The 47,420-nt window shown below is 47.6% G+C and carries 48 protein-coding genes and 1 tRNA gene; 18 read left to right on the forward strand and 31 right to left on the reverse strand.

The window, feature by feature from the left end; translation table 11 throughout:
* Nucleotides 1-105: 105 nt before the first annotated feature.
* The 18 genes from HUX64_RS07120 to rnr form a co-directional block, all read right to left on the reverse strand.
* Nucleotides 106-432 (reverse strand): hypothetical protein, encoded by a 327-nt coding sequence (locus HUX64_RS07120; protein WP_174625549.1) that lies wholly within the window; start codon nucleotides 430-432, stop codon nucleotides 106-108.
* 35 nt (nucleotides 433-467) lie between these two features.
* The gene (locus HUX64_RS07125; protein WP_174625550.1) at nucleotides 468-959 is read right to left on the reverse strand and encodes a hypothetical protein; all 492 of its coding nucleotides are present in this window, start codon (nucleotides 957-959) and stop codon (nucleotides 468-470) included.
* A gap of 97 nt (nucleotides 960-1,056) precedes the next feature.
* Nucleotides 1,057-1,674 carry a phosphatase PAP2 family protein gene (locus HUX64_RS07130; RefSeq protein WP_174625551.1) on the reverse strand — a complete coding sequence of 206 codons (618 nt, stop codon included), beginning with the start codon at nucleotides 1,672-1,674 and terminating at the stop codon, nucleotides 1,057-1,059.
* 88 nt (nucleotides 1,675-1,762) lie between these two features.
* Complete coding sequence (locus HUX64_RS07135; RefSeq protein WP_425484251.1) at nucleotides 1,763-1,975, reverse strand: SlyX family protein; 213 nt, start codon at nucleotides 1,973-1,975, stop codon at nucleotides 1,763-1,765.
* A 25-nt stretch (nucleotides 1,976-2,000) separates the two neighbouring features.
* On the reverse strand, nucleotides 2,001-3,233 hold the full coding sequence (ccmI, locus tag HUX64_RS07140) for a c-type cytochrome biogenesis protein CcmI (RefSeq protein ID WP_174625552.1): 1,233 nt from the start codon (nucleotides 3,231-3,233) through the stop codon (nucleotides 2,001-2,003).
* Entirely contained in the window at nucleotides 3,230-3,685 is a 456-nt protein-coding gene (locus tag HUX64_RS07145; protein WP_174625553.1) for a cytochrome c-type biogenesis protein, read from the reverse strand. Before HUX64_RS07145 ends, ccmI begins: the two co-directional genes overlap by 4 nt.
* Entirely contained in the window at nucleotides 3,685-4,215 is a 531-nt protein-coding gene (locus tag HUX64_RS07150; RefSeq protein WP_174625554.1) for a DsbE family thiol:disulfide interchange protein, read from the reverse strand. Before HUX64_RS07150 ends, HUX64_RS07145 begins: the two co-directional genes overlap by 1 nt.
* Entirely contained in the window at nucleotides 4,208-6,163 is a 1,956-nt protein-coding gene (locus HUX64_RS07155) for a heme lyase CcmF/NrfE family subunit (protein WP_174625555.1), read from the reverse strand. The genes HUX64_RS07150 and HUX64_RS07155 overlap by 8 nt, the downstream gene beginning before the upstream one ends.
* Nucleotides 6,160-6,609 (reverse strand): cytochrome c maturation protein CcmE, encoded by a 450-nt coding sequence (gene ccmE / locus HUX64_RS07160; RefSeq protein WP_174625556.1) that lies wholly within the window; start codon nucleotides 6,607-6,609, stop codon nucleotides 6,160-6,162. Before ccmE ends, HUX64_RS07155 begins: the two co-directional genes overlap by 4 nt.
* Nucleotides 6,606-6,770: a heme exporter protein CcmD gene (gene ccmD / locus HUX64_RS07165; RefSeq protein ID WP_174625557.1), complete on the reverse strand. Its 165-nt coding sequence runs from the start codon at nucleotides 6,768-6,770 to the stop codon at nucleotides 6,606-6,608. Before ccmD ends, ccmE begins: the two co-directional genes overlap by 4 nt.
* Complete coding sequence (locus HUX64_RS07170) at nucleotides 6,767-7,531, reverse strand: heme ABC transporter permease (protein ID WP_174625558.1); 765 nt, start codon at nucleotides 7,529-7,531, stop codon at nucleotides 6,767-6,769. The genes ccmD and HUX64_RS07170 overlap by 4 nt, the downstream gene beginning before the upstream one ends.
* A gap of 123 nt (nucleotides 7,532-7,654) precedes the next feature.
* Nucleotides 7,655-8,548 carry a hypothetical protein gene (locus HUX64_RS07175; RefSeq protein WP_174625559.1) on the reverse strand — a complete coding sequence of 298 codons (894 nt, stop codon included), beginning with the start codon at nucleotides 8,546-8,548 and terminating at the stop codon, nucleotides 7,655-7,657.
* A 53-nt stretch (nucleotides 8,549-8,601) separates the two neighbouring features.
* Entirely contained in the window at nucleotides 8,602-9,276 is a 675-nt protein-coding gene (gene ccmB, locus HUX64_RS07180) for a heme exporter protein CcmB (protein WP_174625560.1), read from the reverse strand.
* Nucleotides 9,276-9,899 (reverse strand): cytochrome c biogenesis heme-transporting ATPase CcmA, encoded by a 624-nt coding sequence (gene ccmA / locus HUX64_RS07185; RefSeq protein WP_174625561.1) that lies wholly within the window; start codon nucleotides 9,897-9,899, stop codon nucleotides 9,276-9,278. Before ccmA ends, ccmB begins: the two co-directional genes overlap by 1 nt.
* 92 nt (nucleotides 9,900-9,991) lie before the next feature.
* A complete protein-coding gene (locus tag HUX64_RS07190; protein ID WP_174625562.1) occupies nucleotides 9,992-10,756 on the reverse strand; it encodes an alpha/beta fold hydrolase in 765 nt (254 codons plus the stop codon).
* A complete protein-coding gene (locus tag HUX64_RS07195) occupies nucleotides 10,749-11,774 on the reverse strand; it encodes a M14 family zinc carboxypeptidase (protein ID WP_174625563.1) in 1,026 nt (341 codons plus the stop codon). Before HUX64_RS07195 ends, HUX64_RS07190 begins: the two co-directional genes overlap by 8 nt.
* Before the next feature lie 99 nt (nucleotides 11,775-11,873).
* Nucleotides 11,874-12,614, reverse strand: a complete 741-nt coding sequence (gene rlmB, locus HUX64_RS07200; protein ID WP_174625564.1) for a 23S rRNA (guanosine(2251)-2'-O)-methyltransferase RlmB — start codon at nucleotides 12,612-12,614, stop codon at nucleotides 11,874-11,876.
* Nucleotides 12,611-14,866, reverse strand: a complete 2,256-nt coding sequence (rnr, locus tag HUX64_RS07205) for a ribonuclease R (protein WP_174625565.1) — start codon at nucleotides 14,864-14,866, stop codon at nucleotides 12,611-12,613. The genes rlmB and rnr overlap by 4 nt, the downstream gene beginning before the upstream one ends.
* Before the next feature lie 243 nt (nucleotides 14,867-15,109).
* Here rnr and HUX64_RS07210 point away from each other — a divergent pair.
* Nucleotides 15,110-15,196 (forward strand) — tRNA-Leu (locus tag HUX64_RS07210).
* Nucleotides 15,197-16,162: 966 nt separating this feature from the next.
* Here HUX64_RS07210 and HUX64_RS07215 read toward each other — a convergent pair.
* Together HUX64_RS07215 and HUX64_RS07220 are read right to left on the reverse strand one after the other, a co-directional pair.
* The gene (locus HUX64_RS07215) at nucleotides 16,163-16,384 is read right to left on the reverse strand and encodes a hypothetical protein (protein ID WP_174625566.1); all 222 of its coding nucleotides are present in this window, start codon (nucleotides 16,382-16,384) and stop codon (nucleotides 16,163-16,165) included.
* A gap of 824 nt (nucleotides 16,385-17,208) precedes the next feature.
* Nucleotides 17,209-18,102, reverse strand: a complete 894-nt coding sequence (locus HUX64_RS07220; RefSeq protein ID WP_174625567.1) for a phosphoribosylaminoimidazolesuccinocarboxamide synthase — start codon at nucleotides 18,100-18,102, stop codon at nucleotides 17,209-17,211.
* A gap of 72 nt (nucleotides 18,103-18,174) precedes the next feature.
* Here HUX64_RS07220 and djlA point away from each other — a divergent pair, with 72 nt between their 5' ends.
* Nucleotides 18,175-18,990 carry a co-chaperone DjlA gene (gene djlA / locus HUX64_RS07225; RefSeq protein WP_174625568.1) on the forward strand — a complete coding sequence of 272 codons (816 nt, stop codon included), beginning with the start codon at nucleotides 18,175-18,177 and terminating at the stop codon, nucleotides 18,988-18,990.
* A 40-nt stretch (nucleotides 18,991-19,030) separates the two neighbouring features.
* On the opposite strand, the gene HUX64_RS07230 is transcribed toward djlA, so the two are convergent.
* Entirely contained in the window at nucleotides 19,031-20,164 is a 1,134-nt protein-coding gene (locus HUX64_RS07230) for a PilT/PilU family type 4a pilus ATPase (RefSeq protein ID WP_174625569.1), read from the reverse strand.
* Nucleotides 20,165-20,176: 12 nt separating this feature from the next.
* Nucleotides 20,177-21,214 (reverse strand): type IV pilus twitching motility protein PilT, encoded by a 1,038-nt coding sequence (locus HUX64_RS07235; RefSeq protein ID WP_174625570.1) that lies wholly within the window; start codon nucleotides 21,212-21,214, stop codon nucleotides 20,177-20,179.
* 128 nt (nucleotides 21,215-21,342) lie between these two features.
* On the opposite strand from HUX64_RS07235, the gene HUX64_RS07240 reads away from it, so the two are divergent.
* Nucleotides 21,343-22,014 carry a YggS family pyridoxal phosphate-dependent enzyme gene (locus tag HUX64_RS07240; RefSeq protein ID WP_281355258.1) on the forward strand — a complete coding sequence of 224 codons (672 nt, stop codon included), beginning with the start codon at nucleotides 21,343-21,345 and terminating at the stop codon, nucleotides 22,012-22,014.
* A 42-nt stretch (nucleotides 22,015-22,056) separates the two neighbouring features.
* On the opposite strand, the gene HUX64_RS07245 is transcribed toward HUX64_RS07240, so the two are convergent.
* On the reverse strand, nucleotides 22,057-22,758 hold the full coding sequence (locus tag HUX64_RS07245; protein WP_174625572.1) for a hypothetical protein: 702 nt from the start codon (nucleotides 22,756-22,758) through the stop codon (nucleotides 22,057-22,059).
* A 528-nt stretch (nucleotides 22,759-23,286) separates the two neighbouring features.
* Between HUX64_RS07245 and HUX64_RS07250 the strand changes: the two genes are divergently transcribed.
* From HUX64_RS07250 to mnmM, 6 genes are all read left to right on the forward strand, one after another.
* Entirely contained in the window at nucleotides 23,287-23,892 is a 606-nt protein-coding gene (locus HUX64_RS07250) for a TetR/AcrR family transcriptional regulator (RefSeq protein ID WP_174625595.1), read from the forward strand.
* A 167-nt stretch (nucleotides 23,893-24,059) separates the two neighbouring features.
* On the forward strand, nucleotides 24,060-24,986 hold the full coding sequence (locus HUX64_RS07255; protein WP_174625573.1) for a glycosyltransferase family 2 protein: 927 nt from the start codon (nucleotides 24,060-24,062) through the stop codon (nucleotides 24,984-24,986).
* A 190-nt stretch (nucleotides 24,987-25,176) separates the two neighbouring features.
* A complete protein-coding gene (locus HUX64_RS07260) occupies nucleotides 25,177-25,452 on the forward strand; it encodes a DUF4242 domain-containing protein (protein ID WP_174625574.1) in 276 nt (91 codons plus the stop codon).
* 79 nt (nucleotides 25,453-25,531) lie between these two features.
* A complete protein-coding gene (locus HUX64_RS07265) occupies nucleotides 25,532-26,689 on the forward strand; it encodes a YncE family protein (protein WP_174625575.1) in 1,158 nt (385 codons plus the stop codon).
* A gap of 184 nt (nucleotides 26,690-26,873) precedes the next feature.
* Complete coding sequence (locus HUX64_RS07270) at nucleotides 26,874-27,938, forward strand: NAD(P)/FAD-dependent oxidoreductase (protein WP_174625576.1); 1,065 nt, start codon at nucleotides 26,874-26,876, stop codon at nucleotides 27,936-27,938.
* Entirely contained in the window at nucleotides 27,916-28,491 is a 576-nt protein-coding gene (mnmM, locus tag HUX64_RS07275; protein WP_174625577.1) for a tRNA 5-(aminomethyl)-2-thiouridylate-methyltransferase MnmM, read from the forward strand. The genes HUX64_RS07270 and mnmM overlap by 23 nt, the downstream gene beginning before the upstream one ends.
* A 59-nt stretch (nucleotides 28,492-28,550) precedes the next feature.
* On the opposite strand, the gene HUX64_RS07280 is transcribed toward mnmM, so the two are convergent.
* Complete coding sequence (locus tag HUX64_RS07280) at nucleotides 28,551-29,483, reverse strand: hypothetical protein (RefSeq protein ID WP_174625578.1); 933 nt, start codon at nucleotides 29,481-29,483, stop codon at nucleotides 28,551-28,553.
* Between the two features lie 576 nt (nucleotides 29,484-30,059).
* On the opposite strand from HUX64_RS07280, the gene HUX64_RS07285 reads away from it, so the two are divergent.
* The 9 genes from HUX64_RS07285 to HUX64_RS07325 all read left to right on the forward strand — a co-directional run bounded on the left by HUX64_RS07285 (nucleotide 30,060) and on the right by HUX64_RS07325 (nucleotide 40,976).
* The gene (locus HUX64_RS07285; protein WP_246246940.1) at nucleotides 30,060-30,635 is read left to right on the forward strand and encodes an ANTAR domain-containing response regulator; all 576 of its coding nucleotides are present in this window, start codon (nucleotides 30,060-30,062) and stop codon (nucleotides 30,633-30,635) included.
* Between the two features lie 31 nt (nucleotides 30,636-30,666).
* Entirely contained in the window at nucleotides 30,667-31,590 is a 924-nt protein-coding gene (locus HUX64_RS07290; protein ID WP_174625579.1) for a GAF domain-containing protein, read from the forward strand.
* A 488-nt stretch (nucleotides 31,591-32,078) separates the two neighbouring features.
* Nucleotides 32,079-33,479, forward strand: coding sequence for a CmpA/NrtA family ABC transporter substrate-binding protein (locus HUX64_RS07295; RefSeq protein WP_174625580.1), 1,401 nt, complete (start codon nucleotides 32,079-32,081; stop codon nucleotides 33,477-33,479).
* A gap of 132 nt (nucleotides 33,480-33,611) precedes the next feature.
* Nucleotides 33,612-34,628, forward strand: coding sequence for an ABC transporter permease (locus tag HUX64_RS07300; RefSeq protein ID WP_174625581.1), 1,017 nt, complete (start codon nucleotides 33,612-33,614; stop codon nucleotides 34,626-34,628).
* Nucleotides 34,629-34,641: 13 nt separating this feature from the next.
* Entirely contained in the window at nucleotides 34,642-36,393 is a 1,752-nt protein-coding gene (locus HUX64_RS07305) for an ABC transporter ATP-binding protein (RefSeq protein ID WP_174625582.1), read from the forward strand.
* Between the two features lie 43 nt (nucleotides 36,394-36,436).
* The gene (locus tag HUX64_RS07310) at nucleotides 36,437-37,699 is read left to right on the forward strand and encodes an alginate export family protein (protein ID WP_174625583.1); all 1,263 of its coding nucleotides are present in this window, start codon (nucleotides 36,437-36,439) and stop codon (nucleotides 37,697-37,699) included.
* 90 nt (nucleotides 37,700-37,789) lie between these two features.
* A complete protein-coding gene (locus HUX64_RS07315; protein ID WP_174625584.1) occupies nucleotides 37,790-38,617 on the forward strand; it encodes a formate/nitrite transporter family protein in 828 nt (275 codons plus the stop codon).
* Between the two features lie 146 nt (nucleotides 38,618-38,763).
* Complete coding sequence (cynS, locus tag HUX64_RS07320) at nucleotides 38,764-39,207, forward strand: cyanase (RefSeq protein WP_174625585.1); 444 nt, start codon at nucleotides 38,764-38,766, stop codon at nucleotides 39,205-39,207.
* A 44-nt stretch (nucleotides 39,208-39,251) separates the two neighbouring features.
* On the forward strand, nucleotides 39,252-40,976 hold the full coding sequence (locus HUX64_RS07325; RefSeq protein WP_174625586.1) for a bifunctional protein-serine/threonine kinase/phosphatase: 1,725 nt from the start codon (nucleotides 39,252-39,254) through the stop codon (nucleotides 40,974-40,976).
* Nucleotides 40,977-41,092: 116 nt separating this feature from the next.
* On the opposite strand, the gene HUX64_RS07330 is transcribed toward HUX64_RS07325, so the two are convergent.
* The 7 genes from HUX64_RS07330 to HUX64_RS07360 form a co-directional block, all read right to left on the reverse strand.
* Nucleotides 41,093-41,548, reverse strand: a complete 456-nt coding sequence (locus HUX64_RS07330; RefSeq protein ID WP_174625587.1) for a tellurite resistance TerB family protein — start codon at nucleotides 41,546-41,548, stop codon at nucleotides 41,093-41,095.
* A 221-nt stretch (nucleotides 41,549-41,769) separates the two neighbouring features.
* Entirely contained in the window at nucleotides 41,770-42,756 is a 987-nt protein-coding gene (locus HUX64_RS07335) for an HpcH/HpaI aldolase/citrate lyase family protein (protein WP_174625588.1), read from the reverse strand.
* Nucleotides 42,753-43,853 (reverse strand): cysteine protease StiP domain-containing protein, encoded by a 1,101-nt coding sequence (locus tag HUX64_RS07340; protein ID WP_174625589.1) that lies wholly within the window; start codon nucleotides 43,851-43,853, stop codon nucleotides 42,753-42,755. Before HUX64_RS07340 ends, HUX64_RS07335 begins: the two co-directional genes overlap by 4 nt.
* 27 nt (nucleotides 43,854-43,880) lie before the next feature.
* Nucleotides 43,881-44,639 carry an HAD family hydrolase gene (locus tag HUX64_RS07345; protein ID WP_174625590.1) on the reverse strand — a complete coding sequence of 253 codons (759 nt, stop codon included), beginning with the start codon at nucleotides 44,637-44,639 and terminating at the stop codon, nucleotides 43,881-43,883.
* A complete protein-coding gene (locus tag HUX64_RS07350; protein ID WP_174625591.1) occupies nucleotides 44,611-45,801 on the reverse strand; it encodes a phosphoribosyltransferase domain-containing protein in 1,191 nt (396 codons plus the stop codon). The genes HUX64_RS07345 and HUX64_RS07350 overlap by 29 nt, the downstream gene beginning before the upstream one ends.
* Complete coding sequence (locus HUX64_RS07355) at nucleotides 45,801-46,754, reverse strand: ATP-grasp domain-containing protein (RefSeq protein ID WP_246246941.1); 954 nt, start codon at nucleotides 46,752-46,754, stop codon at nucleotides 45,801-45,803. Before HUX64_RS07355 ends, HUX64_RS07350 begins: the two co-directional genes overlap by 1 nt.
* Before the next feature lie 97 nt (nucleotides 46,755-46,851).
* A complete protein-coding gene (locus tag HUX64_RS07360) occupies nucleotides 46,852-47,418 on the reverse strand; it encodes a TerD family protein (protein WP_174625593.1) in 567 nt (188 codons plus the stop codon).
* Nucleotides 47,419-47,420 lie beyond the last annotated feature (2 nt).

Genomic DNA, 47,420 nt, shown 5'->3' on the forward strand with positions numbered 1-47,420 from the left:
ACGTTTTTCTTCGTCGGTCAAATTGACTTTATATTTAATGGCGGGCATGACACTAAACCTCGTTGCGTCAAAGCCAATAGTCATACCATAAATTATCCCTTCGCTTCAACATGACTGACTACTAGCCTGGATTGAGCGTTTTAGCTGATCCAGGGATTCCAGATATTGTTTATAATCTTTAACATCCTGCTTGCACCTGGTTTTAAACATAGACAGTTCGGCATCATGTTTAGCCCTGAGCAGTGTAATATCATGTTCCAACTGCGCACTTCTCTTTTTTAGCTCCGCTTCCAGGGCTTTCTCAGCCAATACATGGGAGTGTTTAAGCTTTGCCTGACTATCCTGGTTATCCTGCCGCCATTTCAGGTTTTCATCTTTGACCGAATGAAAAATTTTTATAATATTCAATACCCGCTCCTTTAAAGTAGTCACACTTTATTCCAGGATAGATATTTTTTGCTGGAATTTTAACAAGGCTTCAATATCCTGTTGCGCTCGATAGCGGGCATTTTCTTGTTGTAGTTGCCTAAAAATTGTTCGGGATAGTTTTTTTTAATCGCCAGCAGGTTTTTTTGGTTGGCTTTTGATAAAGAGTGAATGTGCTTATGATTATTGATTTTCAACAGACTTCTTCTCTTCACGTCCGTGAAATATTTCATTTGCACGGTTCTGAAATAAAACAGTCGCTTGATTTGATCATGCCTGGCCTGTATATATAACAGTCGTCGCTGTATACGTTGGCCGGAGGAAAAGTAATCAAAAACGGTGCCGATGATTATTTTAAAAATAGCCACGGCTCCTGTTAATAATAACAAGGCAAACGCGCTCAAAAGAATGGCTGCTGCAAGCCGGGACAGTATATCAGGCAAAACCGGCACGCTTAGCCTCAACAATAGTTCTACCAATAAAAATACCGGTAAAGAAACAAAAACCAGCCACAGGGAAATTCTAATAATCAAGAGTAAACCGCAAGTTCATAGCTGCATAAAATCAAGTTCAAACAGGGTAATCGAATTTATTTTTTATTAAAATTCAACGCCTGCAAATTAACCATAGTTAAATTCCTGGCCCTTTCCAATAATAACAATCCAGTAATAATACCCACACCAGGGCTACAAGAATTCCGGCAATGACATCGGTCAGAAAATGCACTTGCAAATACACCCGGGAAAGAGCAACCAGTATAGCCAAGGGCAATAACAGTGCAGCTGTGACCGAGTAACCGGGAACAGCAAAACGATGATGCAAAATCAATAAGCACAGCATCAGCGCGGTAATATGGGTAGCGTGGCCGCTTGGAAATGAGTGATCTAACGGCAGCAAAGCCGGATCGATAAAAAATTGCGGCCGCGCCCGACCCAAAAGTCGTTTCAAGATATTGGTAACCAGCATGGCGCCGCCAAATCCCAGGCCCAGAAATAGGGCTCTGTCCCCAAATCCCGACTTTTTCAGCATAAAAATGCCGGCGAGCACTATAGGCATCAGTACATAAAGTGAACCTGCCCAGGTTACAGCATTAAAAAAAACATCCCGGATCGGGGTTCTATAATGGGCGAAAAATGCGAGCACCGGCTCGTCAAACCAAAAAACCTGCTTAATATAAACAACCGCCGCCATTGCCAGGAAAATAAGCAGGCCGATTATCCCGACTACACAATTATTGAATAATGTCATTGATCTCAATTTATCAGTCTTTATCTTACCCTCATTCTCAGGTCAAACTAATAAGAAAAAGCTTCATAAATCTTGCAAATCAGTCTGGCTAATAATGGGGCGGTAGCTGATCAAGGCTTACTTCCCGGCCTTCATCAGATAAACTTTTAATGCGCTCATTAAGTAATTTACAAGTGGCTTCCAGGCGAGCTATCTGTTGCTGCTGCTCACCGATTATCTTACTCAATTCTTGCAATAAATCCTCTTGATAAGCGGCTTTTATTTCAAGCTCAATTATTCTAGCCTCTTTCATAGTAGCCATAAATGTTCCGGTATAAAGTAAAACATTATTTTACTTCGTGGTTAATGACTATTTTATTGAGCGTATGATCCGATAAGGCCGCCTGTTCAACAACACCTATCAAGTCTCCGGGCTGGCTCACGGCGTTGCCGGATTTAGATATACGGGCCAGCAGTTTTACTTTAGCAAAATTTGATAATTTCATCGCCGGCATCATCGCCATCGAATCATCCAGGCTGACTGTCAGGGGCAAATCAGAGACTTTTTTCCGGACAATCGCCAAAGGCATTTTGGGGCCGGATAATGCCTGGGCATAAATAAAAACGGTGTGATCAGGACGAGCTAATTTCTGTAATGCCGGCGCCAAGCTTACTTGAACATCAATACGCACCGTCTGAGATTGTTGCGCCGGCTGTGCTTCGGAGTCAGCAGCAACTTCAGGCGCCTGGCTGGCAATATTGGCAATCAAACTTCGAGTTTCTTTCCGGGCATCCGATTCCGGCGGCAACAAAGCCTCAAGTTTTCGCCACATTTTTATTCCGGCGGCAATATCGCCTTCCTGCACTTTGGCCATTCCGCCTAACCACAAACCGTTCACATTTTCAGGCTCCAGGGCGAGCGCCTTAAACACTAGTTCGGCGGGTTTTCCGGCCAGATTATTGTTATTTGCATAAGCCAACGCGTCTGCATAGAGCAGCATGACTTCAGCCTGATCGCCTAATAGCCGGTAGGCATTGGCAAAAGCCTCAACTGCTTCAGGATATTGCTGCAGATATTTATAGGATCGGCCCAGCATTAGCCAGCCCTGAGCGTTATCCGGCTGGCTTTTCAAACGCTCCGCTAGACCCGAAACCATTTTAATAATTTCTTCGGGACCCGGCGCAGCTGAATTTCCTGCCGCCATTTCCGCACTGTGGCTGACCGCTTGATAATTACCCAAAGTAAAATAAAGCGATCCTGTCACTAAAGGAACGGCCAAAACAATCAGATAAACTACCCAGCGGCCTTGCGATTGCGATACTGTAACATGGCTTGTTATATCGAGGTCATCACTCAATGCCTGTTCAAGTTCGGCAAGCTGTCCATTATATTGAGCCTGAGTTAAAGCCCCGGCTTTTAGCTGGTCTTTAAGCTCATCCAGCCGTTGACGGGCAATAATAATATTGCGCTGATCAAGATCGGCAACTTCTACGGGGTGCTTACGCCATAACGGCGGCAGGATAATCAGGAACGCGATTAAAATCAGTAGGCCGGCAAGAATCAAAAATAGCGCATTCAAGACTGATCACCATTTTCCAGCAGGCTGCGAATTTTTTCCTGCTTTTCAGGACTGCTTTCAATTCCTGATAATTTCTTTTTTTGGCGAACGAATAAAAATACTGCGATTAGACCCGTTAATAAAAAGATAGCCGGAGCAATCCATAATATTCCGGTTTTGGCCTTGAATGGCGGCTTGTATAACACAAAATCACCATAGCGTTCGGTCATAAACCCGAGTATTTCCTGCCTGGTTTTACCCTGTTCAATCATTTCATAAACTTGCCTGCGCAAATCTGCGGCCAGCTCTGCGTTGGAATCGGCGATGGTTTGATTCTGGCAAACCAGGCAGCGCAGCTCCGAGGTTAAGCTTTCGTAGATTTCCTGCTGCTCAGGATTGGAAAATTGACGGTAATCGACTGCAAAACCATTACCGGACAGCATCAGCAGAAAAATGATAAACAAGCGCTTCATCAGGATTCGATTTGTAACTTGGCAATCAACGGCAGGAAAGTTTTCTGAATGTCTTCATCTGTAACAGGCCCTGTATGCTTATAGCGGATTACGCCTTTTTTATCGATGACAAAGGTTTCCGGCACGCCATAAACGCCCCAGTCAATGCCGATGCGGCCATCCTGATCCATAATGCTGACTGTATAAGGATTGCCTAAAGTGTCCAGCCATTTTCTTGCATCATCCGGGTCATCTTTATAGTTTAAACCGACAATAACTGCCGCTTTCTCCTGTGCTAGCTGATTGAGCACCGGATGTTCGGAACGGCAGGACACGCACCATGACGCCCACACATTAAACAGCCAGACTTTACCGGTTAAATCGGTCTGGCTTAATTTTTCATCAGGCGCGTCAAGCTTCGGAGATGAAAACGCCGGAGCCGGTTTATTAATAAACGGCGATGGAATATCGCCGGGCTTAAGGTTTAAGCCTAAGGCTAAAAACACCGCCAAAACGATAAATAATATTAACGGGATAATATATTTAAGCATCAGCCGGAACCTTGCTTTTTGAAGCCATCCGGTAACGCTTATCGCACGCTCCGCATAAACCTCCAAGTGCCATAAATAGCGCGCCCAGCCAGATCCAGCGAATAAACGCCTTGTAATAAATGCGCATACTCCAGGCGCCCTGCCCACCCAAAGGCTCGCCTATGGCGACAAATAAATCCCTGAACAAACCGGCGTCAATCGCCGCTTCCGTCATCGGCATTTTCTGCACCTGATAAACCCGTTTTTGGGGTTCCAGTCTGGCCACCTGTTCGCCCTGATGACTTACCATTACAAATGCCTGCTCAGCAACATAGTTTGGCCCTTGAGTTTGTTTAACCCCGTGAAACTGGAATATATAGCCGGACATATCCAGAGTCTCGCCGGGAGCCATACGGATATCTTTTTCCACGCTGTAAACCGATGTCAAGGTAATGCCGGTCACGAATACGGCGATGCCTAAATGGGCAATTGTCATGCCGTAAAAGCCTGCCGGTACCGAGGCCAGCCGTTGCCATGCAAAGCCTTTTGCGCCCAGCCGATCAATAAAAGCCAGTACCGTAATCGCTACTGTCCACAATGCCAGGGTTAATCCCAATACCGCGCCCCAGGAATAAAAGGGCATAAGCAAGGGAATCAGCACACCGCCCATCACGCAAGCGGCAATAACCCAGCGCACCCGTAATGCAATTGCGCCGATGCTGTCTCTTTTCCAGCGCAGCAGCATACCCAGGCCCACTACGATCGCCAGCGGAGCCATTAATGGGATAAACACGGCATTGAAATACGGCGGGCCGACAGAAATCTTGCCCAATCCCAACGCATCGATAACCAGTGGATATAAAGTCCCCAGTAAAATACTGGCGGCGGTAACGACTAACAGAACATTATTCAGTAAAATCGCCGACTCCCTGGACACCAGCTCAAATGTTACGCTGCTTTTAACCGCAGGCGCTCTTACGGCGTACAACAATAATGAACCGCCCACCACGATAGCCAGAAATATCAGGATAAACAAACCTCTGGCAGGATCGGTGGCGAACGCATGCACCGATGTTAAAACGCCGGAACGTACCAGAAAGGTGCCTAACAGGCTTAAAGAAAAAGCAAAAATAGCCAGCAGTACGGTCCAGGTTTTGAAAACGCCGCGTTTCTCGGTAGCGGCCAATGAGTGAATCAGGGCGGTGCCGACCAGCCAGGGCATAAATGAAGCATTTTCCACCGGATCCCAAAACCACCAGCCGCCCCAGCCCAGTTCGTAATAAGCCCACCAGCTGCCCAGGGCAATGCCTATGGTTAAAAACATCCATGCAACCGACGTCCACGGTCTTGACCAGCGAGCCCAGGCCGCATCCAGCCGGCCTTCCAGTAATGCTGAAATGGCAAAAGCGAAGGCCACGGAAAAGCCGACATAACCCATATAAAGCATGGGCGGATGAATCGCCAGACCCGGATCCTGCAGCAAGGGATTCAAATCCCTGCCCTCTAAAGGCGCAGGAAACAGGCGCTCGAAAGGATTGGAAGTCAGCAATAAAAACAGGATAAAACCGATAGACACCAGTCCCATAATGCCTAAAACTCTGGCAACCATAGCCGCAGGGATGTTGCTGCTGAAACGCGCCACCAATGCTGTCCAGCAGGATAAAACCAAGGCCCAGAGTAATAAAGAGCCTTCATGCGCGCCCCATACTCCCGATATCAAATACAATACGGGCAAGGCTGTATTTGAATTGGCGGCCACGTAAGCTACTGAGAAGTCATGAATCAGGAAGCTGTAGGTTAAACAGCAGTAAGCCACTGCTATTAACAGCAATTGCGCGAAGGCGGCAGGTCTGGCAACGGCAATCCAGCCGGATACTGACCGCGCAGCACCGGCAATGGGCAGTATGGCCAGCACGCAAGCCATGCACAAGGCCAGAATCAGTGAAAAATGCCCCAGCTCCGGAATCATGGCAATTGGCCTGCAAGCGTTTTTGATTTATTTTTCAAACTGCCGGCCACTTCGGGAGGCATATAGTTTTCATCATGTTTCGCCAAGACTTCCTCGGCAATAAAAACGCCCTGTCGATTTAACCGGCCATGAGCAACGATGCCCTGCCCTTCCCTGAACAGGTCAGGCAGAATGCCGGTATATTCCACGGTCACATCCTTACTGAAATCAGTCAGTTTAAAACGCACCATCAGTCCGTCACCCGGCCTTTCGACTGAGCCTTTGATAACCATGCCGCCTAAACGAAATAATGCGTCACGAGGCGCTTTTCCTTCCACGACATCCGTGGTTGAAAAAAAATACATCAAATTATCATTAAAGGACTTGAGAGCAAATGCCGTAGCCAAACCTGCTCCCAAAACCATCAGGGCAATAAGCATCAAACGCTGTCTTCTGGCGGGTTTCATAGTACTTTTCTTTTTTGTTTTAAAGCTTGCCGGCGCAAAAACTGTTTACGCTGAACAATTGGAATAACGATATTCGCAACCAGTACTAACAAGGCGATTCCATACGCTGTCCACACATAAAAAGCATAGCCGCCCATGGCAAAAAACGCCTGCGCGGTCATTGCTCATTCTCCACCACCATGGTCCTGACCCATTGTGAATTGCGCTCGCGCCTCAAAAGCTCGGTACGCGCCCGCTGCAGCATGGCGATCAGATAATACAGCTTGAAGGACAGAGCCATCAGCAATAGCGGCACCAGCATGGTGACATGAATGGAAGGCTTGTCCATTTTTGTTACCGTCGGCCCTTGATGCAGGGTATTCCACCATTCAACGGAATAATGGATAATCGGGATATTGACCACGCCGACCAGCGCTAGAATCGCCACGGCTTTCGATGCGACGCGCTTATCTTCGATTGCCCCGTACAGACCGATCACGCCCAGATATAAAAACAGCAAGATCAATTCAGAGGTTAAACGGGCATCCCAGACCCACCATGTACCCCACATGGGCTTGCCCCACAATGACCCCGTGACCAGTGCGATAAAAGTAAAACCGGCCCCTACCGGCGCACTGCTGATGGCGACAATCTCAGCCAGTTTAATGCGCCAGATCAGGCCTATCGCACCTGCTATCGCCATGATTACATAGATAAATAATGACATCCAGGCGCTTGGAACATGGATATAAATAATCCGATAGCTGTCGCCCTGCTGATAATCGGGAGGCGCAAGGTACAAGCCTCCGTAAAGACCGGCCAGGGTTACCAGCAGAAAAGCAGCAGCCAGCCACGGCATTAATTGCTCGGTAAAAGCATAAAAATGCGGCGGTGAAGCCAGGCGATGAAAGAATCGGACTACCGAATCCGGAATTAAAAACATTATCAATGCGATTCAAGATTGAAGGAGCAAAACTACAGGGGCGATTTCTTTGCCTTTACCTGTTCGCCATAAGATATACATGAGTTGCAGCGATGACGGCTAAATTCGCCCAAATAGCCTGATTCAGGCCTTACAGTATGAAGGAATCCAACTGCGCTTAATCATATAATCAGGCAGTTCATTAAAGTCAAAGGCCTCGCCGTCTTTAATCATCTGCTTGACATCGAATAACTGTCCGACTTCGGGAATATCATTAAAAAACAGTGTGTAAAAAGGCTTAACCAGCCATTTTGAGACCTTCATGCCTATCGGACCAATAAAATTTCTGCGCTGTCCCACATGCGCGACTTCATCGATGGTGATTTCATCCAGGAGTTCTTTTAAACGATCGCGCACTTCAGGCTCGTCTGCCAGCAGGTCATCAAACAGACGATGAAGGTAGCAATAATAGGTGACACCCATCAATTCAGTGACAAAAGCAGGCGTATCCATTAAAAACCCGGGAAATTTGGGAAACTGCTCATATATCCATTCTTTGACAGGATCCAGAGGCACCCATTCAATCTTATCCAGACCGCAGGTACGCAACATTTCATCAAACAATCGCCAATGACAAAACTCTTCAGCCAAATGCACGCGGCTGATCTTGTCTTGCACTTTATGGGAATTCGCCATATCCGGGATTACATTCCAGGCGCCTTTAATTCCCACCCATTCATGCCTGGCAAACTTGTACATGCCTGTCAGCATGAGCGTCATGCGATCCAGCGATTTAGGATCATCTTTCATCTTGATATAGTTGCGGTAAAAAGCATCAGGATCAGCAAGGGGTTGGCGTAATTTAACCGGATTGTCCTTAAAGTACCTGAGTCTGGCGCGTTTTTTAGCTAAATCCTTGTCATCTTCAAACAGCTGGCCGCCATGCTGCTGAGTAAACTCCCAGTAGTTTTCAAAATTTTCTTTTCTCTGCTCTTCAGTAGCCGGTGAAAAAACCGAAAGAAATTTAGCTGTCCGCATGATGCCTTGCTCCAGATTGATTGTTTATTAAGTGTTTATTTTACGGGATAATCTTAATTAATACTCATTTTTAATGCCGCTGCTGTGGGCCACGGCGCTAATACCAAAGCTATCAATAAAATGGCAATTAAAATACTTATTTGGGCGTGCACAGGCAAACCGGCCCCCGCCATCTCTACCGCATTGCCGGCAAAAATTAAAACCGGCACATACAAAGGCAAAACCAGCAGCGATAAAATCATGCCGCCCCGGCGCAGTCCCACTGTCAAGGCTACGCCAATAGCCCCTATTAAACTTAACACGGGCGTTCCAAGCAACAGGGTCAATAATAAAATACCTACAGCATGATTAGGCAGACCTAAAAATACGGCCAGCAGCGGTGCTATAATCAGCAGCGGCAACCCTGTCACCAGCCAGTGAGCAATTATCTTGCCTAAAACCAGCACCGAAGCAGGATGAACGCTTAATAACATCTGCTCTAGAGAACCATCGTCAAAATCCGAGCGGAACAGGCTGTCCAGAGAAAGCAGGGCCGCCAGTAATGCAGAAACCCAGATAATACCGGGAGCGATAGCTTTTAATAGCAGAGGCTGGGCGCCTATTCCCAGCGGGAACAATGTTATTACCAGGATGAAAAACAACAGGGGATTTACTATCTCCGAACGTCGGCGCAATGCCAGGATCAGATCGCGGCGAATGATGGCGAAAAATGCCTGAAGCAGCGACATCAGGATAAATGAATACGTTGAACATCAATGCCGGGCAGACCTATTTCATGATGCGAGCTTAAAACTACCATCCCATGATTGGAACAATGTTCACTCATTAAAGTTTCGATGAGAGCAACTCCAGGCCTGTCAAGGGAAGTGAATGGTTCATCCAGAATCCACAAACAATTTTCTGTAATCAACAATCGTGCGAGAGCTAATCGTCTTTTCTGGCCCGCCGATAAAGCCTGTACAAGCACATCATCAAAACCTGCCAGATTGACTTTTTTTAACGCTTCCTGAATTGAATAGCGCCCGGGTCTGCTCAATGCCAATGATATGTTCAAGTTTTCCAAAATTGTCAGCTCTTTTTTTATACCATCCAAATGGCCGACATAGGCCATCTGTGCATAAAACGGGCTGTCATTTAGCGCCTCGCCGCACCAGCGTATCGTTCCCGAGTCTGCCTCCCGAAACCCGCATATTATGCGTAATAGCGACGTCTTGCCGCTGCCATTCTCGCCCTCCAGCAATAAAATCTGTCCGGCGTATAATTTAAAAGCAAGTCCTTCAAATAATAGCCGGTCATCGCGGATACAGCTTAAGCCAGTGCCTTCAAGAAATAAATGTCGATGCCTGTCCATTACTTAAAGCAATTTCAATCATGGGTTTAGGAAGGCGACAATCATATCAGCAAGCGGAAATTGATCCCAGTCCATCGGTAATAAAAGCCGGCTTATTCCATAGCTAACGACCTTATCCAGGTACCGATGTGACTGCTTAGCCAGACAGGATCATCCAGAGGCACATCATGACCTGCTGAAGGATGCTCGATAAAAGGAACACTCCAGGCCTTGGCGAGGTCGATGCTGCATTGATGATGAACCAGCCGATCCGATCTTGAGCTGACAATCAACACGGGCTGTTCGGGCCGCTCTGGGACAGAGAATTTGGCCGTCGCCAGCAGTTGCCGCAGGGCATTTGCCGGTGAAACAGGGCATTCTTTATTCCACTGCGCCCAGTCATTAAGGAGCCTGGAATTGTCCGTTGACAGGTTCGATGTCAGAAATAAAATCAGTTTTTCACGTTCAAATCGCTGCATTGCCAGGGCCTTTATAACCAGGAGATAATTTTGCCACCGCAAACGCTGATAAAAAGGCGAGAAAGGCCGAACGCTGGTATTTATCAGGACCGCCTTGCTGATTTCGGCAGGGAAGCGAATCATCCAGTCAATGGCTATCATGCCGCCCATTGACAGCGCGATGAGCGTTAAGCCATCGACTAAAATTTTTAGATGAATCTGATGCCGCAGATGATCGGTCATTTCAGCAATGGTACAGGGGCTGTTTTCTTTATATAACCTGCCGTTGCCCGGAATATCCAGCGTGATAATCTGCCTGCCCGGAAATTCAGCCTGCAGCTGATTGATAAATCCGCCCCAGTGGCGCTGTTCGCGAAGGAAACCGCGCAACAGTAAAAAAGCCTGATCCTTCTCAGCCATGATACCAAAGCTCCCTTGCCTGTTTGTCCATGCTCGGGCTTCGGCCGCCAGGCAGCCAGTTTTTATAGGACAGCGTCGCCCTCACAAGAAAATCCATCAATACCTGATGTCCTCTCAATACCCGCTTGACGCGATGCGGCTTGATGGGGTGATAGAGGCCGCCCAGGTTAAAGAGCTGCAGGGGATTCTTGCGTATCCACCGCCAGGAGCCCATTTCAAGCGTTAATGGCAGGAAAGTACAAGCTTGATCAAGGGATTTGTCATAAAGATAATCCCAGATATCGCCATGGGTAAGATAATGCTTGGACTGAGGCTCAAATAAATAATTCTGGTGAGGGTAGGTCTCAAAAAAAAGTTCGCGCAAACGATAAACCTCGCCAATATGTTGCATCGGTTGTAATCGGCTTTTGGCATAGGGAAACCAGATTCTATCGTGCAGGCCAAAACCTGAATGACAGTCCAGCACCAGGCTGAACGGCGCCGTAAACATTGCTCTGCTGACAAAATTGCACAGGCTTTGGGACTCGATCTCCATGCCCTTGTTTATATCGCCTCTATACCAGGGCAGCCGCGCTGAAATTCTATGTCCGCCGGCCAGCCATACCACCCGCTCATCGCTGTCGACCGGGGCATTCCGCATCAGATCAACGCCCTGCCCGTTAGCGCGGGTATTTTGCGACATCCCGGCAGGATTCAATAGCGGCAAAAAAATAATACGCACCTTATCCAGAATAGTTTCAAGCGCAATATCCCATTGCAATCTTTCTATCAGCGTTTCCAGAAAAGCTATAACGACTTTTGTACCGATTCTCTCTATGCCATGAATGCCCCCGGCAAAGGCGATACAGGGCGCATCTTTAGCCGTTGAACCTAGGGAAATTGCATAGACAGGAACAGTTTGCCGATCAATATTAATGCGGCATAAAACTTCGGATGACAGAAAATTTTTGCCATGGGCAACAATAGTCTCAATCTGACCAAGCTCGGGTAGTAGTTCGCTGATGGATTTTGAGGGCATAAAGCTGATACAGTCTGTTGGTAAGCCTGAGTTATTCCAGTTTAAATCCTAATTCTCTCAACTCACGTTACAATTTGATTAAAACCATGCCAGCAAGACTTATCCTGCTCGCTGCCGGACTGTTTCATAGAGCAGTATGCCCGTAGCCACAGACAAATTAAGACTTTTTACCTGGCCCAGCATGGGCACGGACACCAATAGATCGCACTGTTCCCGGGTCAAGCGCCTTAAGCCTTTACCTTCAGCTCCCATCACGAAAGCCAGCGGCACAGTAAAATCGGTTTTATAGACGGATTGCGTCGTTTCGCCGGCAGCGCCCATAATCCAGAGGCCCTGCTCTTTGAGCCAGCGCAAGGTTCTGGCTAAATTGGTTACCTGATAAACCGGAACTGTCTCAGCCGCGCCGCTGGCCACTTTACAGACAGTCGGCGTGATGCCTGTCGCATTGTCTTTGGTAATAATAACGCCATGCACGCCCGCCGCATCAGCGGTTCTAAGACAGGCGCCGAGATTATGCGGGTCCTGAACATTATCCAGCACCAGAAACAGCGCTGTTTCTGATAAATTCTCCACCGCCGTTTTTAGATCGCTTTCTGATAGCTCGCCCGGCATCTCGACTTCAATCACAATGCCCTGATGATTATTGCCATCAGCAAAACGATCGAGTTTTTTCCTGTCGGCTTTTTCAGGTTCTATGCCGAGCGCTAATAACTCATCAATAACCTGGGCCAGACGTTTATCCTGGCGCTGGGCGTCAATCCAGGCGCTATGGATTTTTTTCGGGGAATACGCCAAAGCCGCCTGTACCGAATGCAGACCGAATATTTTGCTTAGCCTCATTTTTTATTCCGTCTTTTGCGGGGCTTCTTGCTGATATTGGCTTTTTTTGCCGAACTTTGTTTTAGCACCAGTTCAAAATCGATCTTTTTTTCATCCAGGTCAACACGGGCGACTTTGACCTTTACCTTATCGCCCAGGCGGAAATTAATATGGGTACGTTCTCCTTTCAGTTGATGACTGGTCGGATCAAAATGAAAATAATCCTGCCCCAGATTACTGATATGAACCAATCCTTCAACGTAGATTTCGGCCAATTCGACAAAGAAGCCAAACGAAGTAACCGCTGAAATAAGGCCGGGGAATTCCTCCCCGACCTTATCCATCATATATTCACATTTAAGCCAGCTGATTACATCCCGCGTCGCATCATCAGCGCGCCTCTCATTGGCGGAACAATGTTCACCCAACCTGATCATGTCGGGGACGCCGTAGTGAAAACTTTCCACGCTTTTACCCTGCAGGCAATGGCGGATAGCCCGATGCACCAGTAAATCAGGGTACCGGCGGATGGGCGAGGTAAAGTGCGCGTAAGCATCCAACGCCAGACCGAAATGGCCTTTCAACTCGGGACTGTAAACCGCCTGCGACATCGAGCGCAATAAAACGGTCTGTATCAAATGCGCATCCGGCCGGTCTTTAATTGATTCAATCAAATGCATATAATCGAGCGGCGTAGGCTTGGCGCCGCCCTCTAACCTTAATCCCAACTCACCCAAAAAAATTTTCAGGTTCAGCAATTTATCAGCACTGGGGCCTTCGTGTACGCGCAGCAGCTTGGGTATTTTTTTGTTATTCAGATAGCGCGCAGCGGCCATATTGGCGGTAATCATAAATTCTTCAATCAGTTTATGCGCATCGTTGCGCACCACAGGCACTATTTTTTCGATTTTACGATCCGGGCCAAAAATTATCCGGGTTTCCTGGGTGTCAAAATCCATGGCCCCGCGTTGTTCCCGGCTTATCCTCATTACCTTGTACAGTGCGTATAACTGCTGTAAATGCGGCATTAAGGACTTATATTTTTCCGTTAACGCTTTATCGCCATCTACCAGCACTTTTGCCACTTCGGTATAAGTCAATCTGGCACGGGAACTCATCACGCCTTCAAAAAAGCGCGACCGGATGACTTGGCCCTGATGGTCTATAAGCATTTCACAGACCATACATAAACGGTCGACCTGAGGATTGAGCGAGCATAATCCGTTAGATAATATTTCCGGCAACATGGGAATAACCTGTTCCGGAAAATACACCGAAGTGCTACGATTTTGCGCTTCCTTATCCAAGGCGGTATTAATATCTACATAATGCGAAACATCAGCTATTGCTACCAGCAGTTTCCAGCCTTTCGGGGTTTTCTGGCAAAAAACGGCATCATCAAAATCCCGCGCATCCTCACCGTCAATCGTTACCAGGGGAGTTTTTCGCAAATCAACCCGGTTTTCTTTGGCGGATTCAGGCACGTCATCGGTCAGCGGCTTGATTTCTTCCAGCAATTCTTCGGGCCATTTATGAGGCAAGCCATAAGAATGAATCGCCATTTCTATTTCCATGCCCGGCGCCAGATGATCGCCTAATATTTCTATAATCCGGCCAATGGGCTGCCGCAGTCTAGTCGGTTGTTCGACAATTTCGGCAATAACAATCTGTCCCTGTTTGGCTTTGCCGGCGCCGCCTTTTTGAATAAGGATGGTCTGCGCCATATTTTTATTATCCGGAACCACATAGGTAAAACCGTCTTCCTTATAAAGCCGTCCCACTACCTGATGCGTATTCCTTTCCAGAATCTCAACAACCGCTCCCTCGCGGCGGCCTTTTTTATCAACCCCTACGATGCGAACGAGGGCCCGGTCATTATGCAGCAGGGGGTTCATTTCTCGTGGCGATAAAAATAAATCATCCGAGCCGTCATCGGGCTTGATAAAACCGAAGCCATCTGCATGACCAATAACGCGTCCGACAATTAAATCCTTGTTATTAACAAGGCAATATTGCTGCGCCCGGTTAAATAACAACTGCCCATCCCTTTCCATGGCCCTGAGCCGACGGCGCAGCGCCTCGATCTGTTCTTCATCCGCCAGCGAAAATGCATCGGCAATGTCCGAACGGCGCAAAGGTTTTCCCGACTGCTCGATAAGCTGGAGAATCAATTCCCGGCTGGGAATGGGATTTTCATATTTTTCAGCTTCACGCTGAGCGTATGGATCTTTTGTTGAACTAAAATCAACGCTTTTTTTAGACTTCGATGTCATTAATAATGAAATACCTGAGAGTGGCTACAATAAACTATGTATCTAATCTATATGATACATGCTTGGCATATCGATTAGAATTGAAATGAGAAAGCTTTTGGATTTTATAAAAAATCTCGCTGTTTGTTCGCTGTCTATTACCCAGCGGCTTAAAATAATTAAGCGGTCAAACCTTGGGTTTGAATTGACAAATGCAGCACTGATTAGGTATAGTGCGCTCACTTTGCTTTTCCCGCCCTCTTTGCCGAGGTGGTGAAATTGGTAGACACGCTAGCTTCAGGTGCTAGTGGGGGCAACCCCGTGGAGGTTCAAGTCCTCTCCTCGGCACCATCATTAACGAACTCAATGAATTCAATCACTTGACTGCATTGTACCGCCATCAGTAGTACATGCCGGCAGTACATATCACCTCGAAAAAAACAGATAGATGAATGAACATATAGACCGGCTTTTCGCAACCCTTGCCGATACACCAATAGGGCAGCTAAAAACATCTCGCGTGGAACTATAGCCATCAATGAGTTACCACCAGTGTGACCAAAAGACTGTGATCAAAAAGGGATAATCCACCCAATATTCAATCAATATTGCCTATGCCCAAGTAATACTAGCCGTCAAACTTATTGTTCACTGATGATATTTCTGCAGGTAATCTGTGCGTGACTTTCCACCATTGCCCCATTGCGCTGCTCTCGATTCCCTAAGCCACGTTGCCTGCAGGTGTTAGCACAAAGCATTCACAATCTCTTGATCTATATATTCGGGTGCTCCTCTATCGCAATGACTGCCTAATCGAGCCGGCTATCCTCCTGCCCAATGTCAGCCTCGGAGGATACACCGTGAAGTTCTCTACTGAAAATAGTTGTTAGATAAAGTGGACGCCATTGTCCGGACAAAAAATCAGCCTGAATTAAGGTGGCTTCCTGCGCTTTAAAATATACCCTTGTTGTTATGATTGCGCTGCAGCTGTTCAAAAAACAGCATTGCCTTTCCTGGCTTAGTGCGGGCAAGGGGTGAATGAGGGTGGGACTTGTGCATATGGACTCAAGCCCCTGACCGTCATGAACGTCGTTCAGTATCGCCTATTTCAAGGCTGGATGAAGCCCTCTGCCCTTATAAAAATCGAAGTAGCCCGCCAGCCCTGCTGCCACGCCGCCTTCAGGCAGGCGAAGCAAAAACCGAGGACCAGCCCAGTCGACAAGCGCTAAGCCATGACTTTGCGGCGGTACCACTCGAGCACCTCGACCCGATACAGGCAACCCCGCTCCAGCCCAATAGAGGTGATGTCCGTGCTCCTCACCTGCTTCGGCGCTTCGAGCGCAACAGCGTCCAGCACATACCGATAGACTCAGTGCTCAGGGTGACTTTGGCTAAGGTTCGGCTTGGGATAACTCGCCTGGCCCATGCGCCCTCATCACCGCCATCTGCCGTACGGTGGGCTTGTGATTGCTCGCATTGCCGCGCAACGCTTATCTCGCCGGGTGCTTGCAGCCAGCGCAGACACTCGTCTATAGGCATATTTCGGAGTTCTTTTCAGCCCGTCCAACTCCACGTTGAGGCGCCCGCTTTGCCTGTATAACGCCTCGTTCGCTGGCCTCCGCCTGAATTCTCCGGCCCCGTTAGTCCGACCATAGCGCTACCAAACCGCCTGCGCTTCTTTTTTCCAATGCAATACCTGATTCGGGTGAAGCTGATTCGCCCTCCTAATCTCGTTGAGCCTTTTGTCCCTCGTTGATCGTTTTGTTCCCTTTGAGCGCTTCTAAGGCGACTTTCGCTTTGAATTCAGCGCTGTGATGCTGTCTCTGCAGGAGCCTTCTCTTATCTCTTTTGGAGCCTGTGACTTGCAGAATACCACCTTAATTGACCGTCTGAAAATTGGGGACCCTTGTAGTCTCTTAGTTTAAGGATGAGATGGCGTCAACATCATCAGGGAACTCAAAACTGATCAGAAAGCATTTATTTTAAAGTATTGTGTAAATCAGCGTGCTCATTTCAATCTTGTAATCAAGTTGTATATCTTGCCGCGAATCATACAATTAAAACCGTTTTTCTTTAGGCTGATCTGTTCAGCGATAACTTGTCCCAACATGCCAGTCTTCAATAATAGCTACATATAACCTCATAATCACAGCCGCACACACTTAAGGAACAGGCAGCATGATCAAGACCCTTAATCAAGCCTGTATTTTTAATCCAATTATTCATGACTTCGGTTTAAAAAAGCACCCATTAAGAGCAATGAGACAACCCTGGACTGCTCGGGCCTCAACAAAATGCATTATCTGATCTGTGAATAAATTAAAAACTTCTGCCCTTCCTCTTTTGCTCTAGTAAATTTTAAATCACTCTTGTGTTAATCGGACTTCCGCTTCGCGGTATTTTGCGGCGCAGTGTTGAGTCACTTCAGCGGGTAAAGAAGGCGCCGGCGGGATTTTATCCCAGGCCAGTGTTTCCAGGTAATCCCGCACATATTGCTTGTCGAAGCTGGGCGGACTCATGCCTGTCTGATATTGATCCGCGGGCCAGAAGCGCGATGAATCCGGCGTTAACACTTCATCAATCAGGTGTAAAACATTGTTCTCATCGACACCGAATTCAAATTTCGTGTCGGCAATAATAATGCCCCTTTCCCTGGCGAAAGCGGCGGCTTCTTTATAGAGCTTCAAACTGGCGTCGCGTACTTTCTCGGCCAGCTCCTGCCCCATCAAGTCAACGGTTTTTTCAAACGAGACATTTTCATCGTGCCGGCCTGCCAGGGCCTTGGTGGACGGTGTATAAATGGCTTCCGGCAGTTGCTGCGCCTGTTGCAGGCCTTCGGGTAATTTGATTCCGCAGACAGTACCTGACTTTTGGTAATCTTTCCAGCCTGAGCCGATGAGGTAGCCGCGCACTATGGCTTCGACCGGCAGAGGCTTCATTTTTTTAACCACAACCGCCCGGCCCTCAATCTGCGCGCGCTCGGCAGCATCAGGAACTACCTGTTCCAATGGAATACTGGTCAAATGATTCGGCAGCACATGTTTCAGTTTTTCAAACCAGAAATTGGAAATTCTGGTTAAAACACAGCCCTTGCCGGGAACCGGATCAGGCAAAATCACATCAAACGCGGAAAGCCGGTCGGTCGCCACAATCAGCATATGCTTCTCATCAATATCATAAATATCGCGTACTTTTCCACGGTTCCGGAGCGTTAAGGAAGACAATGCCGATTCGTAAAGTGCTTGCGGTGCATTCATAAATTCTCGCTAAATTTTTAAAGTAATCGTTATAATTTTATCATTAATTTTTACACAAGAAGGTTGATATCAATGATCTGGGTGGGCAAATTGCTGGGCGGCGCGTTCGGATTTTTATTCGGCGGACCTTTAGGCGCTGTTTTAGGCGCATCAATCGGGCACCAGTTTGATCTGGGCATGATTGGTGTAGAAATTGACGAAACCTTTAATCCCGGCGTTCAGCAGCGGGTGCAAATGGCTTTTTTTACGGCTACTTTTTCAGTCATGGGCCATATTGCCAAGGCTGACGGCCGGGTCTCGCCTGAAGAAATATCGCTGGCCAATCAAGTAATGGATGAAATGAGAATTTCAGGCGCCATGCGCTCGGCGGCCATTAATCTTTTTCAACAGGGAAAGCAGGCGGACTTCCGGCTCGATGATGCCCTGGCTCAATTCAGCAAGGAATGCCAGGGGCGCACCGATTTGATTCGGATGTTCCTGGAAATCCAGCTACAGGCGGCATATGCTGATGGCGCGTTGGATGCTGGCGAAGAAAATCTGCTTTTGCATATTTGCAGCCAGCTGAGAATTTCCCGCTTTGACTATGAACGTTTAAAAATACAAATACAGGCGCAGCATCGCTTTTATGGCTGGGAACAGCACAACCGGCGCTATCACAAGCCCCGGCAAAAAACCAGTCTACAGGATGCGTATGGAGTTTTAGGCTTAACGCCTTCCGCCAGTGATATCGAAGTCAAAAACAGCTACCGGCGCTTGATGAGCCAAAACCATCCGGACAAACTGATAGCCAAAGGCTTGCCGGAAGAAGTGATGAACCTCGCCAAGGAAAAAACGCAAAAAATCACCAGGGCGTACGAGGCTATTATGAAGTCGAGAAAAAGGTCTTAGGCAGGCTCGAACAAATCCGTATCTTGTCAGGCTTAAGCTGTTAAAAAATAGAGCCTTTGGCATCATCGGTCTCTGATAAAATCATGTCATCAGTGCCAAATTTACCGGCATTTTCAGCGCCCAGCTTGATCATCAAACGGACTTCATTTCTGGAGTCCGCCGAATTCAGGGCATCTTCATAACTGATTTTGCCGGCCACATACAAGTCATAAAGGGCCTGGTCAAAGGTCTGCATGCCCTGTTCACGGGAGGCCTTAATTAATTCTTTCAGCTTATTAATTTCACCCTTGCGAATATAATCCTTGGCCAACGGCGTATTAATCAGTATTTCAACAGCGGGATAACGCCCTTTGCCGTCAGCCCGCTTAATCAGTTGCTGAGCGATAATACCGCGCAGGTTCAACGATAAATCCATCAATAACTGGCCGTGCATTTCATCCGGGAAGAAATGCAGAATCCGGTCCAATGCCTGATTGGCGTTGTTGGCATGCAGCGTTGACAGGCATAAATGCCCGGTTTCAGCAAAAGTAATGGCATTCTGCATGGTTTCCCGGGTTCTGATTTCACCGATCAAAATCACGTCAGGGGCCTGGCGCAAGGTATTTTTTAAAGCCACCTCATAAGACTCGGTATCAAGCCCGACTTCGCGCTGCGTAATAATACAGCCCAGATGCGGATGCTGAAACTCAATCGGGTCTTCAATAGTAATAATATGGCCACTGCTGTTCTGATTGCGATGCTTGATCAGGGATGCCAGCGAGGTTGATTTGCCGGTGCCGGTACCGCCTACAAAGATCAGCAGTCCGCGCTTCTCCATGACCAGCTCTTTTAAAATGAGCGGCAAATTTAAAGCCTCGGCATCGGGTATTTGATTTTCAATCCGGCGCAATACCATGCCCGCTGTGTCCCGCTGGGTGAAAGCGCTGACTCTGAACCGGCCCAGGCCCTGAAAACCAATCGCAAACTGGCACTCTTTGGTATTTTCAAATTCATTTTTCTGCTGCTGACTCATAATACTCAGCACAATCGCTGCTGCCTGATCCGCGGTCAGCGCAGTTTTAGAGACTTCAACCAGGCTTCCATCGATTTTTAGGGTCGGCGCTCTGCCTGCCGTAATAAATAAATCCGATGCCTTTTTTTGCACCATCAGTGCAAGTAGCGCTTTAAAATCCATAATCTCTTCCTGTTAACGGAACATATCTTTATTGACTGCCTTGACCATTGCCATTTTGGCCGTAATCAAGCCTTTATCCACCAGTTCTTTCAGATTCTGATCCAGGGTTTGCATGCCGTCCCTGCGCCCCGTTTGGATGGCGGAATACATTTGCGCGACTTTGGCTTCGCGTATCAGGTTTCTGATAGCCGCTGTGCCGACCATGATTTCATGCGCGGCAATGCGGCCGCCGCCGATTTTCTTGAGCAATGTTTGGGAAATAACCGCCTGCAAGGATTCGGACAGCATGGAGCGGATCATATCTTTTTCGGCGGCCGGGAAGACATCAATAATACGATCGATCGTTTTCGCGGCTGAAGTGGTATGCAAGGTCCCAAAAACAAGGTGGCCGGTTTCCGCCGCCGTCAATGCCAGCCGGATGGTTTCCAGATCGCGCATTTCGCCCACCAGAATAATATCGGGATCTTCGCGCAAGGCCGAGCGCAGCGCCTCATTAAAGCCGTGCGTATCGCGGTGCACCTCGCGCTGGTTAATCAAGCACTTCTGGCTTTCATGAACAAATTCGATAGGGTCTTCAACGGTGAGAATATGCGCATAATCATTGCAATTAATATGGTTGATCATGGCGGCCAGAGTCGTTGATTTACCGGAACCGGTCGGCCCGGTAACCAAAACCAGACCCCGCGGTTTTTTGCACAACTCCTCAAAAAACTTGGGGGCATTCAAGTCTTCCAGACTTAAAACCTTGGAAGGAATGGTCCTGAAAACACCGGCCGCGCCGCGCTCCTGGTTAAACGCATTGACCCGGAATCTAGCGATGCCGGGCAAATCGAAGGAAAAATCGATCTCCAGAAATTCCTCATAATCGCGGCGCTGCTTGTCATTCATGATGTCATAAATGAGCGCATGCACGGCCTTGTGATCCAAAGCGGGAATATTAATGCGCCTGATATCGCCGTCCACCCGGATCATCGGAGGTAAGCCTGCCGACAAATGCAAGTCCGACGCGCTATTTTTTACTGAAAAGGCCAGTAACTCGGCAATATCCATGACATCCTCTTGAAGCAATAAGTAAACGACCTCCAACTATTCATTAAACAATAGTTCAACTCTTTGCTTTTTTGAAGCCGTGTTGTTTAATAAGCCGGCGATATTCCTTTAAATTTAACCTGATGATCATGATAGCCCAGAATCTTAACCATATCCGCGCCCAAATCCGACAGGCGGCGCTTGATTACAAGCGCGATCCGGCATCGATATTATTACTGGCGGTCAGCAAAACGAGGCCTGCCGAGGATATTGTCGCAGCCTACCAGGCGGGACAGCGTCACTTTGGCGAGAGTTATTGTCAGGAGGCGCTGAAAAAGCAGCAGGAACTGGGCGCTTTTAACATTAGCTGGCACTTCATCGGCCCTATTCAGTCCAATAAAACCAAAGCCCTTGCCGCTCATTTTGATTGGATACACAGCGTGGATACATTAAAAATCGCCCAACGCCTTAGTGAACAGCGGCCAAGCGCCCTAGCGCCCTTGAATGTTTGCCTGCAGGTCAACATCAGCGGCGAGGCCAGCAAGTCCGGCATTGCCCTGGATGAATTGCCTCAAATGTGCAGACTCGTTGCTGAGTTGCCAAATCTGAAGCTGCGCGGCGTCATGGCGATTCCTGCTCCCCGGGAAGATTTTGAACAACAGCGCGAACCTTATAAAGTACTTTATCAGGCCGTTGCCAAACTTGACAACCCGGAGCTGGATACTTTCTCGTTCGGCATGACGGGAGATCTAAAAGCAGCCATTGCCGAAGGCTCGACAATTGTCAGAATTGGCACTGCATTGTTCGGAGCGAGGATGTAGCAGCACCATGCCAGTAAAGTCTAATCCTGGTCTTTTTCTTTTTCAGATTTTGACTGGAGACCAATAAGCGGCAAACCGGGCATTAATCACGGCAATGGCTTCTTCGCATTCAATTATATTTTTACTTTGCATTAAAATATAATCGGCCAGCGCATTGATGGCAAGCCAGTTCCAGCTGTTATTTACAAAATTGAATGCAGCCAGAAACAATTCTGCCATCTTCTTTTGCCGCAATTCCCGGTCGGCAGTAAAGCAGGCAAGGTATTCATTGGTCGCCTCCAGATCGGATGAACCACCATAAAAATGCAGGCTATCCGGATTCACCAGACCAGGATTAATCAACTCATCGTCACGCTGGGCAATGTATTTTGCCTCCGCCAGCGGCCCTGCCAGCATATTGACGATATCCGCGTCGAAAGCGCATTCATACGCCTGCTTTTGTGCTGAAGAAAAATCCCGGGTCGCCATATCAATGGATGAGGGTAGCGTATGAATCAAGCGGCCGCCTTCTACCTCAGCCATACAATTACCTTGTCGCTTGCCTGAATTGGCAGGGACTTGAAGGCGGCTAGCCGGTTCGTTAATATAAATTCGAAAAAAAACCGGAGGCAGCTGCTTGTGCTTGTTGCCAAGGTAAATCGCCGCGGCGTGGCCGGCTTCATGGATGGCAGTTCTAAGGTTGAGTTCCTGACGGGTTAAGGGGTTAAAAATATTTGCCAGAGGCGATAAATGGCTACGGTTCATAATAACCTCGTATAAAAAAATGCGGGCCGAACAGTAAGCCCGCGAGTCGAGAGGAGGGATATCAACTGATGTAATCAGAGCGAATACAAAAGTTGGCCGAAGTCTAGCGAATTAAGTAAACTCTGAAAATGCGTCATATTGCCGCGCGGCAATATGACGCTACAGCTGGCAGGATAGTTGCTGAATACTATAGTTTGTCCAGCAGAATACCAGCTAAATCAAGGCTTCTAGCCGCTGTCTACAAAAATATTCAAAAATTACGGGTCAATGCACTTATTCTGATAGGGCATATCACCCATTTTATTTGCAGGCAGCAAAAATGCATTTTCTTAAAAATCTGAAAAAGACTCAAACTTCACGATAAAACCCTGAATAGCAAGAGTTGCCTCTTGAAATTTATAGGAATTCAATTCCCTATGGCTATTTTACCTGTGACTCACAGGCCGCAGCTTTATCCACGAGAGATAAGCAAAACGAACTGATGAAAGTTCATTGACAATTCAAGACAACCAGTCGTATCATAAATTCATGATCCGCAGCAGCATTACAAAAAAGCAAATCAATAGAGAGAACCTGTTAACTCAAGGCGTAATCCTGCTTATGCAGCAGGGTTATCATGGCACTGGTCTGAAGGAAATTCTGGATGCCGTACAAATACCGAAAGGTTCTTTTTATAACTACTTTGGCAGTAAGGAAAATTTTGGCGCTGAAGTTATACAGCATTATATCAACCCGTTCATACAGCAGTTAACCTGCTATTTGCAGAACCCGGATACCGATGCCTTGACAGCATTACAACTTTATTTTAATGGTTTAATTATAGAGCTTGAAAAAGCCGGCTTTAAAGGCGGCTGTCTGCTGGGCAATTTAATGGGCGAACTGGGAGGCAGCAGCGATCTTTGTCAAAAGTCCTTGCAATCGGCGCTTTGCCGCTACCGGGATTTAATAAAATCAGGCCTGGCCAAGGCACAGCAGGAAGGTACGATTAGATCAGACAAATCAGCCGAAGATATGGCTGATCTTTTAGTAAATGCCTGGCAAGGCGCGCTGTTGCGGATGAAAATTGAAAACTCATCCGCGCCGCTCAAACAGTGCTGCGAGGAATTATTCGGAGATTTTTTTAAAGCGCAGTAAAAATTTCGCTTAAATCTGGGTCGCGTGTTTTACTTATAAAATAATTGTCGAAAAGATGGACAACAATCTCGAGTCAATCCGAAAAAATACCTTAAACTTGCCTGATGTATAAAGATAAATTAAAAAACAGCAGCCTTAGAAGTTTGTCAGATCATTAACAACTGAACATGAAATTATCCATTATTATTCCCACCCTGAATCGGCCTTCAGACTTAAGGAATGCGCTCGATTCTATTAGCAAGCAGACCTTGCTGCCCAATGAAGTTATTGTGATTGATCAAAGTGATAATGACTTATCTAAAGAGGTTGTAGGTATATTTAATCAGCAGAGTAAAAATAAGGATTTAGTATATATTTGGCATCATAGGGCGGAGAAGAGTTCAGCTAAAGCCCGGAATGAGGGGTTTCGTTTATCTAGCGGCGACCTTGTTTTCTTTACCGATGATGATATTGTTTTTGATCCTGATTATATAAAGAATGTGGTTCGTTGTTTTAATACTAATCCTGATGTGGGATGTGTATCTGGAAGTGTGGTTATTAAATCTTCTCCTAAGGGCTTAAAGTGGAACATACGAAGTTTTCTTATGCGTACCTTTATGATTAGTTTTTTTAATGGCAAAATGACTCCTTCGGGTTTTGGTTTTCCCATTTTTTTACATGAAATTAAGAAGATAACCCAAGTCGAGCTGCTTGCCGGATACAGTATGAATTTTCGCCGCAAGCTTCTTGAAGATAATGCTTTCGATGAATGGTTTACCGGCTATAGCTTTAGGGAAGATGTAGAACTTTCATATAGAATGTCACGTATAACAAAGATTGTCATGATACCCGATGCCCGCTTTGAACATATTCATTCTCAGCTCAATCGGATGAATTCAAGCCATTTGAAGCGAATGGAATTTAAGAATTACCGTTACCTGTTTTTAAAGCATAAAAATAAACGCATTTTTTCTAAACTTCTTTTTTACTATTCTATTGCCGGCCTGATTTTCATCGATTTTCTTGAGTTTTTATTTAGTTTTAAGAAAGAGAAGTACCAGTCTTTCCAATCCTCCATCTTAAGTGTTTGGGAAATGGCATTAGGCCGACTATGAACAGCAAAATATTGCGCTTATTTGCTTGGTCTGGATTTGGAATTTATAGTTTAATAATTTAATGAAGTTGAATTCGAAGGGATTCAATTTCTGTTCTTGGGATCAATTATACATTGACTCAAAAGGCCTATGGATATAGGCCAAGCAAAATATCCATTCATAATATTACCCATTAACTAAGGAGTCAGCTATGCCAAAATATATTATCGAACGTGAAATTCCCGGTGCAGGTTCATTAACCGCCCAGGATCTGCAAGGCATTTCAGAAAAATCCTGCGGCGTGCTGCAGTCCATGGGGCCAAAGATCCAGTGGCTGGAAAGCTATGTGACCAATGATAAAGTCTACTGCGTCTATATCGCGCCGGATGAAGCAACGGTTAGAGAACATGCCGAACACGGCGGCTTTCCCGCCAATCGCGTTTCCGAAATTAAAACTATCATTGATCCAACCACTGCCGAAGCCTGATTTGAGAAATTAGCTGCATGGACCGGCTTTAGATTGTGTAAGCTGGTCCCTGCAGCGATACAACTTTCAAGGATACCTTATGAAAATAATAAAACGCCTGCTTGTTTTGGCTCTAGCCGTGCTGCTTCCGGCACTGGCGCATAGCGAAATACTGGCGATGGTTAATTACGAAAGCAAACCCAATCTAACGCCAAGACGTGAAGGCATCGCCATCATTGACGTAGATCCCAAATCACCCGGCTTTGCTAAAATTATAAACGATATTCCACTGCCCACTGACCGGGTCGCTCATCATATTTTTTACAACAAAGACTCAAGCAAGGCTTATATAACCGCGCTCGGTAATGGTCCCCTCCACACTATGGACATGAAACATATCCCTTATCAGCTGAAAAAAGTTGAAGTGCCGGAGTGCCAAGTGGGTGAAGATATGGTTTTTTCCAAAGATAACAAAACATGGTATTTAACCTGCATGGGCTCAAGCAACGTTATTAAAGGCGATGCTCAAAATGACCAGACAATAAAAGTGATTGCCGCGGATTCCAAAGATACATTTATTCGCTATCCGCATGGCATCGGCCTTAACGAAGACATTGACCGTCTTATAGTCACCAGCACCGTTCGCCCCTCTGATCTCGGCGATGCGGGCGAAACAGTCACTGTCATCGAAGCAACCACCGGCAAGGTGTTATCCACGCACAAACTCTCTGATAAACCTTCACCTTCCGGCGTATCGCCCGTTGAAGCGGTTTTTCTGCCGAATGCGAAACCTGCGCTTGCCTATATCAACACGATGTTTGGCAATGCCTTGTGGACGGGAACCTGGAATGATGAAAAGAAAGTTTTTGACTTCCGGCAAGTTTTTGACTTTAGCAGCATCAAGCAAGGCGTGCCGCTGGAGATTTATTTCAATGATCGTCATGACCGTTTGTACATCACAACCGCCAAGCCTGGCCATTTGAATATCTTCGACATCAGCGAGCCGGCTAAACCGAAGCTGCTAAAATCCATTGCAACGGCAGGCGGCGCTCACCATGTGGTACTTTCACCCGATGCCCGCTATGCTATCGTTCAAAACAGTTTTATAAATTTACCTGAAATGAGCGATGGTTCCATCAGTGTGATTGATTTGAAAAGCCAGGAAAAAATAGCCAGTATTGACGTGCTCAAAAATCAGGGACTTAATCCCAATTCCATCATCATGATGCCCAAATGGCATCATGATGATGCGCACTAAAAGACTAACAACGCCTTTTTATCACGCACGCTAAAACCCGCGCTTTATTAAATGGGACGTACTATTTTTCGGCTGCAAGGAAGAATAAGGGGCCTGCCGTAGTTGTATTGCTGAATACGCTTACGGTAATCTCCTTGTCTTTGAGCTTTAAATTCACCGGCTGCGGGCTTTACCAATCAGTTCAATGACTATCGACTTTTTAATCATAGGCCAGGGACTGGCCGGCAGCCTGCTTGCATGGGAACTTATGCAAAGAAATTGCCAAGTGATAGTTATTGATAGCGGCAAGGAAAATGCCTCGCAAATTGCCGCCGGATTGATTAATCCCATCACGGGCCTGCGCTTTGTAAAATCAGCCCATGTCGACAGCTTATTGCCCGCGGCAAAACGCTTTTATTCCAGGTTATCCGGCTATTTTCAGCAATCTTTTTACATTGAAAAACCGATGCTGCGCATTTTTTGCAGTGAAAAAGAAGTTAAAAATTGTATGGGGAGGTTTGATGATCCTGCGTATCGAAGCTATTTGGGTGATTTAATACCGCCGGAAAGACCCATTGCCAACCTGGTGACGCCGTTCGGTTTCCTGGAGCAAAAACAAACCGGCTATTTATTAACCAGGCCCTTATTACGCTGCTTAAAAGATTTTTTCATTTCTGCAAACAGCTACCGGCTGGCTGACTTAAATTACGGCGATATCCAGCTCAAGCCGTCTTTACGCTGGCAGGACATTTATGCCAGACAAATTATTTTCTGCGAAGGTTATCGCGCCATACAAAATCCCTGGTTTTCATGGCTGCCTTTTCAAGCGGTAAAAGGTGAAATTCTAACGCTGGAACACGAAGCCGGATTGCCCGATAAAATCCTTAATTACGGCAACTGGCTGCTTCCCTTAAACTCCCATCAAATCCGTACCGGCGCAACCTTCGACCGGGAGAATCTGGATACTGAGCCTACCGAGTCGGGCAAAGATCAATTATTAACCTCACTCGGGCAAATGTCAGCCGATTTAAGGCATGCCAAGCTGATAAACCATGAGGCCAACATCAGGCCCAGCACCCAGGACAGATACCCGTTTATCGGCACTCACCCGCAGCACAGGCAGGTCGCCATTTTTAACGGCTTTGGCGCCAAAGGCAGCGTGCAGATACCCTGGCACAGCCAGCGCTTGGCGGATGCGTTATTGCATGGCGCTCTCTTGCCTGATTCCTGTAATATCAACCGGCACTATGCCACGCATTTCCCTGGTTGATATAGCCCACGACCTCATCAGGGAAAATCTGCGCAGCGGCGATATTGCCATTGATGCGACGGCAGGCAACGGCCATGATACGCTGTTTCTTGCTGAACAAATAAGTCCTTCAGGGAAAGTTTACAGTTTTGATATACAACAGGCGGCCCTGGAGGCTACCCACGCAAGATTCCGGCAGACAAAATCTCACGAATGCCTGACCCTGATCCATGCAAGTCATGCGGAGATGAGTGAGAAGATTCCGGCGCGGCATCATGGCAGAATCAGGGCCTGCATGTTTAACCTGGGCTATCTGCCGGGCGGCGATAAAAGGCTTATCACGCGGACAGAATCGACATTGGCGGCATTGACTTCCGCCAGCCAGATATTATCAGGCCAAGGCATTATGACCGTTATTGCTTATCCCGGTCATGCCGGGGGCGATCAGGAGACAATCCAGGTTAAAAACTGGTGCGAACAACTGAGTCCCGAGCAGTTTAAAATCAGCATTATTTACGGCCACGAACCTAAGGATTCAGACCCCAGGCTTTTTTTGATTCGCAAACTGAGCTAAGGCAAAAAAGCTCGCCGCTTTATTTTAATGCCTGCCCAGTTTCAGCGCCTGTTCATGATTTATCTGCTTTCAGGCCGGTTATTTATTATATTTCTGACAATCGGCCAACCGTGGCTTAGCCATTTTTCCTTACCATAAGCCAGGGCGGGCTTAATCCGGCTCACGATGCGCTTCATAAAAGCCATAAATTTATTGAAACGGATTTTATTCTGTTCCGACGTCAATGTATCTTTCCATTGCAGGTAGTGCACACCGGGGCCATCAATAAACACCGGTTTAAAAAGCCACATTTCCAGAATGGAAATCACCCACATAAAAATAAATGAAACACCCATGCCCATACCGGCCAATATAACCAGCCAGGCAAACATCGGATGAATTTTGGTTAGCCACCAGGACAGGATATCGGCGATTAGGAAGACATAGGGCATACCAATGGCAATGCATTTGTACTTGGTCGACGTAGTCTCTGAAAAGCTGAAAATAAGCCCTACAAACATAAAAATAAAACTGATGCCGAACAAATGAATATGTGAAACACGGGTTAATGAGGCAAAGGTAGCGCCTTCATCGCCGGCCGTTAACGCTTTTAATTGTTCAAACCGGGTAAAATCGGGCAGGCCTGCTGCGTCTTTGTTATGGCACATGACGCAGCGCGTTTCAATGATTTTGTCGACGCCTGAATCCTTATAATCCTCAAGCTTGGCGCCGTCCCGGACCCATTGCATGATCATAAAACGCTCCTGCTCAGGCGCCTTGTCTTTCATGGATCCGTTCAGCTTGTTTTCCAGAACCGTTCCTGACCGGTTGCCGTAATAACTGTAGACAATATCATCGATAGACAAGCCCAATTTACCGTCAGCCATGCCATGCGTAAACAATATCTGTACCAGGGCAAAAAAATAGCCTATGCCTACTGTGCATAAGTAGCCGGTAAACAATACCTTGATAGGCGTGTCGTGGTCTTTTAAGGGGGTATATTTCTGTATCATATTATCTGCTTTGAATTAAAGGGCTTATTTCGGCGACATCCATTACGGTAGTAATTAAAATAACTCACAGCAGATTCCATGCCGATGAGTATCAAAAGTATAGATTAATTTTTTAACTTGCAGCAAGCGTTGCCTCGGCAAAGCGTTCATTCGTCAGGAAATGGCTTGAGGCCCCGCCAAACAATGAGAGTTATTATTTTGGAAGGTCATGAATAGGTGAAATAATTCAGGTTTCAACCTGATGAAGTGCAATAAAAGCAATTATTAGAAAATCCAGGTTGGTGCAACTTAATACACACTTGCGCAAAATAATAGCTTATTTGATATCCTTAAGCTATTTATTCACAGTATTTTTCAGGGCTTGACTGAAAAAATGCCTATCCAGGCGGCAGTTTTGAATATATCAGACAGTGAGCCGGAACCAAGCAAAACTGTATTTACTATGCAGCTCCTGAAAGAGCCATACTAGCGCCTGGCGAATCGGCAAGGTTTCACGAGATTTTATTCTGATATCGATGCTCAACGGCAGATAGCTAATAATGAACCCCAATCTATTACATTGACCGGCACAAATACATGAACATGATGAATGTATTATTAATTGAAGACAATCCTGATAATGCATTGCTGGAAAACAATCTTAAAAAGCGGGGTTTCAAAGTGTTAAAAACCCGACACAATGCTATGTTTTTAACGCTAATCAAGGAAATCAAACCCGATGTTGTCATTTTTAATCTGGAAACGCCCTCTGAAAAAATATTAACCGACCTGCATAGCCTCAATCATCAATGGGCGCTACCGGTAATCATGTTTGCCAGAGACGATAATATTGACACGATCAATCAGGCCATAAAAGCCGAAGTCAGCGCCTTTATAGTTGAAGGTGACGAAAATAACCGCATTAACAGCATTATCAAGGTGGCCAGCGCCAGCTTCCGGCACCAGCAATTACTTAAAAATGAGCTCGAGGAAGTCCGGGCAAAACTTGAAAACAGAAAGCAGGTAGACCAGGCCAAAGCCATTTTAATCAAGACCCAGAATTTTACTGAAGACCAAGCTTATCACAAGCTCAGGAAATTGGCAATGGATCGTAATATCACGCTGAGCGAAATGGCCAAAAATGTTATCGCCATGGCGGAACTGCTTAAATAAAAAACTCTTACTCTTCAAAATTGCTCTTAATATGAAAACCTTTATTAAAGTCACTGAAATATGGATACCCAATAAGGATCGCATCAGGCTTGAATTCGGTTCCGGGGTCTATGGCGAACTGACCGATTTTAAAGCGGCTAGCGAACAACATCAATTTGCCTATAATGAAGGCTTGCCGGGTAGAGCCTGGGCGGCAGGCCATCCGATTGTTCTTACCCAATTTGATCATTCTTATTTTAAACGAACCGCCGCCGCAAAAAAAGCAGGTCTGACCTGCGGCATTGCCATACCCGTTTTTTCCGGCGATTTCCTAATGGCGGTTGTGGTATTTTTATGCGGCGGCGATGCCGAACATGCCGGCGCCATTGAAGTATGGCGCAATAACTGCGCAGCCCAAAACACACTCAGCGTTATGGAGGGTTATTACGGCAGCAGGCACTCTTTTGAAACTGTTTCCAGACAGATCAATATACCGAAAGGCCACGGGCTGCCCGGACTGGTATGGGCAACCGGCATGCCGATCCTTATGGAGGATATGGGCAAAACGGATGACATTATCAGAGCCTCTGATGCGCAGCAAGCCGGCATAACCACAGGGCTTGGCATTCCCGTTTCCGACCATAGCCGGCAAACCTTTATCATGACTTTTCTTTCAGCCAAAGCCGCGCCCATCGCCAAACGTATCCAGATATGGACGCTGAATACGGAAGGCAATCAGCTCATTTGCCATCAGGGCTTTAGCAAAACCAGCAATGATCTGGCCGAGATATTTGAAACCATTCCGGTTAACAAGGGTGAAGGAGCGCTAGGCCGGGTCTGGTTAACCGGGATGCCGGTAATCAGCGGCAACCATGAATCCGCCTACAATCCTGAATTGGATAATCTAAGCAGTATGCTGGCAATACCGGTCATAGAACATGGCAGGTTAAAAGCCATTGTTACTTTTTTATTTTAAATTCAATTACTTAAATTTCAGAGAAATCAGCAATCTTTGCTGACGACATGAAAATGCATATGTCCTCCATCGCAGGCAGACAAATCAGCTCGCTCCCTAGTCCGTTAATTCAATCTGGACAGCTATTGCTTTAAGTGAGCGTTTTATAAAGACCTTTTTTGGTGCACGAAGACCTGATAGTGCACATTAGTAAGGCATGGCATTAAACTCCAAAGTCCCGATCTACCTTATTAACGCATCTTCTTTCCTTCCCCAAAAATTTATAATATTTTGAATTAATTGATATAAAAGCTGAGACGAGCAAGTTATTCAGCCATTGGCATAAGTTATGCTTTAACCTGATTGCAACGGCTCTAACGGTGGAGCCTAAAAAATCCAGCTCATCTTGAGCCCAAGACAAAGGCGTCGACAAAAGCGAATGCACTTCCATTGCGTTCGGTTTGAAGACGTTTTTTTTTGCCCGTAATTTTTGTACAGGAACCCTCATCATGAAACAAACCAGGATAGCCACTCTTAAGAAGCTGGCGACGGCGATAATTGCCATAGCCAGTTTAACGACGCTAACCTTTGCCGCCAATGTCCATGCAGCTGAAGATCCGGAAAAGGACAGCCTGAAGCTTGGCTTTATTAAATTGACCGATATGGCTCCGTTGGCGGTTGCTTATGAAAAAGGTTATTTCGATGATGAAGGCCTTTCAGTTCAGCTAGAAGCCCAGGCCAACTGGAAGGTGCTGCTGGACCGGGTCATCAACGGTGAATTGGACGGAGCGCATATGCTGGCGGGTCAGCCACTGGGGGCAACCATTGGATTCGGCACCAAGGCTGAAGTTATTACGGCATTCAGCATGGACTTAAACGGCAATGCCATTACCGTATCGAATGAGATTTGGAAGCAAATGAAAAAGGGTGTGCCCATGACAGGAGGCAAACCTGTCCACCCGATTAAAGCAGACTCATTAAAACCGGTCGTGGAGAAATTCAAAAGCGAAGGCAAACCGTTCAGTATGGCGATGGTTTTCCCGGTATCCACCCATAACTATGAATTGCGCTACTGGCTGGCAGCCGGCGGCATCAAGCCCGGCTTTTATTCCCCGCCCCAAGATACGTCGGGACAGGTTGATGCCGACGCCTTGCTGTCCGTAACGCCGCCGCCGCAAATGCCGGCCACCCTGGATGCCGGTACGATTGTCGGTTACTGTGTCGGTGAACCCTGGAATCAGCAAGCGGTAATTAAAGGCATCGGCGTTCCGGTTATCAGCGATTATGAAATCTGGAAAAATAATCCCGAAAAAGTATTTGGCGTTAGCAAGGCATGGGCGGACAAATATCCAAAAACTCATCTGGCGGTAGTCAAGGCATTGATTCGTGCGGCCATGTGGCTGGATGCCGACAACAATAAAAACCGTCCTGAAGCCGTAGAAATGTTATCGCAAAAACAGTATGTCGGCGCTGACTACGAAGTCATCGCCAACAGCATGACCGGCACTTTTGAATATGAAAAAGGCGATAAACGGCCGTTACCCGATTTCAATGTCTTTTTTCGCTATAACGCAACCTATCCCTATTACAGCGACGCCATCTGGTATCTAACCCAAATGCGCCGCTGGGGCCAGATCAACGAAGAGAAACCGGATGCCTGGTTTATGGAAACGGCCAAAAAAGTCTATCGGCCTGATATCTACATGGCTGCAGCCAAGGCCCTGATTGCCGAGGGTAAAGCCAAAGCCTCCGATTTTCCCGGCGCAAAGGAAACCGGTTTTAAACCGCCTCAGGCTGATTTTATTGACAATATCATTTATGACGGCTCGAAACCCAATGAGTATCTGACTAAGTTCACCATTGGCCTTAAAGGCAAGCAAAAAATATCCGGTGGAAAAATCGTTGAGTAAGGGCCGGCATTGTGCCCGCCCATGGCTACTACACGGCGATGGCCACTACAAAGGGTTGCGTCGCTAAACAGTGGATGTGTGTGAGTGCAAGGACGCGTATTTTTTATCTCCCACCTGTTTAAAGGTACCAAAATGAACAACAAGCTAATCAAATTTCTTAACTTAAGCGGCCTAACCTGGTTTGTTCCTTTTGTAAAAATAGCCGCCGGGGAAAATCCTGTACAACAACTGCGCCAACTATGGCTGATCATGGGCATTCCTGTTATCGCCTTTATATTATTTCTGGGCCTCTGGGGCTTTTCGGCATCCAGAATCAACACCAGTCTGGGAGCTATTCCCGGCCCGGTTGCAGTCTGGCATGAGGCAGGGGGATTGTTGGCTGAACATTACGCAGAAAAACACAAAGAGCTTGAATATTATCAACGCCAGCAAGCACGCAATGAAAAAAAACTGGCGGAAAATCCGGATTCTGAAATAAAAAGCCGTCCCTATAACGGCCAGGCGACCTATCTGGATAAGATTTTAACCAGTCTCTACACGGTTTTTGCCGGTTTTGTGATCGCCACCTTAATCGCCATACCGCTGGGTCTTTTTTGCGGCATGAGCCCGGTTTTCAATACCGCCATCAATCCGCTGATCCAGATATTTAAACCGGTATCGCCGCTGGCGTGGCTGCCTATCATCACCCTGGTTGTCAGCGCCATGTATGTAAGCACTGATGACTCCTGGTTTGAAAAATCATTCCTGACCTCGGCCATTACCGTCACGCTGTGCTCGCTTTGGCCTACCCTGATTAATACCGCCGTGGGCGTCTCGTCCATTGACAAAGATCTGGTGAATGTCGGCAAAGTCCTGCGGCTTAACTGGCTTACCCAAATCAGAAAAATCATTATTCCGTCCTCCCTGCCTTATATTTTCACCGGCATGCGCTTGTCGCTGGGCGTAGGCTGGATGGTGTTGATTGCCGCCGAAATGCTGGCACAAAACCCGGGACTGGGAAAATTTGTCTGGGATGAGTTCCAGAACGGCAGTTCCAATTCATTAGGCAGGATCATGGTAGCGGTATTCACCATCGGCATTATCGGCTTTATCCTGGATCGCATCATGCAGTCATTTCAAAAAGTATTCTCTTTCGGTAGAGAACTTTAACCCGGAGACAATCATGACCGCCGTAAAACTCAAGCTTGTCGATATTAATACTACAGCCAAACAGAACTCTCCTTCCAATGACGCCTATCTGCCGTTAGTCGAATTAAAGAATGTCTGTAAGTCTTATGGCGAAGGAAAAAATAAAACTTCGATTCTCAAAGACATTAACCTGAACATCAGGGAAGGTGAATTTATCGCCATAGTCGGCTTTTCCGGCAGCGGCAAAACGACCCTGATCTCAACCATTGCAGGCTTGATTCACGCCGATAGCGGCGAGGTCTTGAAACAGGGCAAAGCTATTACGGCGCCCGGACCTGACCGTGGCGTCGTGTTCCAAAACTACTCACTAATGCCTTGGCTGACCGTTTTTGAAAACGTGGCCTTGGCTGTTGATGAGATTTTTAAGGATTGGCCTGCCGATAACCGCAAGGCGCATACTGAAAAATACGTCCGCATGGTTAATCTGGGCGCCGCCATGGATAAAAAACCTGCCGAATTATCCGGCGGCATGCGGCAACGGGTCAATGTCGCCAGAGCCCTGGCTGCAAATCCTGACATTTTACTGCTCGATGAGCCATTGAGTGCGCTGGATGCGTTAACGCGGGGCAATCTGCAGGACGAAATTCTGCAAATCTGGGCGCAGGAAAAGAAAACCGTCATCCTGATTACCAATGATGTGGATGAAGCGATTTATATGGCTGACCGCGTAATCGCGCTTAACCCAGGCCCTGATGCGACTTTTGGACCGCATTTTCAGATAAATATCGAGCGGCCGCGAGATAGAACGGCGTTAAACCATAATGAAGAGTTCAAAAAATGCCGCGCTGAAATTACCCAATACTTAATGAGTATCGGCATGGAAAAAGCCCAGGACCTGGGCCAGGATAAAATAGTTCTGCCCAATGTCAGGCCCAATACCAGCAATGACTGGAATCTTGACATCTCGGCATTAAAACCCGGACAGGATGATTTGGGAAGACCCCGTTATCTCGAGTTCTCGCAACTGTCAAAAATTTATCCTACGCCCGACGGCAACAGCACGGTCAAGGTCGTTGACGGCTTCGACATGAAAATGAAAAAAGGCGAGTTCATCTCCATCATCGGCCACTCAGGCTGCGGTAAATCCACCGTGTTATCGATGACTGCCGGATTAAACAGCATTTCCGAAGGCGTTATTATTCTGGACAACAAGGAAATTGCCAATGCCGGCCCCGACCGCGGCGTGGTGTTCCAGGCGCCCAGCCTGTTTCCGTGGCTCACCGCCTTTGAAAACGTCATGTTAGGCGTCGATAAAGTCTATCCCCATGCCAGCAAATCAGAGCGCGATGACATTGTCGAATACTATCTGACCCGTGTCGGTTTGGGTCATTCGCTGCATAAAAAAGCCGGCGACTTATCCAATGGCATGCGCCAGCGCGTCGGCATTGCCCGCGCCTTTGCCTTGTCGCCTAAACTGCTGCTGCTGGATGAACCGTTCGGCATGCTCGATTCCCTAACCCGCTGGGAATTGCAGGAAGTTTTAATGGAAGTCTGGGAGAGAACCCATGTTACCGCCATCATTGTCACGCATGATGTCGATGAAGCCATTCTGCTAGCAGACCGTGTGGTGATGATGACTAACGGGCCGCATGCAAAAATCGGCAAAATCGAAGCCATTGATTTACCCCGGCCGCGCACCCGAAAAGCCCTGCTGGCCCATCCGGATTATTACAAATACAGGGAAAGTCTGCTTGGTTTTCTTAGTGAATGTGATCGGGCGCATTAACCATCGCCTGATTGTTTATTTCTAGCCGATAACAGAGAATTTTATGTTACAGCATCACAGAAAAATATCCGTCATGGCCGCCATCTTGTCCATGACTACCGTAAGCCCCGCAGCCTTGGCAGATATTACCCGGGCTATTGAAGATGCCCTTAATTTCTATCATTACGGCCATTATGGCGCAATAAAGGCGGATTTGAATTATCGTTATGAAAATGTCGATCAGGACAAGGGCGGCACTCCTAATCCACATACCGCCAACGCCAATACCGCGCGCTTGCGGATAGGCTTTCTTTCTCCCGTATTTCACGGCTTGCAGGGCTATGCCGAATATGAAGGCAATCTTGCCATGCAGGAAGATTACAACAGCTTGCGTAACGGCAAGACCGGTTTCTCAACAGTCGCCGATCCTGAAAAAAGCGAGCTTAACCAGCTGTGGATCAGTTATGCAGGCATACCCGATACTGTCATAAAAGGCGGCCGGCAACGTATCAAGCTGGATGACGACCGCTTTATCGGCAATGTCGGCTGGCGGCAGATGGAACAAACCTATGATTCTGTGCTGATTACCCATAACAACCAGCAGCTGTTCGGTCTGACTATTAATGCCGGCTTTATCGGTAATGTGCAAACGTTTACCTCCACGACAGAAAATATTGATGCGCCGCTACTTAATATTAATTATAAGGTCGGTGATTACGGCAATCTGGTCGGGTATGGCTACTGGCTGGATTATACCGAGACAGAAAATTATGAAAAATCAAGCCAGACCTATGGCGTGCGCTTCAATGGCTCTACGCCAAAAATTTATAAAAACTATAACCTGCATTACACCGCTGAATGGGGGCTTCAACAGGATTACGGACACGGTAAAACCAACTATGAAGCCGATCGCATCAATGTGATGGGCGGCTTTACGGCTTATAACTTCACTTTTCAAGGGGCTGTGGAGCAGCTTAGCGGTCAGGGAGTAAACAAGACTTTCGATACGCCGCTGGGTACGAACCACGCCTTCCAGGGTTGGGCTGACCTGTTTCTGGTTACCCCGGCCAATGGCATTCGAGACGTGTTCGGCACAGTCATTGGCGCCTTTGATAAAGGCAACCTCATAGTAACCGGCGTCTATCATGACTTTTCCGACGACACCGGCAGCATTCACTACGGCAGGGAATGGGATGTCATGGCGGTCAAGAAATTCGGCAAACATTATTCATTGCTGGCTAAATACGCTTACTACGACGATCTGGGTAAGCTGGCTACTACCACAGATACCCAGAAAATCTGGTTCCAGGCCAGTGTCACTTTTTAATGCCGCTCTGATAGGGAAATCTTTACCCGCCTTCATAAATGGGTTCTTAATTGAACTACACCTGTTAATTTTAGATTTGGAGAAAAAATTATGTCTTATTTAGTCCCGTCAGAATTTGTCACAAAGATGGTCGATGCCGGTGAATCAAAAATATTTATGTCAACCCGAGATACCTTGATCAGAGCTTATATGGCCGGTGCAATCCTGGCGCTGGCTGCCGTATTTGCGGTCGCTATCGCTGTGCAGACAAATTCTCCAATTTTTGGCGCAATTTTATTTCCCGTTGGTTTTTGCATGCTGTATTTACTGGGTTTCGATCTTCTGACCGGCGTATTTGTTTTGACGCCGCTGGCATGGCTTGATAAACGTCCGGGCGTGACCATTGACGGTATTTTCAGGAACTGGGGCTTGGTCTTCTCAGGCAATTTTCTAGGCGCCTTAACTGTGGCGGTTATGATGTCGATTGTCTTTACCTATGGTTTCTCCGTTGAGCCCGATGCAGTCGGTAAAAAGCTTGCGGGCATCGGTGAAGCGCGAACACTGGGCTATTCAAAATATGGCGCGGCCGGCTGGTTAACGATCTTTATCAGAGGCATGCTGTGTAACTGGATGGTATCAACTGGCGTGGTTGGAGCGATGATTTCCACTTCCGTCAGCGGCAAGGTGATCGCCATGTGGATGCCGATCATGCTGTTCTTCGGCATGACCTTTGAGCACTCGGTGGTTAACATGTTTCTGTTTCCGGCCGGTTTGATCATGGGAGGAAAGTTCTCGATCATGGATTACTTTATCTGGAACGAGATTCCGACTGTTTTGGGTAATCTGATTGGCGGGCTGGCGTTTACCGGGCTGACGTTATATTCCACGCATATAAAAACCGCCCCGAAACGCTCTTTCGTTGCGAGGAAGGAAGCTTAATAGCCCTCAAAAGCGATAGGCCTGGGCATTTTCCCGAAGCGTTTGGTGCATAGCTTTCCGCCAAAGTAATATCCCTAGTTAAAGCCTCCGCCCAATAAATGCCGGGGCTTTAGACAATTACTGTTTAATCCGTCAAGGAATTCACCATGACACGCAACGAAGTCACCGAATTGATTATCGCGCAAAAACTGCGCAAGCAATTGACATGGCCGCAACTGGCCGATGCCATCGGCCGGAGCAAGGAATGGACAACCGCGGCCCTGCTCGGACAGATGACGCTCAACGCCGAACAGGCGGCCAGGATCGGCGCAATGCTGGAGTTGCCCGCCGAGGCCATCGAACAATTGCAAGTGGTTCCCTACAAGGGCTCCCTGCCCACCACCGTGCCGGCCGACCCGCTGATTTACCGTTTCCACGAACTGGTCAATGTCTATGGCACTACCTTTAAGGCCTTGATTCACGAAGAATTCGGGGACGGCATTATGAGTGCGATCGATTTCAGCCTGGATCTTCAACGCGAGCCCGATCCCAAGGGGGACCGCGTCAGGATCGTGATGAGCGGCAAGTTTCTTCCTTACAAGAGCTACTGAGGCTTGCAGCCTGTGCGCGGCCGACACTCTGCCGGAACGTGACAATGCCTGGTCGGTTGCAAATCTCTATAGGCCAATGCTCCGATAAAGGCCGTAAAGAAACCAATCAGGATTTTCACGGCGTTTATATTCCGAAAGAACCTCAGTTGAGTTCAAAAGGCATTGCCATTGCCTTGGCGGACGGGATCAGCAGCAGCGATGTCAGCCATATTGCCAGCCAGGCTGCTGTGGCAGGCTTTTTGGAGGATTATTTTTGTACATCGGAAGCCTGGTCGGTAAAAAAGTCGGTACAACGGGTTTTAATGGCAAGCAACTCATGGTTGCATGCGCAAACGCGGCAAAACCGGTATTGCTACGATAAGGACAGAGGCTATGTCTGTACCTTAAGCGCGATGGTGATCAAATCCACCACTGCGCATATTTTTCATATTGGCGATGCCCGGATCTACCGATTACGCGGCAATGATCTGGAACAGCTCACCGATGATCATCGGCTTTGGGTGTCGCAGGATAAAAGCTACCTTAGCCGCGCCTTAGGGATCGACTCCCATGTTGAAATTGATTATCAAGCCCTGGCCGTGGCAAAAGGCGATATTTTCCTGTTTGCGACTGATGGCGTTTATGAACATGTCACGCTGCCTTTTATCATCCATGCCATCAACAAATCCGGGAATGATCTCGACACCGCGGCAAAAACGATCGTCGATGAAGCTTACCGGCAAGGCAGTACGGATAACCTGACGATACAAATCGTCAGAGTCGAAAACCTGCCCAGACAGGATGCCAAAGAGCTTTACCGGTCGCTAACCGAACTGCCGTTCCCGCCTATACTGGAAGCACGGGCGCTGTTTGACGGCTACACCATTGTCAGAGAGTTGCATGCCAGCAGCCGCAGCCATATATATCTTGCGGTAGATAATGATACCCACTTGCAGGTTGTTATAAAAACCCCCTCCATTGATCTTCGGGGCGATGCGGCTTACCTGGAACGCTTTCTGATGGAAGACTGGATCGCCAGGCGCATCAATAATGCGCATGTGCTCAAACCTTGCGCACAGACGCGGAAACGCAACTTCCTGTATGTTGCCACGGAATTCATTGACGGCCAGACCTTGACTCAATGGATGATCGATAACCCGAAGGCGGATATAGAAACCGTGCGCCGGATCATTGAACAAATTGCCAAAGGATTACGCGCTTTTCATCGTCTGGAAATGCTGCATCAGGATCTGAGACCCGACAATATCATGATCGATAGCACCGGCACGGTGAAGATCATCGATTTTGGTTCGACGGAAGTTGCCGGCATTATGGAAATTGCCACCCCGCTCAAGCGAAACAGTTTATTAGGTACTGCCCAATATACCGCACCGGAATATTTTCTGGGAGAAAGCGGAACGACACGGTCGGATATGTTTTCTTTAGGGGTCATCACTTATCAAATGCTGACCGGCAAGCTGCCTTATGGAACGCAAGTAGCTAAATCCAGAACCAGCGCAGCGCAAAACAGCTTAGCCTATAATTCTATAGTCGATGATGAGTGTAAAATTCCGCTCTGGATAGATGATGCCATCAGAAAAATGGTAGATCCGAACCCAAGCCAGCGTTACGAAGAATTATCCGAGTACACCTATGATCTGCGTCATCCGAACAAAGCGTTTCTGAATAAAACCCGGCCACCACTGATAGAGCGTAAGCCGGTGATTTTCTGGAAAAGCGTTTCATTCATTCTGACAACTATCATTGCCCTATTATTGATCAAGTGCTGAAGCGAGCATTGCTGGATTGTCCCGGATTGTTTCTAACAGATAATTAGCCAGCGCCTTATTATCTTGATAGATATGGCCTGGGGTTGCCTTGAGTAACCCCAGGCCTTGGAAAACAGTTATTCCAGTTCAAATTCCGATGGATTAATCGCTAACTCCTTGGCTATTTTAATGGCCACCTTTTTTTCAGCCGCATCAAAATTGCCGTCAGCGGAGGCAATTGCAATAATCATACGAATTAACAGGCGCGAAGCCTCGGCATTTGACTTCATCTTGCCCAATGCTTGATAGGCCTTGGCTTCGCCTATGTCTTTATCGAATTCAATCTGCCCGACAAAATCCTGGAAAGCCTTGATGACGTCACTGGTGGTAAAAATCGACAGCGCATCATGGCTTTCGATGAATTTAATCATTTTTTGTTTTTCATCCGAAGTAATAGTGCCGTCAGCCATAGCCACCAAGGCTGAACCCGCCATGGCGGCATTCAGGAAATCCTTGTTCTTGTATTTCAAGGCTTCTGTTTTTAACTCAGTAGCTTTTGTTTTTAATTGATTAAGAAAACTATCGAAACTCATTATTGATCTCCCGGTTAAGTATGTCGTTATGATTAAAGGTATATCTTACTTATTATTGGCTTCCCGCCCTACTATTTAATCCCTGCTCCTATGCGCGTTACACGTAATAACGCCTGATCGTTAATATTTTTCAGCAGGGCGACAGCAATGTGAGCCGCTGATTTCGGCGACTGTCAATATGAAGCTCGATAGTGGGCTGATTGCCTTGACTAATAATTCGATTACTCACTGGTTCTCCTTTGGTGTTTTTTTACTTTTTGAACACATATCTTCGAGTACTCGGGAAACGTCAGCGATTCCCTATTGCCGTAGCAAAGCTGCCTGTCGATAATGCTTTCCGCCCAGCGCTTATGGGTTGCTACTTCACACATCGCATTATGCATTCGGAAAACTGCCGGCGCCGAGTTCTCGCTTAAGGTGATTGCCATTTCATAGTCTTCCGTATCGACGGTATAAGCCGATTCAATCGCCGCTACCTGGGACGGATGGATAGCGGTTTTGCCAATCAATCCATGCGCCAGATCGAGCCGGATTTCTTTTTGCAGGGTGACAGTATCATCCAGGTATTCAAACACCGGCGCGGACAATGAGAAGTCGTAAGGTTTAAACACCGTAACCAGTTGCGAAATGGCACTGCCGAGCGGGGTTTCATAGAGCGTCAGATTCCTCGGCCGGCGGATGCCTAAAATATTCATCAGATCATTGCCGCCAATCCGCAGCATTAATATCTTCTGGTAAATGCCGTCTTGCAGCAAAGCCTGCCGTAAAGCGCACATGGCATTGAGATCAAATGCCTCTTTTGTCTCCAGCGTTGGCATGACCTTGAAAGAGGTATCTTTCAACTGATCAAAATAGGCGCAAAAATTGAGCTCTGTAAATTTCGGCAAAACAAAACCGTCCACCTTTTCAATATGTGAAATATCAAGTAAACGCCTCAGTATTTCAGGACTTCGGGCGCGGATAAAGCGAAAACGCTGTGGAGAATGTTTGAAGGCTTGCAGGCATAAACCGAGATGGCGAAGGCTGCTTTCCACATCAGAGCGGGACAAGGCGTCCTCGGTGCAAAAAATCATCGAACGCAGCACGGGGAGTTTTTCGCCGTTGGCGATTTCAATGATATCGCGCCTGTTGGCCGGCATATAAAGCGGAGCGCCTAAAAACCACGGTGAGAAAGCGCCGGGCAATTGTGGCAGCGGCTGCGTTTTCATGACGTTTTGACCTCTCTGATTAAGGCCGCGGCCCTATAGGGAATATCCGCAAAAATTTCTACCGGAATATGCCGGGATTTTGCCAGCCACTGCAAGTGCCGGGTTGCCTCTGATTCCGTTTCCTTCAGCAGCAAAAGCTGGGCCTGGCGGCGCAGTAATACGCGCGTGGCCTCGCCTATGCCGGGCTTGATATGATTGTGATTTGTAATCCCGTAGCGGCTGGCAATCCATTGTAAAAAATGTTTGGAAACGGATTGTAGGTGCTGACGATTCAGCTCGACAACTTTTGAGTTTCGAGCACGCTTTTTCCATCTGCTATCCGTTCTGGCCAGAATCGCATCAATAAAATATTTCGACAAATCCTGCGGCGCAAACCAGTCATAATACAAACAGCCATGAAAATCGTCAGCGCTCAATTGATTTTTATCGTAGACAGATCGGCTGGTTAAGCCCGATACCGTGGCGTTCAGGATACTCGACGGAATCAGATAGTCTTCCGACGATGCCGCGACGGCAGCGAAACCCGACAGATCAGTCAGCACATAAAGCTCGGCAGGAATTTTAATGCCGTCGCCGGCAGCAAAATCATCCAGACTGCGTTGCAATTGCCGGGCAATAACGCCTTTGCCGGTCCAGCCATCGACAAACACTAAAGATTCCGATGAGTGATGGCGCAAAATAAAGCGCAGCGCGTTTTGGTCTATGCCGATGTCCCTGATAATGGAAATTGAATAATGCGCGGCTTCCCTGTTTAAATAACGCTTCAGCACGTGCTTTAACAGCACGCCGATCGGCGTGCCCGCCCGCGCCAGTGAAACCAGGGTTATTCCGTGCGGGCGCGTGGCCAGGATGCGTTCAGCCAGCACCAGAAGATGATTCGCCATGCGGTCCTGGTTCAATGCCATGGCCTTGTAAAAAAGCCCCAAATAGTCATCGGAGGGCAAAGACTCATGCGTCAGCATTTCTGAATAATGTTTCCGGCCTGACTGAATCAAGGATTCCTTGACCTCGACAGGCGTATCAGGAACCGTAATAGGTTTTAGCAAGAACTGCACGTCGTCTAACGCATAGCTGCCGGTAAACGGTGCCCTAGTCATAACTGTGATAGTGAATTTCTGCGTTGCTTAATATGCGTTAGCCATTAGTCGGGATAACTGCGTATTTTTTGGAATCAATGCATAGTCGCACAAGGACATGAAGGGCGCATCCGTCCGGCTGTCGCCGGCGCCAAATGTCAGCAGGTCCCCGTAGCGCTGCCGGTAAGACTTGATCAGATAACTGACCGCGCTTTCCTTGTTGACAGTTTTCGGCAATATGGCCAGGTTGTTGCCGTTAAAATGCCAATACAGGCTGCCATCGTTTAGGGATGGATGGGGTTTAATGACAATCTCCAGCAATGTCTTCAACACTAGCTCAGTGCCGTCGGCATGCTTGATAACGCCATACCATAAAGTGTTGAAGTCGCTGATTAGCCGAGGATTCAACCCGGCATAGTTTTTTGCATAAGCCTCAATGTCGTTCCAGAGATCCAGCAGCTTGTCCTGATACTCAGGCAGTGATTCAAGCAGGGTGTTCATCCAGACTTTATCGGGATTCCGGTTTTTATCCAGAATAATTGCCCCGTGATCCAGGATAACTTCTTCCCCGAACGGAAGCTCCACGCGATTAAAAGCATTGTAATTACGGGCCGTGACGGGCACGACCCTGAAGCCTTGGGATAGCCATTGCCACAACCATTGCTGCTTGGGCGTGGCATAGGAAATGGGCGAGCCGTCCCTGAGATAGGCCAGCGCTTTTAAATCCGGATCATTGCCGTTAACCACGCATTTTTTTATCGACTGAAACAGCGTGTCATCAAGGTCTAAAAAAATGTAGCTTTGCATACGAAGAGTGAGAATTCAGTTCAAATCGGGCGCTGATTGCCTGCCAATCGGCCAGCCGCCCGAGAAGCGGAGCGCAGACAGGCGTTTCGTGGCACAAAATGATTTCGCGGTAATCATCAGGATTCATGTTGTAAATATAATTAGGGATATTATCCTGGTAGTTGTCTTCAAATTCGCAAATCCGGCGGATATCATTGCCTGGGTGGATAGGCGAGCGCGTTGTGCTTTGCACCATGACCTTAAAACCTTGGCGTTCCAGTTCCCGTCCAAGCAGATAAGCCGGCGCATTGCATTCGCCCGTACCCAACACCAGAACCGGCCGCGGATCATCGGCTGTTCTGAAATGCGCAGCCAGGGTTTCAACCGTATTCGACTCCAGCCTAATCGCGGCATCCATACCCAGCCTTCCGGGCCAGGCCAGCAGATCTTTTTTACAGTTTCCGTTGCCCGAAACATTTACACGGATATTATCGATGTCAGGATTCAAGCTGTCTTCAAATCGCAAACGCCCCTGCCTGAAACAAACCCATTCGACCGGTATGGCTGCTTCAGCTTCCAGAAATTCACGGTCATCAGGGTGGGCAAATACGCACAGACTTACGATAAAAATCTTGTCCAGATGAGGGTTAACAGCTTGATAAGCCTTGATCAGGCGCAAGAAGGTTTTTCCCGTACTGATCTCGTCATCTATTAAGATCAGCGTTTTTGCATTAAGAAATCTGTCACGCCGGGAGGGATCAGTGGGATAGTAGAGGAAAAAGTCTGCCGCATGGCTGTGCGCCTCTTCAAATTCAAGACGCTCGATACCTTCCAGATGATAGCGCGTGGTCTGCATGAACAAGCCGTTCTTTACTCCCGCATGACCGGCCGCTTCAAATACGCCGTAACCTAAGCCGGTTGCAGTTTCAGCCATGCCGATCCAGAGCGACTTATCGCCTGGCCCGATTTTTATAACGCGTTTTGCCAGCGCCTGATACGACCAGCTCATACTTTGCGGCGCAACAGGGTAATGCTTGCCCAGCAGCTTGCTAACCAGTAAAAATTTTCGCTTGCTGCTCACCCGTGCCGCAAAACCCAGCAATCGATTGAGAGGAATGCGACCGGGTTCTATCTCCAGATGCAGGGTGCCGGTATCCAGCCTGACGGAAAATGTTTTTTGCATTATAGGGGGCAAAGCGCTGCAGCTTCTGTCAATACCACCGGCGTATTGATTTCGCTAACCCGGCGCCCATAATGGATGACCGGCGATTTAAGCAGAGCTTCGCCGGTAATGCTTTGCAAGGCAATCTGCGCCAGATTCACACCGGCCAGACAGGCCATGCCGAACCCGCCCGAAGGCCGCGGATTTATTTCCAGCAGGCGCACGCCGTTTGCGCCTTCCTTGAACTGGATATTGAATAAGCCATTAAGTTTGTAGCGCTCGGTAAGCCTTGCAACCATGCCGGTAATTTCGTCGTTATTGTCGATAATTTGCCCGCGGCCTGCCAGCAGCGGTTTTTTCCTTTGCACCGAGCACAGCAATTCCCCGTACCGCCCTGCACAGTCGACGCTCCATTCCTGTCCATCCAGATGTTCCATGACCAGCAGCGTATCGAACTGCGGGGTGTCAGTCATGCCCTGCCACAGCTCGTTAAGAGGTATCTGGTATTCAACGCCGTTTAATAAATGCGTAATGCTGTTGCGCCGCGCATCCAGAATACGAAAGCCCAAGCCGAATATCGAAACTGCCGGTTTAATGCAGAGCCTTTCATGTTTTGCCGATAATTCCACAACAGCCCTGTCGAATGCATCCCGGTCATTAACCGCGATAAAGTCCATGACCTTAGCCACATCGGCATTCAGGGATGTGTAAAAAAGCGCCTTGTTATGCAGCAATGAGAGTGTTTCATGGTCGGCAACCGACAGCACATGCACGCCTCTGGCCTGAAACAGGTCGCGGCGTTTGCTGATGAGAACGGCTTCTTTGCCCGGCCAAAACAAGTCAATCGCGTGGCTATGGCAAAAATCAACGCACCACTCGACATACTCCTGACCGGTCAGTTCCTCAGGTTCGAGACAGGCTTCATCGGACGCCAGGAATGCCGCGGCTGTCCAGTGCGTGTGACTGCAAACCAAAGTATGTTGGCCGGATGGAACCGAGTGGCGAAGATTTCCAAGAACTGCATGTATTGAAGAAAAAGTTTTGTTAAACCAGATTCTCATCGGCAAGCGGTTACAAGTGATTGATAATCTGCGGCAACAGTCCATCAATGGTCCGGCTGTTTCCGGTTTCGCCAATCGCATGCATTTTCCATTCGCCGTTGTGCAGGTAAACCTTGGCCATAATCTGGGCGGTATGGGGACCTTGGGAGGTCAAGGTATAGCGGGCGATTTCCTTGTTATTGCTGCTGTCAACCATGCGGCAGTAGGCATTTTCAATGGCGTCGAAGGTTTGATTCGTGAAAGAGTTGACGGTAAATACCAGGGCTTTAACATTGGCCGGAATTTTATCCAGATTAACGATGATCTGCTCATCATCGCCTTCTCCTTCACCGGTACGATTATCGCCCGTATGCACAATGCTGCCGTCACGGCTTTTCAATTGCCTGAACCAGACGGTATCGACGACTTTCTTATTCTCATCGAATAACACGCAGGAGGCATCCAGATCAATGGCGCCGCTGCTTCCTCCGCCAAACACGCCTTTCAAGAGCCCGCCGCCGCCTCCTTTTTTCGCATCCCAGCCCAAGCCCATGACGACTTTACTCAAAGCTCCGCCGGACTCTTTGGACAACGACATTT

The sequence above is a fragment of the Candidatus Methylobacter favarea genome, assembly GCF_902806695.1.
In the GTDB taxonomy this organism is placed as follows: Bacteria; Pseudomonadota; Gammaproteobacteria; order Methylococcales; family Methylomonadaceae; genus Methylobacter_B; species Methylobacter_B favarea.

Excerpts from the sequence above, each read along its gene's own strand:
- HUX64_RS07130 (WP_174625551.1), bottom strand. The coding sequence starts at position 1,674 with ATGACATTATTCAATAATTGTGTAGTCGGGATAATCGGCCTGCTTATT.
- HUX64_RS07135 (WP_425484251.1), bottom strand. The coding sequence starts at position 1,975 with ATGGCTACTATGAAAGAGGCTAGAATAATTGAGCTTGAAATAAAAGCC.
- HUX64_RS07145 (WP_174625553.1), bottom strand. The coding sequence starts at position 3,685 with ATGAAGCGCTTGTTTATCATTTTTCTGCTGATGCTGTCCGGTAATGGT.
- HUX64_RS07150 (WP_174625554.1), bottom strand. The coding sequence starts at position 4,215 with ATGCTTAAATATATTATCCCGTTAATATTATTTATCGTTTTGGCGGTG.
- HUX64_RS07155 (WP_174625555.1), bottom strand. The coding sequence starts at position 6,163 with ATGATTCCGGAGCTGGGGCATTTTTCACTGATTCTGGCCTTGTGCATG.
- ccmE (WP_174625556.1), bottom strand. The coding sequence starts at position 6,609 with ATGAAACCCGCCAGAAGACAGCGTTTGATGCTTATTGCCCTGATGGTT.
- ccmD (WP_174625557.1), bottom strand. The coding sequence starts at position 6,770 with ATGACCGCGCAGGCGTTTTTTGCCATGGGCGGCTATGCTTTTTATGTG.
- HUX64_RS07170 (WP_174625558.1), bottom strand. The coding sequence starts at position 7,531 with ATGTTTTTAATTCCGGATTCGGTAGTCCGATTCTTTCATCGCCTGGCT.
- HUX64_RS07175 (WP_174625559.1), bottom strand. The coding sequence starts at position 8,548 with ATGCGGACAGCTAAATTTCTTTCGGTTTTTTCACCGGCTACTGAAGAG.
- ccmB (WP_174625560.1), bottom strand. The coding sequence starts at position 9,276 with ATGTCGCTGCTTCAGGCATTTTTCGCCATCATTCGCCGCGATCTGATC.
- ccmA (WP_174625561.1), bottom strand. The coding sequence starts at position 9,899 with ATGGACAGGCATCGACATTTATTTCTTGAAGGCACTGGCTTAAGCTGT.
- HUX64_RS07190 (WP_174625562.1), bottom strand. The coding sequence starts at position 10,756 with ATGGCTGAGAAGGATCAGGCTTTTTTACTGTTGCGCGGTTTCCTTCGC.
- HUX64_RS07195 (WP_174625563.1), bottom strand. The coding sequence starts at position 11,774 with ATGCCCTCAAAATCCATCAGCGAACTACTACCCGAGCTTGGTCAGATT.
- rlmB (WP_174625564.1), bottom strand. The coding sequence starts at position 12,614 with ATGAGGCTAAGCAAAATATTCGGTCTGCATTCGGTACAGGCGGCTTTG.
- rnr (WP_174625565.1), bottom strand. The coding sequence starts at position 14,866 with ATGACATCGAAGTCTAAAAAAAGCGTTGATTTTAGTTCAACAAAAGAT.
- HUX64_RS07215 (WP_174625566.1), bottom strand. The coding sequence starts at position 16,384 with ATGCCTATAGACGAGTGTCTGCGCTGGCTGCAAGCACCCGGCGAGATA.
- HUX64_RS07220 (WP_174625567.1), bottom strand. The coding sequence starts at position 18,102 with ATGAATGCACCGCAAGCACTTTACGAATCGGCATTGTCTTCCTTAACG.
- djlA (WP_174625568.1), top strand. The coding sequence starts at position 18,175 with ATGATCTGGGTGGGCAAATTGCTGGGCGGCGCGTTCGGATTTTTATTC.
- HUX64_RS07230 (WP_174625569.1), bottom strand. The coding sequence starts at position 20,164 with ATGGATTTTAAAGCGCTACTTGCACTGATGGTGCAAAAAAAGGCATCG.
- HUX64_RS07235 (WP_174625570.1), bottom strand. The coding sequence starts at position 21,214 with ATGGATATTGCCGAGTTACTGGCCTTTTCAGTAAAAAATAGCGCGTCG.
- HUX64_RS07240 (WP_281355258.1), top strand. The coding sequence starts at position 21,343 with ATGATAGCCCAGAATCTTAACCATATCCGCGCCCAAATCCGACAGGCG.
- HUX64_RS07245 (WP_174625572.1), bottom strand. The coding sequence starts at position 22,758 with ATGAACCGTAGCCATTTATCGCCTCTGGCAAATATTTTTAACCCCTTA.
- HUX64_RS07250 (WP_174625595.1), top strand. The coding sequence starts at position 23,287 with ATGATCCGCAGCAGCATTACAAAAAAGCAAATCAATAGAGAGAACCTG.
- HUX64_RS07255 (WP_174625573.1), top strand. The coding sequence starts at position 24,060 with ATGAAATTATCCATTATTATTCCCACCCTGAATCGGCCTTCAGACTTA.
- HUX64_RS07260 (WP_174625574.1), top strand. The coding sequence starts at position 25,177 with ATGCCAAAATATATTATCGAACGTGAAATTCCCGGTGCAGGTTCATTA.
- HUX64_RS07265 (WP_174625575.1), top strand. The coding sequence starts at position 25,532 with ATGAAAATAATAAAACGCCTGCTTGTTTTGGCTCTAGCCGTGCTGCTT.
- HUX64_RS07270 (WP_174625576.1), top strand. The coding sequence starts at position 26,874 with ATGACTATCGACTTTTTAATCATAGGCCAGGGACTGGCCGGCAGCCTG.
- mnmM (WP_174625577.1), top strand. The coding sequence starts at position 27,916 with ATGCCACGCATTTCCCTGGTTGATATAGCCCACGACCTCATCAGGGAA.
- HUX64_RS07280 (WP_174625578.1), bottom strand. The coding sequence starts at position 29,483 with ATGATACAGAAATATACCCCCTTAAAAGACCACGACACGCCTATCAAG.
- HUX64_RS07285 (WP_246246940.1), top strand. The coding sequence starts at position 30,060 with ATGAACATGATGAATGTATTATTAATTGAAGACAATCCTGATAATGCA.
- HUX64_RS07290 (WP_174625579.1), top strand. The coding sequence starts at position 30,667 with ATGAAAACCTTTATTAAAGTCACTGAAATATGGATACCCAATAAGGAT.
- HUX64_RS07295 (WP_174625580.1), top strand. The coding sequence starts at position 32,079 with ATGAAACAAACCAGGATAGCCACTCTTAAGAAGCTGGCGACGGCGATA.
- HUX64_RS07300 (WP_174625581.1), top strand. The coding sequence starts at position 33,612 with ATGAACAACAAGCTAATCAAATTTCTTAACTTAAGCGGCCTAACCTGG.
- HUX64_RS07305 (WP_174625582.1), top strand. The coding sequence starts at position 34,642 with ATGACCGCCGTAAAACTCAAGCTTGTCGATATTAATACTACAGCCAAA.
- HUX64_RS07310 (WP_174625583.1), top strand. The coding sequence starts at position 36,437 with ATGTTACAGCATCACAGAAAAATATCCGTCATGGCCGCCATCTTGTCC.
- HUX64_RS07315 (WP_174625584.1), top strand. The coding sequence starts at position 37,790 with ATGTCTTATTTAGTCCCGTCAGAATTTGTCACAAAGATGGTCGATGCC.
- cynS (WP_174625585.1), top strand. The coding sequence starts at position 38,764 with ATGACACGCAACGAAGTCACCGAATTGATTATCGCGCAAAAACTGCGC.
- HUX64_RS07325 (WP_174625586.1), top strand. The coding sequence starts at position 39,252 with ATGCCTGGTCGGTTGCAAATCTCTATAGGCCAATGCTCCGATAAAGGC.
- HUX64_RS07330 (WP_174625587.1), bottom strand. The coding sequence starts at position 41,548 with ATGAGTTTCGATAGTTTTCTTAATCAATTAAAAACAAAAGCTACTGAG.
- HUX64_RS07335 (WP_174625588.1), bottom strand. The coding sequence starts at position 42,756 with ATGAAAACGCAGCCGCTGCCACAATTGCCCGGCGCTTTCTCACCGTGG.
- HUX64_RS07340 (WP_174625589.1), bottom strand. The coding sequence starts at position 43,853 with ATGACTAGGGCACCGTTTACCGGCAGCTATGCGTTAGACGACGTGCAG.
- HUX64_RS07345 (WP_174625590.1), bottom strand. The coding sequence starts at position 44,639 with ATGCAAAGCTACATTTTTTTAGACCTTGATGACACGCTGTTTCAGTCG.
- HUX64_RS07350 (WP_174625591.1), bottom strand. The coding sequence starts at position 45,801 with ATGCAAAAAACATTTTCCGTCAGGCTGGATACCGGCACCCTGCATCTG.
- HUX64_RS07360 (WP_174625593.1), bottom strand. The coding sequence starts at position 47,418 with ATGTCGTTGTCCAAAGAGTCCGGCGGAGCTTTGAGTAAAGTCGTCATG.